General features: G+C 41.6%; 43 protein-coding genes. 37 read left to right on the top strand and 6 right to left on the bottom strand.

What is annotated here, in order from left to right; all coding sequences use genetic code 11:
* The first annotated feature begins 286 nt into the window (after positions 1-286).
* The 7 genes from FTV41_RS11670 to hisC all read left to right on the top strand — a co-directional run bounded on the left by FTV41_RS11670 (position 287) and on the right by hisC (position 7313).
* Complete coding sequence (locus FTV41_RS11670; RefSeq protein WP_131261926.1) at positions 287-1741, top strand: RNA polymerase factor sigma-54; 1455 nt, start codon at positions 287-289, stop codon at positions 1739-1741.
* A 166-nt stretch (positions 1742-1907) separates the two neighbouring features.
* Entirely contained in the window at positions 1908-2240 is a 333-nt protein-coding gene (gene hpf, locus FTV41_RS11665) for a ribosome hibernation-promoting factor, HPF/YfiA family (protein WP_004975196.1), read from the top strand.
* A 138-nt stretch (positions 2241-2378) separates the two neighbouring features.
* Positions 2379-2630: a BolA family iron metabolism protein IbaG gene (ibaG, locus tag FTV41_RS11660; protein WP_179996584.1), complete on the top strand. Its 252-nt coding sequence runs from the start codon at positions 2379-2381 to the stop codon at positions 2628-2630.
* Between the two features lie 7 nt (positions 2631-2637).
* Positions 2638-3894: a UDP-N-acetylglucosamine 1-carboxyvinyltransferase gene (gene murA, locus FTV41_RS11655; protein ID WP_179996583.1), complete on the top strand. Its 1257-nt coding sequence runs from the start codon at positions 2638-2640 to the stop codon at positions 3892-3894.
* On the top strand, positions 3894-4598 hold the full coding sequence (gene hisG, locus FTV41_RS11650) for an ATP phosphoribosyltransferase (protein WP_004975201.1): 705 nt from the start codon (positions 3894-3896) through the stop codon (positions 4596-4598). Before murA ends, hisG begins: the two co-directional genes overlap by 1 nt.
* Before the next feature lie 186 nt (positions 4599-4784).
* Positions 4785-6089, top strand: coding sequence for a histidinol dehydrogenase (gene hisD / locus FTV41_RS11645; RefSeq protein ID WP_179993974.1), 1305 nt, complete (start codon positions 4785-4787; stop codon positions 6087-6089).
* A gap of 135 nt (positions 6090-6224) precedes the next feature.
* Entirely contained in the window at positions 6225-7313 is a 1089-nt protein-coding gene (gene hisC / locus FTV41_RS11640) for a histidinol-phosphate transaminase (protein ID WP_179996582.1), read from the top strand.
* Positions 7314-7379: 66 nt separating this feature from the next.
* Here hisC and pabB read toward each other — a convergent pair whose 3' ends face one another.
* Positions 7380-8720, bottom strand: coding sequence for an aminodeoxychorismate synthase component I (pabB, locus tag FTV41_RS11635; protein WP_179996581.1), 1341 nt, complete (start codon positions 8718-8720; stop codon positions 7380-7382).
* Between the two features lie 255 nt (positions 8721-8975).
* Here pabB and FTV41_RS11630 point away from each other — a divergent pair, with 255 nt between their 5' ends.
* The 6 genes from FTV41_RS11630 (at position 8976) to FTV41_RS11605 (ending at position 17151) form a co-directional block, all read left to right on the top strand.
* Positions 8976-9980, top strand: coding sequence for a DUF6160 family protein (locus FTV41_RS11630; RefSeq protein WP_179990337.1), 1005 nt, complete (start codon positions 8976-8978; stop codon positions 9978-9980).
* A 192-nt stretch (positions 9981-10172) separates the two neighbouring features.
* The gene (locus FTV41_RS11625) at positions 10173-11006 is read left to right on the top strand and encodes a C39 family peptidase (RefSeq protein WP_104852437.1); all 834 of its coding nucleotides are present in this window, start codon (positions 10173-10175) and stop codon (positions 11004-11006) included.
* A gap of 45 nt (positions 11007-11051) precedes the next feature.
* Positions 11052-12182: a hypothetical protein gene (locus tag FTV41_RS11620; protein WP_179996580.1), complete on the top strand. Its 1131-nt coding sequence runs from the start codon at positions 11052-11054 to the stop codon at positions 12180-12182.
* A 12-nt stretch (positions 12183-12194) separates the two neighbouring features.
* Complete coding sequence (locus FTV41_RS11615) at positions 12195-13859, top strand: OmpP1/FadL family transporter (RefSeq protein ID WP_004975217.1); 1665 nt, start codon at positions 12195-12197, stop codon at positions 13857-13859.
* Positions 13853-15220, top strand: coding sequence for a putative pilus assembly protein FilE (gene filE, locus FTV41_RS11610; protein ID WP_179996579.1), 1368 nt, complete (start codon positions 13853-13855; stop codon positions 15218-15220). The genes FTV41_RS11615 and filE overlap by 7 nt, the downstream gene beginning before the upstream one ends.
* Before the next feature lie 20 nt (positions 15221-15240).
* Positions 15241-17151, top strand: a complete 1911-nt coding sequence (locus tag FTV41_RS11605; RefSeq protein WP_154320401.1) for a flagellar protein FilF — start codon at positions 15241-15243, stop codon at positions 17149-17151.
* 98 nt (positions 17152-17249) lie between these two features.
* Here FTV41_RS11605 and FTV41_RS11600 read toward each other — a convergent pair whose 3' ends face one another.
* A complete protein-coding gene (locus FTV41_RS11600; protein WP_179991563.1) occupies positions 17250-17798 on the bottom strand; it encodes an NUDIX hydrolase in 549 nt (182 codons plus the stop codon).
* Between the two features lie 123 nt (positions 17799-17921).
* On the opposite strand from FTV41_RS11600, the gene FTV41_RS11595 reads away from it, so the two are divergent.
* The 9 genes from FTV41_RS11595 to FTV41_RS11555 all read left to right on the top strand — a co-directional run bounded on the left by FTV41_RS11595 (position 17922) and on the right by FTV41_RS11555 (position 26290).
* Positions 17922-18518, top strand: coding sequence for a CoA pyrophosphatase (locus tag FTV41_RS11595; RefSeq protein WP_004975226.1), 597 nt, complete (start codon positions 17922-17924; stop codon positions 18516-18518).
* 31 nt (positions 18519-18549) lie between these two features.
* Positions 18550-19080 carry a gamma carbonic anhydrase family protein gene (locus FTV41_RS11590; RefSeq protein ID WP_131261917.1) on the top strand — a complete coding sequence of 177 codons (531 nt, stop codon included), beginning with the start codon at positions 18550-18552 and terminating at the stop codon, positions 19078-19080.
* Between the two features lie 160 nt (positions 19081-19240).
* The gene (gene tsaB, locus FTV41_RS11585) at positions 19241-19906 is read left to right on the top strand and encodes a tRNA (adenosine(37)-N6)-threonylcarbamoyltransferase complex dimerization subunit type 1 TsaB (protein WP_096902124.1); all 666 of its coding nucleotides are present in this window, start codon (positions 19241-19243) and stop codon (positions 19904-19906) included.
* Between the two features lie 12 nt (positions 19907-19918).
* The gene (locus FTV41_RS11580; protein WP_104852431.1) at positions 19919-20743 is read left to right on the top strand and encodes an undecaprenyl-diphosphate phosphatase; all 825 of its coding nucleotides are present in this window, start codon (positions 19919-19921) and stop codon (positions 20741-20743) included.
* Positions 20737-21558: a class I SAM-dependent methyltransferase gene (locus FTV41_RS11575; protein WP_179996578.1), complete on the top strand. Its 822-nt coding sequence runs from the start codon at positions 20737-20739 to the stop codon at positions 21556-21558. Before FTV41_RS11580 ends, FTV41_RS11575 begins: the two co-directional genes overlap by 7 nt.
* A gap of 146 nt (positions 21559-21704) precedes the next feature.
* On the top strand, positions 21705-23114 hold the full coding sequence (locus FTV41_RS11570) for a C13 family peptidase (protein ID WP_179989104.1): 1410 nt from the start codon (positions 21705-21707) through the stop codon (positions 23112-23114).
* Between the two features lie 18 nt (positions 23115-23132).
* Positions 23133-23972 (top strand): S-formylglutathione hydrolase, encoded by an 840-nt coding sequence (gene fghA / locus FTV41_RS11565; RefSeq protein ID WP_004975242.1) that lies wholly within the window; start codon positions 23133-23135, stop codon positions 23970-23972.
* Between the two features lie 168 nt (positions 23973-24140).
* A complete protein-coding gene (locus tag FTV41_RS11560) occupies positions 24141-25244 on the top strand; it encodes a YjgN family protein (RefSeq protein WP_179993982.1) in 1104 nt (367 codons plus the stop codon).
* Positions 25245-25258: 14 nt separating this feature from the next.
* Positions 25259-26290 (top strand): M48 family metallopeptidase, encoded by a 1032-nt coding sequence (locus tag FTV41_RS11555; protein WP_179996577.1) that lies wholly within the window; start codon positions 25259-25261, stop codon positions 26288-26290.
* Between the two features lie 10 nt (positions 26291-26300).
* Here FTV41_RS11555 and FTV41_RS11550 read toward each other — a convergent pair whose 3' ends face one another.
* A complete protein-coding gene (locus FTV41_RS11550) occupies positions 26301-26582 on the bottom strand; it encodes a DUF2218 domain-containing protein (protein ID WP_026438437.1) in 282 nt (93 codons plus the stop codon).
* A gap of 229 nt (positions 26583-26811) precedes the next feature.
* Here FTV41_RS11550 and rpe point away from each other — a divergent pair, with 229 nt between their 5' ends.
* The 8 genes from rpe to FTV41_RS11510 all read left to right on the top strand — a co-directional run bounded on the left by rpe (position 26812) and on the right by FTV41_RS11510 (position 34342).
* Positions 26812-27498, top strand: a complete 687-nt coding sequence (rpe, locus tag FTV41_RS11545; protein ID WP_004975246.1) for a ribulose-phosphate 3-epimerase — start codon at positions 26812-26814, stop codon at positions 27496-27498.
* 426 nt (positions 27499-27924) lie between these two features.
* A complete protein-coding gene (locus tag FTV41_RS11540; RefSeq protein ID WP_253105011.1) occupies positions 27925-28446 on the top strand; it encodes a hypothetical protein in 522 nt (173 codons plus the stop codon).
* 45 nt (positions 28447-28491) lie between these two features.
* The gene (locus FTV41_RS11535; protein WP_179990897.1) at positions 28492-30459 is read left to right on the top strand and encodes a multicopper oxidase domain-containing protein; all 1968 of its coding nucleotides are present in this window, start codon (positions 28492-28494) and stop codon (positions 30457-30459) included.
* Positions 30446-31417, top strand: a complete 972-nt coding sequence (locus FTV41_RS11530) for a copper resistance protein B (protein WP_179996576.1) — start codon at positions 30446-30448, stop codon at positions 31415-31417. The genes FTV41_RS11535 and FTV41_RS11530 overlap by 14 nt, the downstream gene beginning before the upstream one ends.
* A 122-nt stretch (positions 31418-31539) precedes the next feature.
* Positions 31540-32601 carry a cation transporter gene (locus FTV41_RS11525; RefSeq protein WP_004975253.1) on the top strand — a complete coding sequence of 354 codons (1062 nt, stop codon included), beginning with the start codon at positions 31540-31542 and terminating at the stop codon, positions 32599-32601.
* Between the two features lie 146 nt (positions 32602-32747).
* Positions 32748-33065: a quaternary ammonium compound efflux SMR transporter SugE gene (gene sugE, locus FTV41_RS11520; RefSeq protein ID WP_004975255.1), complete on the top strand. Its 318-nt coding sequence runs from the start codon at positions 32748-32750 to the stop codon at positions 33063-33065.
* Between the two features lie 95 nt (positions 33066-33160).
* Positions 33161-33652, top strand: a complete 492-nt coding sequence (locus tag FTV41_RS11515) for a methylated-DNA--[protein]-cysteine S-methyltransferase (protein WP_004975257.1) — start codon at positions 33161-33163, stop codon at positions 33650-33652.
* Between the two features lie 51 nt (positions 33653-33703).
* The gene (locus FTV41_RS11510; RefSeq protein WP_179990310.1) at positions 33704-34342 is read left to right on the top strand and encodes a nuclease-related domain-containing protein; all 639 of its coding nucleotides are present in this window, start codon (positions 33704-33706) and stop codon (positions 34340-34342) included.
* Positions 34343-34405: 63 nt separating this feature from the next.
* Here FTV41_RS11510 and FTV41_RS11505 read toward each other — a convergent pair whose 3' ends face one another.
* A complete protein-coding gene (locus FTV41_RS11505; RefSeq protein WP_167846215.1) occupies positions 34406-35173 on the bottom strand; it encodes a hydroxymethylpyrimidine/phosphomethylpyrimidine kinase in 768 nt (255 codons plus the stop codon).
* Between the two features lie 88 nt (positions 35174-35261).
* Between FTV41_RS11505 and FTV41_RS11500 the strand changes: the two genes are divergently transcribed.
* Positions 35262-35921 (top strand): HAD-IA family hydrolase, encoded by a 660-nt coding sequence (locus tag FTV41_RS11500; RefSeq protein WP_179996575.1) that lies wholly within the window; start codon positions 35262-35264, stop codon positions 35919-35921.
* 106 nt (positions 35922-36027) lie between these two features.
* On the top strand, positions 36028-36375 hold the full coding sequence (locus FTV41_RS11495) for a hypothetical protein (RefSeq protein ID WP_004975264.1): 348 nt from the start codon (positions 36028-36030) through the stop codon (positions 36373-36375).
* Between the two features lie 117 nt (positions 36376-36492).
* Here FTV41_RS11495 and hemJ read toward each other — a convergent pair whose 3' ends face one another.
* Complete coding sequence (hemJ, locus tag FTV41_RS11490; protein ID WP_004975266.1) at positions 36493-36945, bottom strand: protoporphyrinogen oxidase HemJ; 453 nt, start codon at positions 36943-36945, stop codon at positions 36493-36495.
* Positions 36946-36963: 18 nt separating this feature from the next.
* The gene (locus FTV41_RS11485) at positions 36964-38193 is read right to left on the bottom strand and encodes a beta-ketoacyl synthase N-terminal-like domain-containing protein (protein ID WP_004975268.1); all 1230 of its coding nucleotides are present in this window, start codon (positions 38191-38193) and stop codon (positions 36964-36966) included.
* Between the two features lie 284 nt (positions 38194-38477).
* Between FTV41_RS11485 and FTV41_RS11480 the strand changes: the two genes are divergently transcribed.
* From FTV41_RS11480 to FTV41_RS11460, 5 genes are all read left to right on the top strand, one after another.
* Positions 38478-39986 carry an EcsC family protein gene (locus FTV41_RS11480; RefSeq protein ID WP_179996574.1) on the top strand — a complete coding sequence of 503 codons (1509 nt, stop codon included), beginning with the start codon at positions 38478-38480 and terminating at the stop codon, positions 39984-39986.
* Positions 39987-40126: 140 nt separating this feature from the next.
* Positions 40127-40501, top strand: coding sequence for a 30S ribosomal protein S12 (gene rpsL / locus FTV41_RS11475; RefSeq protein ID WP_000246374.1), 375 nt, complete (start codon positions 40127-40129; stop codon positions 40499-40501).
* Between the two features lie 179 nt (positions 40502-40680).
* Positions 40681-41151 (top strand): 30S ribosomal protein S7, encoded by a 471-nt coding sequence (rpsG, locus tag FTV41_RS11470; RefSeq protein WP_004975277.1) that lies wholly within the window; start codon positions 40681-40683, stop codon positions 41149-41151.
* 131 nt (positions 41152-41282) lie between these two features.
* Positions 41283-43418 carry an elongation factor G gene (fusA, locus tag FTV41_RS11465; protein ID WP_004975278.1) on the top strand — a complete coding sequence of 712 codons (2136 nt, stop codon included), beginning with the start codon at positions 41283-41285 and terminating at the stop codon, positions 43416-43418.
* 95 nt (positions 43419-43513) lie between these two features.
* The coding region (locus FTV41_RS11460; protein WP_179996502.1) for an elongation factor Tu at positions 43514-44270 on the top strand (757 nt) is incomplete at its 3' end.

The raw sequence follows: 44270 nt of genomic DNA, 5'->3' as shown, positions 1-44270 counted from the left end.
TTCCCGAACTCAGAAGTGAAACCTCTTCGCGCTGATGGTAGTGTGGGGTTACCCATGTGAGAGTAAGTCATCGCCAGCTCATTATTCAAACACCCTCAACTAGCGTTGGGGGTGTTTTTTTATGTGGGAAAGAAAAGTAGAAAGAAATCTGAACAGAACTTCTGATTAAAATCTTTATGTCTTTTAATGAATCTATGTTATACCTAATAAAACGGCATAGAAATTGCTTATCAAAAACTTATATATTAAGTTGTTGAAAAACATAAATTTAAAAGAGTGGGTGAAAATGAAGTTATCGGTTGGATTAAAAGTTGCAAACTCCTTGTCACTGACACCGCAGTTACAACAAGCCATTCGTTTGCTTCAACTTTCGAGCTTGGAACTTGAACAAGAAGTTCAAATTCAGTTGGACAGTAATCCCTTATTAGAAAAAGTCGAAGAACAAAGTAGTGTCGAAAGTTTATCCACCTTAGAAGAGCAAGAGCATGATCAAAAGGATTTGACTAAAGAATTAAATGCAGATCATCTACCGAATGACTTGCCTGTCGATACAGACTGGGATGATGTGTACACTCATTTACCCACGAGTTTGGGAGCAGCGGAATATGAAGAGCGCGAGGATAATCGTCAGGGGCATTTAGGTTTAAAAGAGCACATGATGCAACAAATCAATCTGTTGCATTTTTCTCAAGTCGAGCAGCTCATTGCCTACTGTATTGTCGATGCTTTGGATGACAATGGTTTCTTGGATTGTGAAATATCTGAAATCACTACATCTGTGCAACATTTATTGATCTCCATGGAATACGAAGATGAAGTTGAAGACGATGAAGTTTTGGTCGTTTTGAAACATATTCAGCGTTTAGAGCCGATTGGTATTGGTTCGCGTAATTTGGCGGAATGTTTATCTATTCAGCTTGAAAGTTTGGCTACAGATGTGCCTTATCGGCAGGAAGCACTGCAACTCTTGCAGCATTATGAGTTATTAATTTCGAATGATTTAGCCAAGTTAATTAAGCAAACGGGTTTAAGCGCAGATCAGCTACAGCATGCAGTGGCTTTATTAAAAACCTTGAAAGCGCATCCTGGTACAGCATTTGAAGATCAGGAGTCAGATTATCAAATTCCAGATGTAGTGGTCAGTAAAAAGCAGGACCATTGGCAGGTGCAGCTGAATCCTGATGTTGTGCCTAAGCTTAGAATTAATTCGTTTTATGCCAATATGATTAAACGCGCAGATCAAAGTGAAGATAATCAATATTTGCGTAATCAAATGCTAGATGCGAAAAACTTTATTAAAAGTGTTGATGAACGTCATAAAACCTTATTAAAGGTAGCGACTTGTATTGTGCAGCATCAACGTGAATTTTTAGAAATTGGTGCTGAAGGAATGAAACCGTTGATTTTGCGTGATGTAGCTGATGAGGTGGAGTTGCATGAATCTACAGTTTCACGGGTGACCACCAATAAATATATGTTAACTCCACGTGGTTTATTTGAATTGAAATATTTCTTTTCAAGTCATGTTGGAACCTGTTCAGGTGGAGAAGCATCCTCAACTGCGATTCGCGCGAAGATTAAAAAGTTAATTGCAGATGAAAATCCACGTAAACCTTTGTCAGACAACACAATTGCAAACCTTCTTAAGGAAGAAGGAATTGATGTGGCACGTAGAACGGTTGCGAAATATCGTGAGTCATTAAATATTCCGTCATCTTCTGAACGAAAAGTCTTGATCTAATTTTTAAAATTGGTCTATTCTAAGGATTCATTATGACCAAATAATGAATTTTTTTTGAAGGAATAGTTAGACATGATTTAAAGTGACCGCTGCAGTGATCTGTTATTTGGCAATCAATCATGTGAACTATGCCTTCCTAATCCAAATGAAGGTGAGGGATAGAATTATGCAAATAACAATTCGTGGACATCACTTAGCTATCACCCCTGCAATTGAAGAAAATATTCGACTTAAATTTGCACAAATGACCAAACATCTGGATCAGGTCAATAGTATGCAGGTGAAATTAAGTAAAGATCATCAAATCGATAAACATTCTAAAAAAGGCAGCGCCAATCATATTGCAGAAGCAATTATTCGTTTACCTGGAACGGAGCTTTTTGCGCAGGCTAGTGCAGATGATATGTATACTTCAATTAAGATGATGACAGAAAAATTAAAACGTCAGTTAGAGAAACATCGGAAGATGCAGTTGGATTATCAGCCTTTAGCCATCTAGTTAAAATGTGATTTAAAAAGAGGTTTTGGATAAACCTCTTTTTTTATTGCGATAATGTATAGGATTAATGAATTATTTTTTCTATTTATAGTAAAATGACAGGTTTTTACACCGTTGGTCCTATAAGAGGTCTTTGTGATGAATAGTGAACAGCTCACTGAAATTTTAAAAGCTGCTTTTCCAGAGGCTGAAGTTGCTGTAAGTGGGCAAGGCGGCAAGTTTGATCTTCGTATTGTAGATAATCAGTTTGAAGGTAAGCGTCCTGTTGCTCGTCAACAAGCAGTGTATGCACCATTGAATAGATATATTGCCAGCGGTGAAGTTCATGCGGTTACAATTCGTGCAATGACACAAGAAGAATGGCGTAAAGCAAGCTTATTTGGAGCTTAATAATTTAATGGATAAATTTTTAATTCAGGGCGGTAATAAGCTCGAAGGTGAAGTGCGTATTTCTGGTGCAAAAAATGCAGCCTTGCCACTTCTTGCTGCAATGATTCTTGCAGAAACGCCAATTACATTGAAAAATGTTCCAAATTTAAAAGATGTAAATACCTTAGTGAAGTTGATCGCAGGCTTGGGCATTAAAATGTCTTATGAAGGCGATACAGTCATTGCAGATACATCAACGTTGGACAACCAATTTGCACCTTATGAATTGGTAAAAACCATGCGTGCTTCTATTTTGGTGCTTGGCCCATTGGTTGCGCGCTATGGTAGTGCAAAAGTATCTTTACCTGGTGGATGTGCCATCGGCTCACGCCCTGTTGATCAACATCTTAAAGCTCTAGAGGCTTTGGGTGCCGAGATTGAGGTTGAAAGTGGCTATGTGCATGCCAAAGTCAACGGACGCTTAAAAGGCGCTGAAGTGGTCTTTGATATGGTCACTGTTGGCGGAACAGAAAACATTCTCATGGCTGCGGTATTGGCAGATGGTGTTACCACTATTCGTAATGCTGCACGTGAACCTGAAATTACCGACCTTGCGCAAATGCTCATCAAAATGGGCGCTAAAATTGAAGGTTTAGATACCGATACTTTAGTGGTAACAGGTGTTGAACATTTGCATGGTTGTGAATATTCAGTAGTCGCTGACCGTATTGAAACAGGTTCATATTTAGCTGCTGCTGCAATTACGGGCGGTAAGGTAAAAACCACGCATACAGATCCTGCATTATTGGAATCTGTATTAGACAAGTTTGAAGAAATGGGTGCAGAAGTCACACGTGGCGATGACTGGATTGAACTGGATATGATGGGCAAGCGCCCTAAAGCAGTAAGTTTTAGAACGTTGCCACACCCTGAGTTCCCAACCGATATGCAGGCACAATTGATGGCTGTGAATGCGATAGGCCGTGGTTTTGCAACAATTTCTGAAACAATTTTCGAAAACCGTTTTATGCATGTCCCAGAGTTGTCACGTATGGGTGCCAATATTCAGGTTGAAGGCAACGATGCTGTCGTGACAGGGGTGGAAAAATTATCTGCTGCACCTGTGATGGCAACGGATTTACGTGCATCGTTCTCTTTAGTATTGGCAGCATTGGCGGCAGAAGGGGAAACATTGATTGACCGTATTTATCATATTGATCGCGGTTATGAAAATGTAGAACAAAAGTTACAAGGTTTAGGCGCCCAAATTAAGCGAGTAAATTGATGAATGACATGAGAAACGATGATCCAAATTTTGACGTCATGGGCAATTTTGATCATGGTTTAACTTTGGCATTAAGTAAGGGGCGAATTTTAAAAGAAACTTTGCCTTTATTAGAAACTGCGGGAATTAATTTACTGGAAGATCCAGATAAATCACGTAAGTTGATTTTCCCAACCACACATAAACAAGTGCGTATTTTAATTTTACGTGCCTCTGATGTACCAACTTATGTTGAAAATGGTGCGGCAGATATTGGGGTTGCGGGTAAAGACGTGCTGATGGAGCATGGCGCTCAAAATGTATATGAGCCGCTGGATCTGAAAATTGCCAATTGTAAATTAATGACTGCGGGCAAAGTTGGTATGCAGCGTCCAAAAGGTCGTTTAAAAATTGCCACTAAATATGTGAATTTGACCCGTCAATATTATGCCAGCTTAGGTGAGCAGGTTGATGTCATTAAACTCTATGGCTCAATGGAATTAGCACCATTGGTCGGTTTGGGTGATTACATTGTCGATGTGGTTGATACAGGTAATACTTTACGTGCCAACGGTTTAGAGCCGCTAGAAGAAATCTGTAAAGTATCTTCACGTTTAATTGTCAATAAAGCCAGTTTTAAGCGCAAGCAAGATTTGCTCAATCCAATTTTGGCACAACTTGAAAAAGCTGTGGCAGAACGAGAGTTGGCAAAACAATCTGCTTAACTTTGTATCCATCATCCTGCCTTCTCAAAAAACCGTCATTCAATGGCGGTTTTTTTATGTTCGTGCATGATTCTGTTCTTGAATGATTTCGAACGTGAATTTCCATCAAAACATACTGCTTTCGCCATGTATAGATTCCCACAAAGCCCTAGAAACAAGGTAAACTAAACTTTTCTATCAAACCTTGTGGGTAAATTGATGCGACGTTTATCGACTCAAGATCAAAGCTTTAAACAGGCCTTTGCAGACTTGTTGGCTTTTGAAACTGTCAGTGATCCTGAACTTTTAAAAACTGTAGATCAAATTATTGCTGATGTGCGTCAGCACGGTGATGCTCAGGTTCTTAAACTCACTCAACAGTTCGATCGACATCCAGCGCATCAATTTTCAGAACTTGAGTTAAGTCAGGAACAACTGAAAGCCGCATTTGATGCTTTAGATAACGAAGTTCGTGAAGCTTTGGAATTGGCTGCTGTACGTATTCGTGAATTTCACCAAGCGCAAAAGCAGGATGGCTGGACTTATGTTGATGCTTTGGGCAACACGCTTGGGCAAAAAGTTACGCCATTAGACCGTGTTGGTATTTATGTACCAGGTGGTTTGGCATCTTATCCATCTTCTGTGCTCATGAATGCTGTGCCTGCGCATGTTGCTGGTGTACCTGAAATTATTATGGTGGTACCTGCACCGAATGGTGAACTCAATCCATTGGTTTTGGCGGCTGCATATTTAGCAGGGGTGACTCGTGTATTTACCATTGGCGGAGCGCAAGCTGTTGCTGCATTGGCTTATGGTACAGAAACCATCCCATCGGTAGATAAAATTACGGGGCCGGGTAACCGCTTTGTGGCGGCTGCAAAACGTGCTGTGTTTGGTCAGGTCGGCATTGATATGATTGCAGGGCCATCCGAAATTTTGGTTTATGCTGAAGGTGAGAATAATCCTGAATGGTTGGCCATTGACTTACTTTCTCAAGCCGAGCATGACACGGTTGCACAATCTATTTTTATTACACCAGATGCGCAATTGCTGAATCAGGTTGAGCAAGCGATTGAACAGCACTTGGCGAATTTGCCTAAAGCTGAAATTGCCCGTACTTCTATTGCAAATCGTGGTGCATTGGTTTTGGTGAAAGATCGTCAAGAGGCGATTGAATTGATCAACCAAGTTGCGCCCGAACACTTAGAATTGTGTATGGATGATCCACAAGCGATGGCAGAAGAAATTCGTCATGCAGGTGCGATCTTCATGGGGCGCTATACACCAGAAGCGATTGGTGATTATTGTGCAGGACCAAACCACGTTTTGCCAACGTCAGGTACGGCACGTTTTTCATCACCATTGGGTGTTTACGATTTCCAAAAACGCTCAAGTTTGATTATGTGTTCAGCTGAGGGCGTGAAAAGTTTGGCGAAAACCGCTGATATTTTAGCGAAGCAGGAAAATCTGGATGCGCATGCACGATCAGCACGTTATCGTTATCAATCATAAATAGCATTACAACCTCTCCCTGACCCTCTCCTAATAAAGAGAGGGGAATTTAAACCACACAAATTTTGTGTCTTTAGTAATGAAAATTCCTCTCCCTTTGGGAGAGGTTAGGAGAGGGTTTAAAGAGAATACAAAATGAATATCACAGCAGAACAAATGCGTTTTTGGAGCCCTGAAGTACGTGAGCTAGAGCCTTATGTACCGGGTGAGCAGCCAAAAATTCAAAATTTATTAAAATTGAATACCAATGAAAACCCGTATCCACCTTCGCCTAAAGTGGTGGAAGCGGTGCAAAAGGTTTTAGAAAACTCGGCAGATGCACTGCGTTTATATCCAGATCCAGATGCGTTTGAGCTTAAGCAAGCCATTGCGAAACAGCAAAATGTAGCTGTGGAAAATGTCTTTGTTGGCAATGGTTCAGATGAAGTCCTTGCTCATATTTTTAAGGCTTTTTTTGTTCAGGAACAGCCATTACTGTATCCAGATATCACCTATAGTTTTTACCCTGTATATAGTCAATTTTTTGGGGTAAAAACTAAAATTTTGCCTTTAAATGATGATTTTGAAATTGTGGTTGATGATTATAAGCAAGCCAATGGCGGCATCATCATCGCCAATCCGAATGCACCGACCAGTATTGCTTTGGGTTTAAGTGCGATTGAAGAAATTTTACAGGCCAATCCAAATTCAGTGGTGGTGATTGATGAGGCTTATGTCGATTTTGGTGCAGAGTCTGCAGTAAAATTGGTAGAAAAGTACGATAATCTTGTGGTGTGTCAAACCACATCTAAATCACGTTCTTTGGCAGGTTTACGTGTTGGTTTTGCGATTGCGCAACCGCATTTAATTGCCGCACTGGAAGCCGTGAAAAATAGTTTTAACTCCTATCCAATGGATCGTTTTGCGATTGCAGCAGCGGTGGCATCTTTTCAAGATCAGGCGTATTTTGAAGCACAATGCCAAAAAGTTATTGCAAGCCGTGAGAAATTGGTGACGGATTTAACGAGCTTGGGCTTTAAGATATTCCCATCACACGCCAACTTTATTTTTGCATCACATCCTCAACAGGATGCGGGTGAATTAGCTGCAGCATTACGTGAACGCGGTATTATTGTGCGTTATTTTAATAAACCACGCATCAATCAATATTTGCGCATTACTATTGGTACAGATGATCAAAATCAACGCTTAGTAGATACTTTAAAATACGATATTTTGGCTTAATTGTTAAAATATCGTAGAGGCGAGTGAAGCATTGAATTCACTCGCTTTTTTTGTTTTTGCGACATGCTATTGCGCAGGTTTGTACCAGCGGTTCAATAAGTCCAACATCGCTGAAACCTTGTCAAAACATTCTTGATATTCTGCTTCACAAACAGATGCAATCGTGACGCCACCACCAGCCCATAATGAAACATCTTGCTGATATTTCTGAATAGAACGGATCAGGATATTCCAAGAACCCGTTCCATCGGCATCAAAATAACCCATAGAGCCGCAATAGGCGCCACGTGCTGCACCTTCGAGTTCATCTATAATTTGCATGGCACGAATTTTCGGTGCGCCTGTAATTGACCCACCTGGCAAGGCAGACATCAACACATCAAAAGGATTCATCTCGGCTTTTAGTGTTGCGGTCACTTCACTGACCATGTGATGCACTTGGTTAAAAGACTCAATATTGAATAACTTTGGCGTTTTGACGCTGCCAGTTTCGGCATAAACACTTAAATCATTACGTAATAAATCCACAATCATCACATTTTCAGCCTGATCTTTTTTAGATTCACTTAATTGTTGTTTCGATTGTCGGTCTAATTCAGGATCGCCATAACGTGGCATCGTGCCCTTAATGGGTTTTGTGGTAATTTTTCGATTTTCCTCAAAATCGATAAAGAGTTCGGGCGAACAACTTAAAATTTCAAAATCACCAATACGTAAATAACCTGCATAAGGTGCATTGGTCAGTTGCCAAAACTGAGCTGCAGTCTCTAAAAGTTGACCTTGAGCCTCAGCGCTAAACTCTTGCGTAAGATTAATTTGATAACAATCTCCTGCCACTATATAGTCTTGAACATGTTGAAAGGCGCGTTGGTAATCTGTGAAATTCCAGCGGGCTTGACACTTTTGGCTTAATTGGAACTGTTCAATTATGGTTGATTGAGTATATAAATTTAAAATAAAATCAAAAATTTGCGTAGCAGCATCGTCTGAACTATAAAAATACCAGCCATCAGTTTCTTGCTGTAAATAGCTTTTAAATTGACCTAAAAAAACACTGGGTTGGGCGCGAGACTGCATATTGATGTGTTGCTGTGCTGCTGCATCATACGAAACAAACCCCATTACACTGCAAAATGGGGCGGTGTCAGCATCTTCTAAAGCACCGAGATGAGCTGTTAAATCTAATTGAGTTGGACTTAATTCATATTGATCCAATGCCGTTTTTTGAAAGTAAAAATGTTGATGGTTTTGCTGCACACAATAGCGTTCAGCCAAAAAAGCAATACGTGCCTTTCCATTATTTTGCAAATAAATACAATGTGAAAGTGCTGCCAAAGCTTGCAAAATTCTTGCAGCCTCATATTCAGGTTCACAGAATAATTTTTTAAAATGAGTAGGATAGGACATAAAGCGTAAACAGCTGAGAGATTTTAAAAGGCTATTTTACATGATTGCAGCAGATAAAAAGCAAATAACCGTTTGTCGGTAAGATGTGGATTGCGACAAACAGCAGTTGAACAAAAAATAACTCAGATATACCTTTGTAAGTGCAAACCGGCTACTCAAGGAATGTGTGTCAGTGTTGTCCTCATCAAATAAAAACACAATCACTGGCACTGAGTGGTAAAACCAAAAAAATAATACTCTCGGGAGAGTAACAAGATGAAAAAATTTACTAAACTTGCTTTGGTATCATCAATCGCGTTAACGACAAATGCAATGGCAATGCAGGCAATGGACGATACTGCATTAAGCGCAACTACTGGTCAAGATGGTTTAAGCATCGGGATTGGTATTTCTAAAATCGAAATCGAAAAACTTTTAATCCATGATAATGATGGTTTGGCTGCAAAAGGTGCTGCTGGAGACTTAGGTTTCGGTGGTAATTCAAAGGCAGGTGCTATCGTAATTAAAGGCAATGGTATTGCTGGAAATGCAAACGAAAAGCATGGTATTGTGATTGGCGCAAACTATGATGATAATGGTGCTTACTTGTTAGCTTCTCGTAACTTAGCTGACTTAGTGATTGATACAGACGCTGGTACAGGTACCAATAGTGCATTTATCAACGTGGCGGCACAAGTATCTGGCTTAGATATCAAAATTGGTGAAATTGGTGTATCTGCATCGAATGCTATGCCAGCAGCTGGTGCAACTAATATTCGCCGTGGTAACGATGATAAAAACTATAATGCAATTTTATCTGGTTTAACTTTAAAAACAGGTAAAATGGATGCCAATATTCAATTGGGTGCGGCTCCACAAGGTGCAATGATTAAATTAAACACCACAATGGTGGGTGGTTTAGAGATCAAAGACCTAGGTATTTTAGATAACTCTACTAAAGCAGGTACTGGAGATGGTACTGTAGGTAATCGTGCAGCAGGCCAAATCTATGTAGATAGCATTAAACTTACTGATGCAAACTCTAAGGACTTAACCTTAAAACAAAACATTAGTGTGATTGGTAAGGAAGGTACTAACAATGGTTATATCCGTATTGTGAGTACTGGTGGTGCTAAAGATAACTATGTAGCAGGTATCCATTTAGGCAGTAAGGGTGCTGCTTCTATTGGTGATATGGAAGTTCAAGGTTTACAAACTTACTTTAGTCCAGCTGCTAGTGTATATACCAAAGGTGCTGTTATCACCATTTCAGGTCACTAATTTTAAAACTGAAAAAGCGCGTGAATTCACGCGCTTTTTTTTACAAATAAACTGATGAGTTCGCAAAAAAATATAGAAAGCCCTTTTTTTTTTCTATAAAACGAGTATCTTTCTAAATACAAGGAAGTAGAGTGAAAACTCTAAAATAAAAATATTAGGCAGGTATTGCCGAGAACTAAAAAGTAAAAATATATGTTAGAGATCGCTTTGGGCTCGGCATTGATCTATTACGCTGCCACACAAGCCTTTGATTTAAAAGAACAGCATCCTGAAACTGTGCGTTACACAGAAACTTTGGATTCTAGAAATAATTCCTTTACCCGTATGCACAGAGAGCCTGTGCAAATTAAACCTGCTTTAGAAGATCAATTTCGCGGAATTGTGCGCCAAGCCTATGACTACAGTTGTGGTTCTGCAGCTTTAACAACCTTGCTGAATGGTTATGTAGGAACACAATTAAACGAGCAACAAACCATGAGTGGCTTGCTGCGTTATGGAGAATACGACCGAATTATTGAACGTCGTAGTTTTTCGCTATTGGATATGAAGCGCTTTGTCGCAGCTTTGGGCATGGAAAGTGGTGGATATCGCGGGGAGTTTTCGGATTTAGTTAAACAAGGACAGCCTGCAATTGTGCCGATTTCCTATGCAGGTTTTAAACATTTTGTGGTGTATAAGGCATATAAAAATGGACGTGTCTATGTGGCAGACCCTGCATTAGGCAATATCAGTTTCGATGAAGAACGCTTTAAAGAAGTTTGGGAGAATAACACCTTATTTCTAATTAATGTCGCACCGCAAAATCGTCAAACTATGTTGGCATTACAAGAAAAAGACTTGCGTCATGTGGAAGACGCAACAGTGAATCGTTATGCCTTTGTTGATATTCAATATCCACAATTTGCGATGGAAAAAATAGCCGATAAAGCATCGACAATACGTCTGGAACGTAATGTAAATAAAGATTCTGATAATTATGGACAGTACGAGCATCGTTTTTTAAGACTCTACTATAAAAACAAGTAATTAGTTGTTCACGAAATACAAAAATAAAAATGGAAGGGGTAAATCATGGATCGTAAATGGATGAATAAAACCTTATTGGCACTCAGTATTCAAATGGTATTTGGGGTGGCTTATGCCGCAGAGGAGCCGCAATTAGGGGAATATGAAACCACAACTGAACAGGCAGAAGTATCAGATACAGCAGCATCAACTGCAGATACAAGTGCTGAAACAAATAGTGCGGTTGTCGCTGCAAATGGTGCACAAGCAGCATCATCTGCTTTGCAACAGCAAGAGGGCGATGCAACCAAAGAGGCGAATTTAGAAGAAGTATTTACCTCGAATGAGCGGCAATACTCGCTCATGAAAAAAGGTGATATTTCATCTTATTATGATATTGATTATACCTATCATCGTGATACGCAGCTCGACCTTGAAATGGCTCAAGGTCAGTTGTATCAGCTTCGTGTGCAAGAAAATGCGTCCCACGCATTAACTAACACCTTCACCGCACAATATGGTTTGCGTGACAATTTAACTTTATCTGCTTCTGTACCATTGGTTGCAAAGTCAGACTTGTTAAAAGATGCCACGGCAGCAGGCTTGGGGGATATTTCTTTAGGTGCACGTTGGGAGCCATTCCCATTAAAAGCGGGGCGTTTACCTTTAATTTTATTCGCAAATTTATCGACCAAAACGGGGGATAGTCCTTACGAGATTAATCCTGTTAAAGATTTATCAACAGGTAAGGGTTACTACTCTGCAGGCATCGGTGCAAGTACGCGTAAATATATTGACCCTGTTGTATTGTTTGCTTCTGCTTCAGCCAACTATGGTTTTAAAGAAAGCGGTCTCAATCAAATTCGCGGTAGACGTATAATTGAAGAATTTGAGCCAGGGATTAGTGGTGGTTTTGCTTTTGGTTTTGCATATTCGTTTAACTACGATGTGTCGATGACCATGTCTTATCAGCAGAGCTTCAATACTGGTTCTGAGTTTTTTTATGAAGGAGGTGAAAGCTATTCGCCTGCAGACCAAACCAGTGCGACTTTAGCTATTTCATTAGGCGTGCGCGTTTCGCCTGAAACCATTGTGAATGGTACGGTAGGAATCGGTCTGACCGAAGACGCGCCAGACGTATCACTTGGTTTGTCATTCCCACTGGATATTCTCGGTTTCGGTAAAAAAATTCGCTAAGAGGCTAGTCGCATGAAAATGATACGACTTCGCCCGTTAGTGACTGCAATTATACTGTCGGGCTGTTCAGGGGCTGCTTTTGCGCAGCTTGGACAAAACTTATCTGTCGATATTCGTTCTTTGACTATGGGGAATGCGGTCACTGCAGATCCTCCTGGTATTAGTGCGATTCACTTTAACCCTGCTGCACTGACCAAGATTGAAGGTTTGCAAACAGATGTGCAAGGGGTGTTGGCACATTTTGATGTACAGCGTGAGCTTTCCGTTCCAGCAGGTTATGACGTATTTGGTTATTCTGATGACCCTGTGGTGTGTAACGATGGACCAGAAATTTTGGCCGATTTTTGTACCGATTTTAAAGGTACAGTACAAGCCGATGTAGAATATCCAACGCTGTATGTCCCGATTCTGAAAAAATTTGTCGATTTGGGTAAAGGCATGCCACTGGCAGCGCCAACCAACGGTATTGCCTATAATCCACCAGGTTCCAAAGTGACCTTTGCCACCGCATTATATGCGCCGTTGATTGCGGGCTTTGGTGCCGAAAATGGTAACCCTGGTAACTTTATGGGACAACAGGTTGCCTTAGAGCGTATTACTTATCTTTCTCCATCTATCGCCTATCAAGTCAATGATGAATTGTCAGTCGGTGCGTCAATTGGGATGTCTTACCAAGCTATCGCCATGAATACCGATTTGCGCTTCCCGAATGAACTAATCGGGATGTTGCGTATGGTGGATGAGGTCGTCTGTACCCCATTTAAAGAAAATTCAGACATCATTACCGATATTTTGTTGCTCGGGATTTGTAATGCCGAAGAAGGCATGAATCCATTTTCCCGTTTTGGGCAAATGCAACTGGCGGTTGAGCAAAGTTTAAGCCCGAGTTATAACTTGGGTATTTTGTGGGAACCGACAGAAGATTTTAGCTTTGGTATGGTGTATCAGAGTGCAGCTAAAATGCGCTTAAAGGGCAAATATCATATTGATAACTCGAAAGCACCGCGTGAGTTAATTAATGGTTTGATGTCTTCACCAACAGGTCAGATTTTAGCGGCAATTTTAGGTTTCCCAAGTTATATTCCAGCCAGTGAGTCTGGTTTGGTTTCTATGGATTTTGAATATCCTGCGCACTTTCAAGCGGGGATAAAATATAAAGTCATGCCTGATTTACAAGTCAATTTTGATGTGGGCTGGACTGACTATAAAGCATGGGATAAATTCAAATTCGAGTTTGACCGTCAAATCTCGGCATTAAAAATTGCAAAATTGCTTTCGGAGCATGTGTCTGATGACAGTTTAGCTTTGCCATTAGAGTTTAAGTCACCGTGGAACTGGGGTGTTGGCATCGAATATTCAGCCACAGACCGTTTAAAACTACGTGCGGGTTATGAACCACGTGGTAGTGCGATTCCTGACAATAAGCGTAACACCATGGTACCAATTAATAATGCACGTTTATTCGGTCTGGGTGTGGGATATCGTTTTGATGCAGATACAGACCTTGATTTATCCATCGGCTTTTTACAAAGTAAGGATAAAATTCCAGCCAATACCAGTAGCTTAGCCAATAAGGAAGGTGTGAATAACCTGCTGTTAAACCCTTATGCGGGTTTGAATGTGAAAACGGATACAAAAATTACAATTCTTGGATTGAGTTATAGAACACGATGGTAAGTTCAGTACGGAAAATAAAACGGACTTTATTTTCAAAGTCGATACTCACACTGATTTTCAGTATGGGATCGGTGTGTTACGCGAATCAGTTTTACACCATTATTGGACCAGATGGTCGTCCAATTGTGGTGCAGCGTAATGCTGCAGAAAAAAAGCAAACGATACAGGCGTTGGAAACCGCACAACAGCAAAAGCAAGTCCAACAAAAGCAAGTCCAACAAAAGCAACTACAAGAAAACCAACAACAAGACCAGTTTAAGCAAGACAAGGTGCATCAAGTACAGCAGATAACTGCTCAAACATCCGTTCAGGTATCTAAAAATATTTCTGTTCAGGCGAGCAAGCAACTGAATTTGTCTAAGCTGAATATCTCAGAACAATCCGCTATGTCACAAAATCAGGCTAGTCAAAGCAAAGAGAACTCATCATTGCGTGCATCACACACTGAGCCAAATGCAGTGCAGCAAGATATTTCCAGTGCGGAATCTGTTCATCAAACAGGATTGGCAAAAGAAGCAGCGATCAACAAAGTCGCGGTCAAACAATCTGTGCTAGAGGGTTTACAACAGCTTCCTCAGCAATTTGCGATTGATCCATCCACAGTGTCTGTTTCTAAAAAAACACCAGATCAAGCATCGCATGCATCTGCCCAACAAACGGGTTTTATGGAGATGGCGGGTGAGCAATATGTCAAAAGTGAATATTTAGAAGACCAAGAGTTTAATTTAGAAGGGAAAAAGCGTTTTTACAGCATGCCAGAAGGGGTAATTGATACGAAGCATGGTGGCGGTGCACGTATGCAGGTGGTTGAGCGTGAACGAGGTGTGAGTCGTTCAGTTCTACAAAAACTTTTCCAAAAGAAACCTATAATTGAGCCACAAGCAATTGTTTTAGCAGCGGACTATTATCGTGTTAATCAAGCTGAAGCAATTGAAGGGTTGGGGCAGCAATGTTTTGCTGAAAGCAAAAAAAATAAAGTCAAAACTTTAAAAGCACAACAAGATTTAAATTTGTGGCCTAGAACTCCCTTAACCGAAAAATTTGATTATGAATTGGTGAAGTTAGAAGGCAATATTCAAAATATTCAAATCAACTCTTATGCTACGAAGCAAAATCAACCTACCTTTTATTGGCCTTTTGTGGTTTTTCTGGATCAAAAAGGCTGTGTGATTGAAGGTGCAGGTGGTTTTAGAAATCAGGATACTGCAGGCAATGTCTTACGACACGAGGTAATAGAAGGTATGCTGCAACTTCCAAAAAATAGCCACTATGTATTATTAACGCCATTGGCTTCTGCAGTGGATATGGAACATCGCGCGCTCAGTAATCAAGGGCAATTAAAACTCATTGCGATACGCTAACAACAATAAGAGAATTCAGGATGAAAACAAGACATATTTTACCTTTTGCAACGACAGCATTGATGGCGGCATTGAGTGGCTGTGGTGGAGAAAGTGCCAATATTAATCCAGAGCCTAATGCTGTGGCGTATATCAACGGGAGTTGTGCCAGTACAGCAAAAAACTGCGTGGAATTTGCATTGGATTATCCTGTGGATGGTTTGAATTTTACCTGTAGCAGTGATACCAGTAAAACCTACATCACCATGATTGAGCCGAAAAGTAATGCGGCAACAGGTAAATGTAGTGAAGGAGATAAAGTCCACTTCTTTATTCAGGAAAAGACCAATCAATATATTGATTTAGGCACAGTATCATTGTCTGATATTGGAATGGTCAGTACTGCAGGCGCGGGTTATCCACGTTTAAGTGTGTTAGATATGGCACGTGGATTAACAGGACGCCAAGCAACGAGTTTAAGTAGTAGTGACGAAACTATACAGGTCGCGACTGCAATTGTACGCTTGCTACAAGCACTTTCTGTTGAGGGTGGAGGAACCATTGCAGGTGATATTCAGCCTTTAACGATTACGACACTCAAAAAAGAACAATTGGCAAATATTGCTGAGTCCGTTGAGGTTGGTGACTATCGTTCAGGGGCTTATGCCAGTATTTTACGCCCGTGGGTAGATGTGTCACAGGTATCTCAAGATGATGCTTATCAAGCATTAAACACCTTGGTTTACATGAATAACTCGGCATCTTATCAAGCTAATTATCCAATTTTAGCCAAAGAAGATTCACAATTGCCACAAGGTTTATATGGCTGTAATTTGGCAGACTGTAAATCTACGGTCGCAGATTTGAAACACCTCATTGGGCAGTATCAACTGATCACAGACCGTTCTGGATATACCTTTGGATATGGTATGCAATGGAAAGGTGCAGTGTCTGCAAACACCACCAACCCAATTTTAACTGTGAGCGGTGAATTGATTCGTAAAGTTCGTCCTGAGCGTATGGTGGCAGCACCACAAACTACATGGGTTAATCCATTGAATAAACGTATTCAGGGGCCATTTCATTTTAGTGTGAATGACAATGCGGCTGATGATTTTAAAATTACCCAAGGTAAGGTGTTCAATGATTATTTAATTGCGGGTACGGAAGGTTTTTATAAATTATTGACCAAATCTACAACAGCAAATCGTGCAGATTATGGTCAATGGCAACAAACCATAGGCACCGATCAGTTCAAAGGTTCTTTTGATGCCTATAAATTCTTTTCTGTGAATTTTTTGGATAATCGTGTTTTTAAAACCCAGAAAAATGTACCTTTAGGCAGTCGCTTTATTTTCCCAATTTATGCAACCTTGACCTTTAATTTTGATGGTGGAACGACTACAGATACCATCAAATTAGGTATTGTTTTAGATGAGGATGGCAATATTCGTACAGATATAGCACCAAATGCCACAGCAACCGATATGTCTGGTCAATGTGCAGCAATTCGTCAGTCTGGTGCTGAATATGTTGATACAAATGGTGTGCAGCAATACCGTATAGGTGTGTTAGGTGCAACCGATATCGACAATAAAGCAGTCACTTTGCGTATGATTTTGGCCAATCCAAAATTCCATAAACTTGATGGTGCAGTCATTGGTTTGAATACCAAAATTGAAGCGGTTGAAGGTGGGAATGGTCAAGTGGTGGGTGGTGCGCGTGCCAATATTGGCAATTTAGTTGCAGCCAACTCTACCCGTATTACATTGTCTGATTTTAATGGCTCAACCGTGAAGTGGAGCAATATTTATCATGCACAACTTGCAACTTACGTGGCTCAGAACCCAACTTTAGCAACCGATGCAGATAAAGCTTTGGTGAAAGCCCAAGGTGGAGCTGTAAGTCTAGATGTTGCTGAATGTTATAACCCAAATAAAGTACGTATTTAGTATTAATTTTAGGTGACAATGAGTTGAAATAGCCCACTGCGAGAGTGGGCTATTTTTATTCGGATTTCAGGTTGATTCAAATGAACATCATGTGGGGGTTAACCCGTGTGATCGGTACGTGAACCTAAGGTTTCTAAATGGGTCGTGAAGTGATTTTTTTTTCGGTCTGCAAAGTAGTGCTGTAAAGTACGTTCTACACTTGGGAACGCCAATTCAGACCACGGAATTTCATCTTCACTAAACAAACGTGATTCGATGGTTTCTTCACCTGCACCAAATTGACCATTCAACAATTGAGCTTTGAACAGCACATAAATTTGCCCAATCCGTGGAATGTTATACATGCAATAAAGTTGTTCGATTTCAATTTCCGCTTCGGCTTCTTCGCGGGTTTCACGGGCAGAACCTTGCTCCATGGTTTCAAACATTTCCATATAGCCTGCGGGTAAAGTCCACAAACCATAGCGTGGTTCAATTGCACGACGACACAACAATACTTTATTTTCCCAAACAACCAATGCACCACAAATGACTTTTGGATTGACATAGTGAATATTGCCACATGCGCTACACACTTGACGTAATTGCTGATCGCCAAGCGGAATTTTCATTGTTGTTTTTTGTCCACAATTTCCACAAAAGTTCATAGTGATCGTCATTGTTGAAGGGAGTTCTCAGAATAACTGAAAATTTCAACTTTGGCATCCTCTCTATCTATTGCCCACCTATTTCAGCTATGATGAAAACTTAGACAAGGAGAATTATAAGGCATGATTGATCATTCGCTCACGCATCTATTACAGCAACGTTTGCGCTTTTCTAAAACGTTCATGGAAGCGCATGCAGCGGTATTGATTGCCATTACCGACGAGTCTGATCCAAAGGTATTGCTAACCCGCCGTTCTACCTTACTCAATAATCACGCGGGTGAGGTGTCTTTCCCTGGTGGCAAACGCGATCCGCAAGATACCAGTAATATTGTGGTGGCGTTACGTGAAGCACAGGAAGAAACGGCGTTAAATCCATTTGAAGTGCAGTTGATTGGTGATTTACCAATGCAAAAAGCCCGTAATGGGATGTTGGTTAAACCTGTGGTGGGGCTGATTCCCCCAAAAGTAGAACTAATTCCACAACCTTCAGAAATTGATCGCATCTTTTTTGCCTCTTTACAGCATTTAATGGAAGCGCCACCAACGCCGTATGAAGTGAGCTTTGCACAACAAAAATTATATTTTCCGAGTATGCAGGTTGAAGATGAAGTGGTTTGGGGCTTAACAGCGCGGATGTTGGTGTCTTTATTTGAATATGGTTTGGATTATCGTAAAGAATGGCCGTTTTTGTTAAATTCACCAACATTTAAGAAATAGAAAAATTTTGATGTGAAGATAGGAAGGAACCATGTTGTATAAATTTAAAGGATATGCCCCGAAAGCAATGCAGCAACCGTGGGATGGTTGGGTGGCGGATAATGCCACGGTCATTGGTCAGGTTGAGTTGGGACAGAAAGTTAGTATTTGGTTTGGGGCTGTGGTACGTGCCGATAACAGTAAAATCAAATTGGGTAATTTTAGTAATGTTCAGGAAAATGCTGTTTTGCACACCGATGCAGGTATTGAAATGCAGATTGGTGATTATGTGACTATTGGACATCTGGCGATGTTACATGGTTGTACCGTGGGCGATAACACCCTGATTGGTATTAATGCAGTGGTGCTGAATCATGCGGTGATTGGTAAAAACTGTATTATTGGTGCCAATGCTTTAATTCCTGAAGGGAAAGTGATTCCCGATAATTCTGTGGTGATGGGTTCTCCCGGTAAAGTGGTTAAGACTTTGGATGAGTCTGCAGAAGCACGTTTAAAAATGAGTGCGCTGCACTATGCTGAACATTTTCAGCATTTTGTAAACCTAGAGCCTGCAACACTCTAAAATAGAATTTGCATCGTTTAGTCAAACGCATTTTTTAGCTGTAATTACATAGAATTTTATACTCAGGAATTGCAATCTAAGGGATGTAAATCCTCGCGTGAATTTCAGGAGTGGAGTATCATAACGCCAATTTTTGATATTTAATTCTTGAAGGTTGTGCATGAAATTGCTGGCATTGGAAACTGCCAATGAGCAGTGTTCCGTTTCGATTGTAGATGAAACACAGGAACTCTTTTTTCAATTAGATGCGCGAGCAAAAGCACAAACGCAAACCATCTTACCGATGATTGAGCAAGGCTTTGCTGAAACTCAAATTAGTACGGCTGATCTGACTGCAATTGCCTTTAGCCGTGGCCCGGGTTCTTTTAGCGGTGTGCGAATTAATGCGGCAGTCACGCAAGCTTTGGCGTGGGCGCATGATGTGCCTGTAATTCCTGTATCGACTTTGCAGGCATTGGCGCAGGCGGCTTATCGTCTTGAAGGATTAACTGCGGTTACGGCTGTGTTGGATGCACGCATGAATGAAGTGTATATCGCCAGTTTTGAGCTAGATGCACAAGGAATCATGCAGGCGGTTGATCAGGAACAATTATTGAATTATAGCGATGCTGCACAGACGGTACGCTTTCAATTGGTCGGTTCTGGTGCAGGTCTCATTGATCAAGAACAAATACAATACAAAGGCTTAAGTGCAACCGCACAAGATATTGCTACTATTGCACGCGTCTGTGCACAGCAACAGCAATGGGTCAGCGCAGAACAAGCATTGCCTGTCTATTTACGTGACAATGCTTGGAAAAAAATTCCAGAACAAGGCAAGGCATAATTAGGGTTATTTATGGATCTTTTACTGCTGCTCAAAGCGGCAATTATGGGTATTGTAGAAGGGATTACCGAATTTCTACCCATTTCTAGCACAGGACATTTGATTCTCGCTGCAGAGCTGATGGACTTTTGGACCAAAGAAAAAAGTGATGTATTTGTGATTGCCATTCAAATGGGGGCAATTGCAGCGGTCATTTATGAGTACTGGACACGTCTATGGGGCGCAGCTACGGGCATGTTTACAGGCGAAGAAAAAGGTCGTCGCTTGGGCTTTGGTCTGATCATGGCATCTATTCCAATTATTTTGATTGGATTGACCTTTGGGCAGACTGTAAAAGAATTACTCTTTAATGATGTTGCCGTGGCGATTGGTTTGATTATTGGCGGCTTTATCATTATGTGGATTGAAAAACATCCACCACAAGTACGTGCCCATGAGGTTGAAGACCTAACTTACCGAGATGCTATTTGGATTGGTCTAATTCAGGTATTGTCGCTGATTCCAGGGACTTCGCGTTCAGGTGCAACCATCATTGGTGCGATGTTCTTGGGTGTATCGCGAAAAGCAGCAACTGAGTTTTCCTTCTTTTTGGGAATTCCTGTCATTATTGGCGCAGGCTTGCTCGACTTATATCAAAGCTATGATGTATTCCAAACTACTGAAGATTGGACCGTACTCAGCTTCGGGATCATCGTCTCTTTTGTTTCCGCACTTTTGCTGATCCGTGCATTGGTGGCTTATGTGGCGAAACGTGATTTTATGATTTTTGCTTGGTATCGTATTGCTTCAGGTTTAATCATTTTATTGTTCGCATTCACAGGCTGGAAACTATGGTAAGCGAACTTCGCTTATACACCGAAGCCGAGTGGCTCACTCAAGCACAGCATTATTCTGCTGTGCTTTTGTCTAGAGGCGTGCAAACGTGCATTGAAACAGTAGAAAAACTCAATGCGCGTTTTTTGCGTTTGAACCCTGAATTGGCATTGTGTGTAGATGCTGAAGGGTTGTGGTTGTGTGCCAATGGCATGAAAATGCAACCCGATTGGAAAGCTGAAGTTGGGCGATTGAAACGTGCCTCTTTAAAATCGGAAATGATTGCTCGTGCCTGTAATTTGTCGGAAAAACCAAGCCTAATTGATGCTACGGCAGGATTAGGACACGACAGCTTACTCATGGCACACTTGGGTGCTCAGGTCACGTTGTTGGAGCGTCATCCTATTCTTTTTACTTTGTTGGAGGATGCTAAACGCCAAGCCGCAGATGATCCTTTTTTAGCAAGTGTTGTTGCCCGTATCCAGTTGGTTTTTACAGATTCAGCAGATTATTTACGTAACTGTGCGGTGCAGGGCAAAGTGGTTGATGTGGTGTATTTAGACCCGATGTTTCCGCAGCGAGATCAACATCAACAGGCGCAGAAAAAGCAGGCTCAAGTCAAAAAACAAATGCAGTTATTACATTTGTTGTTACCTGAAGATGGCGAAATGGATTTGGGTGATCATTTACTGGGTTTGGCACAGCAAATTGCCAAACGTGTTGTGGTGAAGCGTCCGCGTTTGGCAGTATTTTTGGCGGGGAAGGAAACCACACATCAATGGCAGGGTGATGCTTGCCGATTTGATGCTTATTTCCAAGCAAATTGGAACAACGGGTAGATTTCTACCACTAAAGCAGTGGCAAGGCGTTCAATGCTTCTATAATGCGCAAAGATTTGTTATATAGTTAAAATTGACAATTGATAATTACGACGACAAGCATAAACTTGGAGTGTGGAAACGCGAGCTGCGATTAACAGAATCCTATGATTGACTTCAAACCCTCCATTAATTTTTGGCACGATTTTAAAAGCAACCAAGCCGCGGGTGTTTGGTTATTTTTGGGTTCGCGACGCTCTTTGCAAATTATTCGTCCCTCTATCTTACAACTGATTTTTTGGGGGATTTTAGGTGGCCTTGCCAATACCTTATTCAGTTGGTTGGTCGCAGGAGAAGTGGGGGAATTTAACCCACAGGGTTTGGTCAGTTATGCCTTATGGCCTTTTATTGCTTTAATTGTCGGAATCATTCTTTCTCAGCGTGTCAATAACCCGCGTTTATTGTTAGTACCTGCTTTGTTGTGGTTGGTATTAGATACTCACGTTGCTTTATTGCAAAGCTTGATTCAATACATGGGCATGATGGATGTCTTGCCGTATGTGTTATATGACTATTTACCTACCATTTTTATGGTGCTGTTTGTTTGGCAAAGTTTGGCAGTAGTGTGGGTGTTTTCACGTGAGCTGCATTGGCCGTGGTGGGAACGTGCGCTGATTGTTTTAGCGACCTTATTCACTTTGGTGGTTTGGCAAATGTCAGTGAAAAGTCAGCCCATTTGGAAGGTAGAAGAAGTTCCACCAAGTCTAAGCGAAGCAGCTTTTTATGCACAAAGCCGTGTGCTAAATAAAGCTTTAGACAGTATTCAATATGGGGAATTTGCTCAATCGCATTGGTACTTTTTAGGGGTTGCAGGGGCGAGTTATCAAGACGTATTTATGTCTGAAATTGAACGGATTCGTGAACAGTTTGATACTCGTTTTGGTACTTTTGGGCGTTCGATGGTGTTAATTAATAACCCAATGACCCGCAATGTAATTCCAATTGCTTCGCAAACCAGTATTGAATTAGCGCTGCGCCGTATTGGACAACGCATGAACCGTGAAAGTGATGTGCTGTTTTTATATATGACCTCACACGGTTTAAAAGATCATTTTGAAATTGAAAATGCACCACTTGACTTAAATCAGGTCGATCCGAAATGGTTACGCGATACTTTGGATAAATCGGGTATTCGTTGGCGTGTGATCGTCATTTCAGCCTGTTATTCAGGTAGCTTTGTATCTGCTTTGCAAGATGATAATACCTTAGTGATTACTGCATCGGCAGCAGATCGTGAGTCGTTTGGTTGTTCAAACGAAGCTGATTATACTTATTTTGGTCGTGCCTTTTTTGATCAGGCTATGCGTGAACAAAACTCTTTTGCTAATGCTTTTAATGAAGCCAAAGTGACTGTGGCGAAATGGGAGCAAGCGCAAGGTTTTGAACCTTCAGAGCCACAATGGGCAATTGGTAAAAATATGGAATTGATGTTGCCACAATTAGAGCAGCGTTTGTTTCCTCAAAAAAGTGTTGCAACATCGGCTGAAATTCAATTGAGTGCGCAATCTGTTCAATAAGCCAAAGAGGAGAGGGTGATGGAGTTAATTCAGAACAACCGCTGTTTTGAGGGTGAGCAACGGATTTATCGTTTTCATTCAAATGCTTTACAGACTGAAACTCAGTTTGGCATTTTTTTACCAGAACAAGCTTTGGCGGGGCAGGCGTGTCCTGCGGTATTTTATTTGGCGGGTTTAACGTGTAACGAAGAAACCTTTGCGATTAAAGCACATGCGCAGCACATGGCAGCACAATTGGGATTAATCTTGATTAGTCCAGATACTTCACCACGTGGTGAAGCTGTTGCGAAAGGCGACCATTGGGATATTGGACAGGGTGCAGGTTTCTATATCAATGCGACACAATCACCGTGGGCGGCACATTATCAAATGGAAACTTTTGTCACCGATGAGCTTTATCAATTGGTGCTGCAACAGTTCCCAATTCAGGCACAGCACGTTGGCATCATGGGGCACAGTATGGGCGGTCATGGTGCATTGACCCTCGCGTTTAAATATCCTGAAAAATTTAAGTCAGTGTCTGCTTTTGCTCCGATTTGTGCGCCAAGCCAATGCCCGTGGGGTGAAAAAGCGTTTTCGAATTATTTAGGTACAGATCAGCAAGTATGGTTACAGCACGATGCGACTGCTTTGGTGCAGGCCAAAGGTGCATTGTTCAGTGAAATTTTGATTGATCAGGGATTGAAAGATCAATTCTACAGTCAGCTCAATCCTGCATTATTTCAGCAAGCTTGCGATGCGGTTGGGCAAAAATTGAGTTTGCGGGAACATGCAGGCTATGATCATGGCTATTATTTCATTCAAAGCTTTATAGATCAGCATTTGCAATTTCATGCGGTACAATTGCAAGCGGACTAAGCCAAGTACTCAATTTTACGCATTGATTTTTAAACTTTTCTAGGCAAGTTGTTCACTTTTTATTAGAATGTTGAAGACTTGCTTTTTTACCATTTGGAAACATTGCTCATTTGGGTTTGAGTGTCTGGGTAAAATAACGACCGCACAATAAAATAAATAAGGCATCACATGCACAATTCAGAATGGGATTCACCACAACAAGCAACGCCATCTTCCCCGTTTTTTCCAGTGGAACCGACAACGCCACCCGCACGGAATCCATTACTTGGACGGATTCATCATTTTCAGTTTCATGGTAGCGCCTCAGAGTATTTTGGTATTTGGATTGTCAATATTTTGTTGATGATCGTGACCTTTGGGCTGTATGCACCGTGGGCAAAAGTACGTCGTTTGCGCTACTTTTATGGCAATACCGAATTAATCAAACGTCGTTTTGATTTCACGGGCATCCCACATAAAATTTTATTGGGACGTTTAATTGCTATTGGAATTTATGTTGCGATCTCGGTGATTTCCAATTATTCAGTCAAAGCAATGGTCATTGGCGTGGTGGCTTTATATTTGGCTGTGCCGTGGTTGATTCGAGCAACCATTCGTTTTAAGGCGCGAAATAGTAAATTTGGCAATGCCCGTTTTTATTTTTCAGGCAGTAACAAAGAAGCCTATTGGGTATTTCTAAAATGTATCGTAATTAATTTGTTTACTTTGGGCTTATTTTTTCCTGTGTTGGTGTGGATGTATAAGCGTTATTGCCTAGACCATTTATATGCAGGACAGCTTAAATTTAAACTAAAAGCAGACTGGCCAGCATATATGCGCGCAATGTATATGCCTATTTTTTTGTTCTTTGGCATTTTGCTTGCTGTCGGGATAATGTTGGCTTTGGCAGGACAGTTGAGTCGTAATCCTGCGCAGTTGGTTTGGTTATTTTTAGCGGTTTATCTGTTGGGGATATTTTTAATTTGGCCACTAATGTCGGCGCGAATTTTTATCACCACATGGAACAATACCAGTATCAGTCGTAGTGAATTTCAGACCGATTGCGGACAGTGGCACTATACTTGGATTGTGGTGACCAATTGGATTGTGAAAGTTCTGAGTTTGGGTTTAATGACCCCATGGGCAGCCATTCGTTTATATCGTTATCAGGTTGAGTCTTTGAGTCTACATTTAAAAAATGATCCAGATTTGATGATCAATAAACTGCAAGCTGAACATAGCGCACTTGCAGAAGAACTCAGTGATATTTTTGATATTGATGTATCGCTGTAAGCTAGGAGAAGAAGATGGCAGCACAGATCGTGGATGTGGTGTTTTATGATGGTGTAGTGTCTAAACCATGGGCTGCCAAAATCTCTCCTATAGATGCTCAGTCGGTACTTATTCGTTATGGTGAAAATTTACAGCAACAACGACACTATCATTATCAAGACATGATGTTGGTGGGCGCACTAGGTAAAATTCAACCTGTCATTGAACTTAAAGACGATGCACGTATTGAATTTTCCGAAGCCTTGCCTGAATGGTTTCAACTGCGAAATAAACAGGTGCAGCATTCTATTTGGAAATTGGAACGTACGCCAAGCCTAATTGTATTTAGTCTGGTTTTTGTGTTGTTGATGGTATTTGCCACAGTGCAATGGGGCATCCCAAGTGCATCCAAATACGTTGCTTTTAAGTTACCTGCGAATACCTTAAAGCAAATTGGTGATGAAGCAGAGCGTTATATCTTAGACATGACAGCGCCAAGCCAACTGCCCGCAGCGCGTCAGCAGAAAATTCTAACAGATTATCGACAGCTTATTGCAGGAGATACACCTGCCAAAGTGCTGTTTCGACAAGGTGATCGCTTAGGCGCGAATGCTCTGGCAATTCCGAATAACACCATTATTTTGACCGATGAATTGGTGGAATTGGCGGAGAATGATCAGGAAATCATTGGCGTGTTGGCACATGAACAAGGGCATTTGGTAGAACGACACAGCTTGCAACAGGCTTTATCGAGCTTAGGGTTTAGTATTATTTTGCTCGCGATTACAGGAGATGGTACAGATTTAGTTTCGACCTTGCCTGTGGCGCTCGTGGGGGCAAATTATTCACGTAATTTTGAATCTGAAGCAGATTATTATGCTTTAAATACGATGCATGCTCAGGGCATTCCAACCATTCATTTTGCCCATTTTCTGGAGCGTTTGGCAGAAGATGCAGGTGAAGACACCGCCAAAAGCCCTTTGGATTTTTTACAAAGCCATCCTGCAACACAAAAACGTATTCAAGCGGTTAAGGATTTTGAACAAACGCAGCGTTTAGCGCCTTAACATGAAACAGTTAGTACCGTTGCCAAACCGCGCTCAATTCTGTTTGTCCCATACGACTTAAATGATCAAGCACGACTTGTTCGAGGTAACTTAAATCTGTTTCAGTATTTTTTACCTGAATTTCAACTACAAGCTCATGTGTTTGGGGTATAAGTAGAATTGTGGCACTTGGCATCATAATTTGGTATTGGGTTGCGCTTTCTGCAACGTCAAATTTATGTTTCCAGTGGTTGAGTAGACGCTTGGCAATACGGCTTGCTTGCGTTGTTTGAATATGGGCAGAACTGTTTATCATCTGTTGAAACCAGCATGTTGTTCAAATGAGTAATGGTGTTCACCATAACAAAGCTAGACTGAAAGAACAGTGGAATGCTGCAACAGAGCGTTGCGGATATAGAATTATTAAATTGGATGATCCAACTGAATCATCGAACTGAATGATCCAATCGTAACAGAATCCACCACATCAAGCAGTCTTTGCTATAATGCGCCACAATCCCAATATTCAGCTAGGTTCTCCCATGTCCAAGCCTTATTTAATTGCGCCGTCTATTTTATCTGCAGATTTTGCTCGTCTAGGCGAAGAAGTGGAAAATGTACTTCAGGCAGGTGCCGATGTGGTGCATTTTGATGTGATGGATAATCACTATGTACCGAATTTAACTTTCGGTGCAGGTGTATGTAAGGCATTGAAAAACTATGGTATTACTGCACCAATTGATGTGCACTTAATGGTAAAACCTGTAGACCGCATGATTGGTGATTTTCTAGAAGCGGGCGCAGACATTATCACGTTCCATCCTGAAGCTTCAGAGCATATTGACCGTTCATTGCAACTGATTAAATCGGGTGGGGCAAAAGCGGGTTTGGTCTTTAACCCTGCTACACCGCTGCATTATTTAGATTATGTACTTGATAAAGTTGATCAGATTTTACTCATGAGTGTGAACCCTGGTTTTGGTGGGCAAAAATTCATTCCAATGACTTTAGAGAAATTACGTCAGGCACGTCAAATCATTGATGCTTCAGGTCGTGATATCCGTTTAGAAGTCGATGGTGGTGTGGGACCTGCCAATATTCGTGAAATTGCAGAAGCGGGCGCAGATATGTTTGTTGCAGGCTCAGCAATTTTTGGCAAGCCAGACTATAAAACGGTGATTGATGAAATGCGTGCTGAATTGGCAAAAGTTGGCGCAGTCGAAGTATAAATTTCTACAATCACAAGTGCTTATGCTGTGGATAACTTTGTAGATAACCGTATGGATATCTATGTTGATAACACTATGGATAAGCCGATTAATTTATAAACATTTGTACATCAATTGTTTATGACTTATACAAAATAAGTATAAAAAGGATTCAGTCGAATCCTTTTTGTTTATTTTAAATACACTGAATTTATTGAGTATTTACTCAGTTAATTATAAAAATAAGTTGCTTAATATATAACTTGATTGTTTTAGTTGGCTTTTAAATCGCACGGATTCACTCTGTTTTTCAATGCAGAAGATATTGTGTATAAGTGGGGCTTGAATTATATTGAGTGCATTGCAGATTGTGGATTGTACTTGGCAAAAATGTTCAATTCTTGTGCAAGTTCAGGTCTGCATCTTTCATACTCAGGAATTTATTTAGTGCTGACTCAACCCTACAATCAAATGTGGTTTGTTGTCCTGATGGCATTTGTCATAGGGTGGAGTGGTATTGTTAGTGCTGCGGTAAAACCTGCACATGATTGGATGATGTCAAATCAGGCAGCAGGGTCTGAGATTCGACATTCTGCAACCGCAGCGAGTGAAATGACATCTTTACCAGATTGTCATACCACAGCTTTACAAACGTATCCTGAAACCAAGCAGCATATATCTGGGCATGATGCCAAGGCCAACCATCATCTCAGTCAGCACACATCCGCAACGGATACCGATTTAAATGCGGCAGATTGTTATGGCTCGGCTGATTTTTCTACTGCAAAGACGAATTGTCAGGACTGTGCGCAGTTGCATTGTCAAAGCTTAAACAGTGTGTTGAATGTGCAAGTCCCTGAACTGATTCAACCTATAGCATTTACATCGGTCAATATTCTATTGCCTGCTTATCAAGCTCAACATTTACTTGGGCATTGGCAGCAAATTTTACGTCCACCCAAAGCTTAATCCTGAATTCAAAACACCTTTACGTTTTATTTTAAGGATTAAGTCATGTCTAAATTTTATCAGCCTGCGCTGTTTTTAACAGTCTGTGCATTGTGTTCGAGTTCTGCATTTGCTGCGGTCAAGGAATATCACCTGACCATTGCAGAACAAACGGTCAATATCACGGGAAAACCTGTTCAACGTATTACAGTCAATGGACAATTTCCCGCGCCTGCACTCGAATTTGAAGAAGGCGATGAGGCGGTAATTCACGTTAATAATCAATTAAAAAATCAGGACTCATCTATTCACTGGCATGGTTTATTGTTGCCCGGTTTGATGGATGGTGTGCCTGGATTTAATGGTTTTCAAGGGATTAAGCCACAAGGACATTTTGTTTATCAATTTAAAGTACGTCAAAGTGGTACCTATTGGTATCACGCACATTCCAAAGGTCAGGAACAAGATGGTCTATACGGCTCTTTGGTGATTCATCCTAAAGCCAAGCCAGCCGTAAACGCACATGAATACACAGATCGTGATTATGTGGTGATGCTGTCAGATTTTCATGAAAAATCTAGCAATCAAATTCAGAAAGATTTAAAAATTTCAGCCGAGTTTTATCAAAATCAGCGTGAAACCTTAGGTGATGTTTGGCGTCAAGTACAGCGTGATGGGCTAAAAGCCACATGGTCAGACCGCAAAATGTGGAATCAGATGCGCATGCTGAAAACCGACCTTTCCGATGTCACAGGCTATACTTTTTTAATGAATGGCAAGACACCTGAACAGAACTGGACAGGTGTATTTAAGCCAAATGAAAAAGTGCGTTTACGTTTTATCAATGCCTCTGCCATGTCGTTTTATGATGTGCGGATTCCAAACTTAAAAATGACAGTGGTCAGTGCCGATGGTCAGCCAGTCAAACCTGTTACTGTGGATGAATTTCGTATCGGCACTGCAGAAACCTACGATGTGATTGTTGAACCTCAAGCAGCGCATTATCAAATTGAAGCGGAATCAATAGACCGCTCAGGTTTTGCTGTGGGTAGCTTGCAGAGTGAACTTCATTCTGCAACATCAAATCTACAGCTCCCTGCAGCGCGCCCGCGTGCTTTACTCACCATGCAAGATATGGGGCATGCTACAGAGCATTCAGGCGATGATCATTCCAAGATGAACCATGCAACGATGTCTGAAATGGATCACTCAAAAATGAATCATGCAGCGATGTCTGAAATGGATCATTCCAAAATGAACCATGCAGCGATGTCGGATATGGATCATTCCAAGATGAACCATGCAGCGATGTCGGAAATGGATCATTCCAAGATGAACCATGCAGCAATGTCGGAGATGGATCATTCCAAGATGAATCATGCAGCGATGTCGGAAATGGATCATTCCAAGATGAACCATGCAACAATGTCTGAAAATACGCATACACAACATGGCATGCCTTCAACAGAACACAAAAATGCGGTGGTATATGGATGGGCAAATGCTTCTACACCCGCGGGGCATAAAGCCTTGCACTATGAAGATTTGAAATCGCTGCAGCCACAAGCAGATACACGTGAACCAAGCAGTGAATTGGTCGTGCGTTTAGGCGGTACGATGGAGCGTTATATCTGGACAATCAACGGTAAGAAATTTAGTGATGCCACACCACTCAAGGTGAAATATGGTGAGCGTATTCGGATTAAATTTATCAATGACAGCATGATGGCACATCCAATGCATTTACATGGCATGTTTATGCAGTTGGAAAATGGTCAAACGGCAGCAGAAATGCCGAATAAACACACCTTAATTGTGCCGCCAGGTCAAACTGTAACTGCACTGCTTACTGCAGATGAATTAGGTGAATGGGCAATACATTGTCATTTGCTCTATCACATGAGCGCGGGAATGATGAATAAATTGATTGTAGCGCAGGTGAGTGAAAATGAACCGCTTTCAACCACAGCAATTCAAGCCACTCAAACCCCTTCAGCGACAGCGCAAAAAGGAGCAGCACATGCACAACATTAATCTTTTTGCGAAAACAGTTTTAAGTATTTCTGTCTGCTGCATCAGTACAGTTGGGCTAGCAGCGACAGAGGTGCATAGTGCACATGCCAGTTCAGCAGAGATTGCAACAATTGCAGCTCAGGCTGATACTCAATCGCATCAATCGCATCAATCGCATCAATCGCATCAATCGCATCAATCGCATCAATCGCATCAATCGCATCAATCGCATCAATCGCATCAATCGCATCAATCGCATCAATCGCATCAATCCGATTCGTCCGTGCAAGAGTCGCAGTCACACGATCATCGTAAAGAACATGGTGCGCAGGTGTACGCGGTGAGCACTTTAGATACGCAATGGCAAGTGAATGATCATGCCGAGGGAGTGCTCAAATCTAAATTACAAACTCGTATCGGAACTGATGAAAACAAGTTGTTTGTGAAAATTCATAGCGATAAGCAAGAGTCACAAGCGACTGAATATGATGCCAAGTTGTTATACAGTCGTATGATTTCAGATTTTTGGGATGTGCAAGCAGGTGTGCGTTATCGACACGAAGTGAATCAGCAAGAGCATCAAACAGACCGAGAAGATAAGTTTGACGCTGTGTTTGGCTTACATGGTTTAGCTCCATATTTTTTTGAAACCGATGCTTATTTTTATTTGGGTGAGGATCAATATGCGGCTTTGAGTTTGGAAACCACACGGGATCTGTTATTGACTCAGAAATTGATCGCACAGCCTTATTTAGATGTAGATGTTATTCTGCAGGATGATGCCAAATATGCGAAAAAAACAGGACTCAACCGCGCAGCTGTGGGTGTGGAAATGCGTTATGAAATCAGCAAGAACATCATGCCGTATATCAGTGCAGGTTATGAGTATACGAAAGGTGATCAACACACTGCTTGGCAGTCTGCAACCGATTCCGAGCAGAGCGGCTTATATGCGATAGGCTTGCGTTTCAGGTTTTAATGATTAGGGGTATTTATCAATGATTAAGTCAATGGATCGTTGCTGCTTCTAAATAGAATAGATTGTCCCTAAATACATAGGCTTGGTTTATACTGAGCCTATTGTATTTTTGGGTGTGGCGTATGTCTTCATCAACTCAAGATCCTCAATCGAATCAAGATAAAAACTTAGAAAACCAAAATCTAAACAATACTGGCTGTGGTTGTGATACGCAAAAAAATGTAAACCAGCCTTGTGCAACTGCGCCTACACACTCCAAGTCATGTGGCGATACAGGCTGTGGTTCGTCTTGCGATACAGAAAAAAGCTGTGCTGATCAAAATAGCTGTACATCTGCAACGACTGCCAAGGCAGATAAAGCAACAATTTTGGATTCGGAACTTTTGAGTCCGTGGGTGAGTGCATACCATATTCCTAAAATGGATTGTGGCGCAGAAGAACAAATGGTGCGGATTGCTTTGGCAGATCATAATGATATTGCAGCCTTGTCTTTTGATTCACCTGCACGACTTTTAAAGGTTTATCACAGCAACCAATCTGCCACAGAAATTACCCATAAATTAGAAGCATTGGGTTTGGGTGCTGTGTTGCAACAGACTGAAGCCAATACACAAACTGAACTGCCTGTATCTAACAGCGCTGCACAACAAAAAGTGCTATATGCCTTGCTTGGTATTAATGCCGCTATGTTTTTGGTGGAATTAATTGCAGGTTTAATTGCATCTTCGACTGGGTTAATTGCTGACTCCTTAGATATGTTTGCCGATGCCGCCGTGTATGGTTTGGCTTTATTTGTCGTGGGTCAATCCGCCAAGAAACAGCTCAAAGCTGCACATTTGTCTGGTTGGGTACAACTGGGTTTGGCTGCACTGGTTATCTTTGATGTCCTGCGCCGTTTCTTCTTAGGCAGTGAGCCTGAATCCATGTTGATGATGGTCATTGGTGCTGTGGCATTGCTGGCAAACGTCACCTGTTTATGGCTAATTTCAGGGCATAAAGATGGTGGAACCCACATGCAAGCCAGTTATATTTTTTCCGCCAATGATGTGATTGTGAATTTAGGTGTGATTATCGCGGGCGGTTTGGTGATGCTGACAGGGTCGAATTATCCAGACCTGATTATTGGCTTAGTTGTGGCCATGTTTGTATTGAATGGTGCGCGCAAAATTTTAAGTTTAAAATAGACGGATCATCGCTGCGCGGTGGCTTAAATTGCAACAGGAGGAACGACCTCCCTTGTTTGGGTTTTTAGAAATAGTCAAAGTGACTGAACACTCGACAAGAAAAATCTTCAGGACGGCCTGATTTCATGCTATTGAAGGAGGGCGTTATGGCCTGGATGATGTTGATATTGGCGGGTATTTTTGAAGTGGTTTGGGCATACTCCATGAAGTTGTCTGACGGCTTTAGTAAATTAACACCCAGTATCGTGACTATCTTTTTTATGATTTTAAGTTTTGCGCTTTTGGCCTATGCCATGCGTACTTTGCCATTAGGCACGGCTTATACGATTTGGACAGGTATAGGCGCAGTCGGTTCATTTTTAGTCGGTATTTTTGTTTTAGGCGAACCTGCCAGTGCTATGCGTATGTTGGCTGCAGTTCTGATTATTTCAGGTTTGGTGCTTATGAAAATTTCATCCAGCTAACTTGGAATGCAGTCTTTTAGTGTGTGCTCAATAACAGATCGGTTTGAGTTAAAAACAGGATGACCTGATACCCAACCTGCTTGAGGAGAAAAATAATGCAATTGGCATTTACTGAAATGGACACTCCTGTAGGCGTGCTTAAATTGGTGGCTCACGATCACGCATTGGTTGCGGTAATGTGGGATAACGAAGATCATAAACGGGTACGTTTAGCCAGTTTAGTTCGACAAGATGATCATCCAATTTTGCTCAAAACTCAGCAGCAACTCCAAGAGTATTTTGCAGGTCAGCGTCAGCAATTTGATGTGCCTCTTGATTTTGAAGGCACTGAATTTCAGAAGAAAGTCTGGCAGGCGTTATTAAGCATTCCTTTTGGGGAAACTCGTAGTTATAAGCAAATTGCCGAACAAGTTGGTAGTGAGAATGCGATGCGTGCCGTAGGGGCGGCAAATGGCAAAAATCCAATTTCGATTATTGCACCGTGTCATCGGGTGGTGGGTGCAAGTGGAAAATTGGTGGGCTTTGCAGGCGGGTTGGATAATAAAGCGATTTTGTTAAAGTTAGAATCTTCAACTTCAAAAGTTTAAATGACTGAGATTCAACAACAATTTTGATCAAAATAAAATAGAGCAGGGGAAATGTTAAAAACATTATTGTTGCAGTTTTGGTGGCTTATTCTGCTTGTTGCAGGTGTAGGGCTGATCAAAATTTTCAAACCTTTTCTAAAGGGAAAGGTGGGGGAACTCGCAGTAAGTACGCATGTGAAGTTGTATTTAGATGAACGTTATATCTTGTTGAATGATGTAACTTTGCCTGATGAATCCACAGGAACAACCCAAATAGATCATATTTTATTGAGTCCTTTTGGGGTTTTTGTGATTGAAACAAAAAACTATAAAGGCTGGATTTTTGGTGGAGAACGCCAAAAAGTATGGACACAAAAAATTTATAAAAAGACCTACAAGTTTCAAAATCCTGTCTATCAGAACTATAAGCATATAAAAGTTTTGGAATCAGTATTGAGCGATATTGTCGAGCCTGAATATCTGCATTCTGTGATTGTATTTATGCCAGACTGTGAGTTTAAGACCTCTTTGCCCAACAATGTTTTTAAAGGCAGTGCATGGGTTGAGTATGTCAAAGGTTTTCGGCATGAAGTCATTTCACCGATGAAACTGAAACGTATTCAGCTGAGAATTGAAAAAGAACTACTTGATAAGTCTTGGAAAACCAATCGTCAACATGTCGAAAATTTGAAACAACGGCACGAACGTTAAAAAGTTGCAATGAAAAACCCTGATACAAGGTGATCAGGGTTTGAAGGAGTTGAACGATAAGCACTAAAACCTTTTCGGAATTTTCTGTCCGTTCGGTACAGGCGTTTCCGCATATTTAAGCACACCAAACAACCAAGTTTCAGCATGTTGTACCGCTTGTTTCAGTTGATCTCCCATTGCCAAGCGCCCTGCAATAAAGCTCGCCAATGAACAGCCTGAACCGTGATATTCACCTTCAAGCCGTGGACAGCGGGTTTCTGAAACCATTTCATTGTTAATATACAGTGCATTACGAATATGATCAGGGGTATCTTCATGCCCACCTTTGACCAAAACGGCCTGCGCGCCCATTGCAAATAATTTAGCTGTTGCGCGTTCTAAATCATCTTCACCCGTTAAGGCACGTAATTCCACAGTATTTGGCGTGATTAAAGTCGCCAGTGGAATCAACTCGACAAATGCCTGAACCAAAGTCGCTTGATTACCTAAAGAACCACCACTATTGGCAACCAAAACAGGGTCAAGCACATATAAATAATCAGGATGTGCACGTAAAAAATCTGCCAGCGCTGCAATATTGTCAGTGGTGCCCAACATGCCCGACTTTACAACTTTAATGGGCAAATCATTCACCACCGCATTGGCTTGCGCCAATAACAATTCTTTAGACGTTGCTTTAAAGCCAAATACTTGCTGAGAGTTTTGAATGGTCAGTGCTGTGCAGGCAATCGCTGCATGTGCACCGCTATTGCCAACGGCTTCAATATCAGCCTGTAAACCAGCGCCACCCGAAGGGTCTAAACCAGAAAAACATAGTACTGTTGGTCGCACACACATATCCTTAATTGCTTCTATTTACGTTAGTATAGGCAACTTTGGAGTAACACTCGATAGTCATTTAGGCACATAGGCTGACATTGTGATAAAGAACCTTTTAATTGATTTAGATGGCACGCTGACCGACCCGAAAGAGGGCATTACCGCTTCTGCGCGTTATGGTTTGGCTAAGGTTGGACATCCTATTGCAGATACGGAAAATATTGATTGGATTATCGGGCCGCCCTTAAAAGCCTCTTTGGCAAAATTACTTCATGTAGATGTGCATGACATATTGGCAGAGCAAGCCTTAGCAGGCTATCGAGAGCGTTTTGCTGCAACAGGCTTATTTGAAAATCATGTCTTTGAAGATGTTGCTGCAACATTGGCAGATTTAAAACAGCAAGGCTATCGACTGTTTTTAGCAACAGCCAAACCTGAAATTTATGCACGCCAAATTTTAGATCACTTCGATTTATTGCAATATTTTGAATATCCCTACGGTAGCGAACTAAATGGTGAGCGTACCAATAAAGCGGATTTAATTGCCTATATTTTGCAGCAAGAACAATTGCAACCTGAACAATGTTTAATGATTGGAGATCGTGAACACGATATTTTAGGTGCACGAGCCAATGGAGTCGATTGTGTTGCAGTCGAATACGGCTATGGTTCGGCTCAGGAGTTAGACTTGGCTGCACCAAAACATAGAATTCAGTGTTTTGCGCAAATTTTGTCGGTGCTTGAACAGTTATCTGGATGAGCGAGATGCTTACATCTGTTTGCATTTCTAGCGCAGTGTTATTGCAAAGATCGTGCTTCAATATTTAATTTGAATATTTAATTTTAATATTGAAAGAGGGTATGTGATGAAGATATTTAGTCAATCTATTGCAGTAGTAGCGGTTTCAATACTGATGACTGCATGTGCCAATCATGCTGCTACATCCACAACACCTACTGCGCAGGTCGAAATGTACACATCATTGCAACATCGACAGTGTGAGCCAGATTCAGGTTTAACCCTTACGGAAATTGTTCAGCGTTTACAGCAAGCACAGATTCAGGTGAAGCGGGCCAGTGTAGGTTCAGATGGGCGGATGTATGCACAGGTCTGTGGTGGTGCAGATGGAAAAATTGCTATTGTCACGATTCCTCAATCTCAGCAGAAACAAGCAGCGGCATTGGGCTTTCAGCCTTACTCACAAATACGTTGAATTAAAGCATAAGTGCTGTTTTTAGTTGTCACCCATAAAAAAACCTCAGTTCTTTGCACTGAGGTTTTTTTACAACCGAATCAGGTTGAGATGTCAGGATACTTGGCGTTTCAAATTTTAGAACTGTGGTTTTACCACGACTAAAATTACAATCGCTAATAGCAGCACAGTCGGCATTTCATTGAAGAATCGCCAGAACTTGTGTGATTTATAATGCGCATTGCCAATCAGTTTTTGGCGGTAATAGCCACAAACCAAATGGTAAATCACCAATAAACCGACCAATGCTACTTTCAGGTAAAACCATAACGCATCGTGGTAATTGCGGGTCGCATCGCCCCAATCTACCAAAAAGTGTGCCGTGATGAGGGTGGCAATCATAGACGGCCACATAATCCCTCGGTACAACTTGCGCTCCATGATTTCAAAACGCTGATGGCTCAGTGTATCTTCACTCATGGCATGGTAAACATATAAACGTGGTAAGTAGAACAATGCAGCGAACCAGCAAACCACGGCAATAATATGTAATGCTTTTACCCATAAAAAAGCATCAGAAGGTGCATCCATCGACTATCCTATAGGAGATTATTCATCCCACTTCTTGAAAATAAGGCAGGCATTTACACCGCCAAAACCAAAACTGTTACTCATCACAGTATTCAATTTTGTGTCGCGTTTTTCAAGTACGATATCAAATGCTTTCGCGCCTTCATCAAGTTCAGTGACGTTGATGTTTGGTGCAATGAAGTCGTTTTGCATCATCAAGACAGAATAAATTGCTTCTTGAACGCCTGCAGCACCCAAGCTGTGACCAGTCATTGACTTCGTTGAGCTAAGAGCAGGCACTTTACCTTCACCAAACGCACGTTCCATGGCTTTCAATTCAGTCACGTCACCTGCTGGAGTAGAAGTACCATGTGTGTTCACATAGTCAATTGCGTCTACACCGTGTTGTTTCGCTTCGTCTAAAGCCATCAAGATACAACGTGTTGCACCTTCACCGCTTGGTGCAACCATGTCTGCACCGTCAGAGTTTGCAGCATACGCAACCACTTCAGCTAAAATATTTGCACCACGTGCTTGTGCGTGTTCAAGTGATTCAAGAACCACGAAACCACCACCACCTGCAATGACGAAACCATCACGGTCTGCAGAGTACGGACGAGATGCTGTTTCTGGTGTGTCGTTGTATTTAGAACACAAAGCACCCATCGCATCAAACAATAAGCTTTGTGACCAGTGATCTTCTTCACCGCCACCTGCAAGCATTAAATCTTGTTTACCCAATTGAATTAGGTTGTAGGCATAACCAATTGCATCGGCAGAAGTTGCGCATGCACTGGTAATTGAGTGCGCGATACCTTGTAATTTGAACGCAACACCCAAGTTTGCCGTAATGGTGTTCGACATGTTACGTGGTACGAAGAACGGGCCAATTTTACGTGCGCCTTTTTCTTCAAGTAGCTCAATCATTTCTGCAACAGATGCAGTTGAGTTACCGCCTGAACCACCCGCGATACCGTAACGTGGGTTGCCTGCTAAATCTTCTTGCTTTAAGCCCGCATGTTCAATGGCATCTACTGCAGCGTTGTAAGCGTACATCGCACACACGCCCATAAAGCGTTTTAATTTACGGTCAATGTGGTTAAAGTTTTGTTCTGCTGCTGCACTTACGTGGCTTTTGAAATTAAGTTCAGCATAAGTTGGGTTGGAACGTGTCCCAGAAATACCGTTTTGTAAAGAATGAGTCACAGCTTCTAAAGTATTACCAATGCACGAGTTAATGCCCATGCCGGTGATTACAACACGTTTCATCTACAGATCCCTTTTATGGTGATAATGTTGAGCCGAACACCGTGACTGCCAAGCAATCGCTGATACGGTATGACTCATGTCTTACAATTGAGTTCATAATAGCAGAAAGAATTTTGAATTCTTATGGCAAATATGATGCCACTTTGCAGGGAAGATCAAACCGCAGTGAAGCGGCAAATGAGATGCAGGAAGCCAACCAAAAGATACACAATCATATTGAGATAAACTTAGACTACACCTAGTATCTACCCATAAATCATAGAAATTAAAAATGAGGAGTAAGAATGTCAGATTCCAAGAATAAACAATCAAGCGGATTCTTCTCGAATGCGATTGGGGTGGCTAAAAAGCTCAGCAGTACAGGCATCCATGTATTGCAGCAAGTTGCACCGGGTACTGTAGCGAAGGATGAGCACAGTGCAAAATCAGGGCAAATTATTGAAGGTCAGGCACGTAGTTTTAGTGCTTTTCAAGCGCGTCAGTATGACAATCCTCAACACATGCTCAGACAGCATGTGCCACAAGTTTCACGTCAGCTTTTAGGACGTCACTATAATCGCGTCAATCAGGTAGCGAGTTTTGTGTCGCCCGATTTTTCCGACAAAATTTCAGATTATTTATTTGATCAGCTGAATAGTTTTACCTCCAATATTAGCTCTGTTGATGATGTGCTTGATCAAGCAGGTGTGCGCGATTTAGAAGAATTGACTCAAGATGTAGATCGTTCTAAACGAATTAGTCAGGCACTCGCAGAACAAAATAAATGGATTGCATCACTGCAAGGCGCATTGACAGGTGCAACAGGAGTAATCGGTTCAACTATTGATGTGCCTGCATCTATTGTGATGTCTTTGCGTACCATTTATCAGGTGGGACGTGCATACGGTTTTGAACTGAACAAAGACACCGAGCAAGAAATTGTTCAGTTTATTTTTAAACAAATTGATTTAGGCGTCATTGCAGAAAAGCAAGCGGTACTGATGGGGCTAAAAACCTTATCCAATATGCTGCAAACTCATGATGTGCATCAATTACAAAATATGCTCGGTTCAAGCAATGATTATGAGGCATTAAAGAAATACTTCTTGAATGAGCAAGGTCAAGTCAAATGGCCGTGGTTGAATCATGTACCTAAGTTTTCCATGTTGAATAAACTCACGCCTGTAGCAACCGCATCGGTGAGTGCAGTATATAGCTGGAAATTGGTGGAAGATGTGCATCACAAGGCACAGCAAGTGTTTTCCAATGCCCGTAGCTATTTAATTCAGCATAAAGACAGCAATTTATCAGCCATTCATGCATATGAAAAATCGTTGGAATTGCTGGCACAGGCTGCGCCTAAACTCTTGGAGCAATTGAAGGGCAATGAAGCTAAACATGCGGAGCAAGATGAATTAGTAGCGGGGCAAGAGCGCGCGGAATCTGCGCCGTCAGATGCTTTAGTGCAAACCGTATCAGACCATGAAAGTATCCGAGCGGTAAAAGTGCAGAAAAAATCGGACAAAGTGGAAACAACTGCAGCACAGCTCGATGAAAATATTCAGCAAGGTCTAGAAGAATTGGCAGATCAAATGCTAGAGCCACATGCTGAAGTTGCACCGCAAAAACTTGCTGTACCTGCAGAAGAAATTGATGAATATAGGCTGGAAGATGCTTTAGAGCCTGTGGAAGATTCAACCCAAGTGGCTGAAACTGTTTCGGAAAATCCAGTAACATCAAGTACAGAAACTGCAAAGCAGGTTACAAAAAAGCCGAGAACTCGTACAAGTACTCGCAAGCCAAAAGCTGAATAAAAACAAGTGATAAGTAGAAATTTGGTTGGTATTTTAACTGCCTATGAAATATTGACCATTTTTCTATCTTCGCTTACAATTGCATGCCCTCAAAAAGTAGTATGTTTTTGGGGCTTTTTTATTAACGGGAGAATTGCCACATGGCAACAACAAATCAGTTGATCCGTAAGGGTCGTACGACTTTGGTTGAAAAATCAAAAGTTCCTGCGTTGAAGGCTTGTCCACAACGTCGTGGTGTTTGTACACGTGTTTACACAACTACACCTAAAAAACCTAACTCAGCAATGCGTAAAGTTTGCCGTGTTCGCTTAACTTCAGGTTTTGAAGTTTCTAGCTACATCGGTGGTGAAGGTCACAACCTACAAGAGCACAGTGTTGTTCTTATCCGTGGTGGTCGTGTTAAAGACTTACCAGGTGTACGTTACCATACCGTTCGTGGTTCTTTAGACTGTGCTGGTGTGAAAGATCGTAACCAGTCACGTTCTAAATACGGTGCTAAACGTCCTAAGAAATAATCTTTTAAAGATTAAGCCCTTAGTTCGTAGAACTGCAATCCTTTATCGTCTCGCTTGTCTGATTTCTGCATTTAATTTTGTGAAATTCAAGCGACGTGTAGTAAGGCCAGCGAAATGCACACGACACTTTGTGCTACGGCTGGATCACCCTGAAGTGTCATATTTATAGGTAGTTTAAAATGCCAAGACGTCGCGTAGTCGCTGCTCGTGAAATCCTTCCGGATCCTAAATTCAGCAGCCAAACAATCGCTAAATTCATGAACCACGTAATGCAAGATGGTAAAAAATCTATTGCTGAAAGTATCGTTTACGGTGCTTTAGACCGCGTTCAAGAAAAATCTAAAGTAGACCCAGTTGAATTTTTTGAAGCTACGCTTGAAAAAGTTCGTCCAATGGTCGAAGTAAAAGCACGCCGTGTTGGTGGTGCTACTTATCAAGTTCCTATGGAAGTACGCCCATCCCGTCGTACTGCTTTAGCGATGCGTTGGTTGGTAGATGCTGCTGCTAAGCGTTCTGAAAAAACTATGGCGTTACGTCTTGCTGGCGAGTTGCTTGATGCATCTGAAGGTAAAGGCGCAGCGATCAAAAAACGTGAAGATGTGCACCGTATGGCTGAAGCCAACAAAGCCTTCTCTCACTACCGTTTCTAAGCGGATAAAACAGGCCCTAATCAGGAGGGTGATGAATCGGTTGTCACTGAATTGTCATCAAATCGCTTTAAGTTGCTAGGCAGCTTAAAGCGTCCTGTTTTAAACAACAAAATTTAGGAATGCTAGAAATCATGGCACGTCAAACCCCAATTTCTCGTTACCGTAACATTGGTATCTCTGCGCACATCGATGCGGGTAAAACAACAACTTCAGAACGTATTTTGTTCTATACAGGTGAAAGTCACAAACTTGGTGAAACTCACGAAGGTTCAGCAACAACTGACTGGATGGAACAAGAGCAAGAACGTGGTATTACTATTACCTCAGCAGCTGTAACATGCTTCTGGAAAGGTATGGGTAACCAGTTTGACCAACACCGTATTAACGTAATTGACACCCCAGGACACGTTGACTTCACAATTGAAGTTGAGCGTTCTATGCGTGTTCTTGACGGTGCATGTATGGTTTACTGTGCTGTAGGTGGTGTACAACCTCAGTCTGAAACTGTATGGCGTCAAGCAAACAAATATAAAGTACCTCGTTTAGCGTTCGTGAACAAAATGGATCGTACAGGTGCAAACTTCTTCCGCGTTGTTGAACAAATGAAAACTCGCTTGGGTGCAAACCCAGTGCCTATCGTTGTTCCAGTGGGCGCAGAAGACACATTCACAGGTGTTGTTGACTTAATCGAAATGAAGTCAATCATCTGGGATGAAGCTTCACAAGGTATGAAATTTGAATATGGTGAGATTCCAGCTGACCTTCAAGCAACTGCTGAAGAATGGCGTACGAACATGGTTGAAGCTGCTGCAGAAGCATCAGAAGAACTCATGGACAAGTACCTAGAAAATGGCGAACTTTCTAAAGAAGAAATCGTTGCTGGTTTACGTCAACGTACATTAGCGGGTGAAATTCAACCTGCAATGTGTGGTTCTGCATTCAAAAACAAAGGTGTTCAACGTATGTTGGACGCAGTAATTGAATTCTTACCTGCACCAACTGACGTTGAAGCGATCAAAGGTATCTTAGACGACAAAGACGAAACTGAAGGTTCTCGTGAAGCGTCTGACGAAGCACCTTTCGCAGCGTTAGCGTTCAAAATCATGAACGACAAATTCGTTGGTAACTTAACGTTCGTACGTGTTTACTCTGGTGTTCTTAAAGCGGGTAGCCCGGTTTATAACCCAGTGAAAATGAAGCGTGAGCGTATTGGTCGTATCGTACAGATGCACGCAAATGACCGTCACGACATCGAAGAAATTCGTGCAGGTGACATCGCAGCGTGTGTAGGTCTTAAAGATACAACCACTGGTGATACATTATGTGACGAAAACCACGTAATTACACTAGAGCGTATGGAATTCCCAGAGCCAGTAATTGCATTGGCTGTTGAACCTAAAACTAAAGCTGACCAAGAAAAAATGTCAGTTGCTTTAGGTCGCTTGGCGAAAGAAGATCCATCATTCCGCGTTCGTACAGACGAAGAATCTGGTCAAACGATCATTGCGGGTATGGGCGAGCTTCACCTTGACATCATCGTTGACCGTATGAAGCGTGAATTCAACGTAGAAGCGAACATTGGTAAACCAATGGTTGCATACCGCGAAACGATCAAAAAGACGATTGAGCAAGAAGGTAAATTCGTACGTCAAACTGGTGGTAAAGGTAAATTCGGTCACGTATTCGTACGTTTAGAGCCGCTTGATCCTGAAGCTGGTAAAGACTACGAATTCGCTGAAGAAGTTGTAGGTGGTGTAGTACCTAAAGAATTCTTCGGTGCAGTAGACAAAGGTATCCAAGAACGTATGAAGAATGGTGTCTTGGCTGGTTACCCAGTTGTAGGCATTAAAGCGACATTATTCGACGGTTCTTACCACGATGTCGACTCTGACGAATTATCGTTCAAAATGGCGGGTTCTTACGCATTCCGTGACGGTTTCATGAAAGCAGATCCTGTTCTTCTTGAGCCAATCATGAAAGTTGAAGTAGAAACTCCAGAAGACTACATGGGCGATATCATGGGTGACTTAAACCGTCGTCGTGGTATGGTTCAAGGTATGGACGACTTACCTGGTGGTACTAAAGCAATTCGTGCAGAAGTTCCACTTGCAGAGATGTTTGGTTACGCAACACACATGCGTTCTATGTCTCAAGGTCGTGCGACTTACTCTATGGAATTTGCTAAATATGCTGAAACTCCACGTAACGTGGCAGATGGCATCATTGCTAAATTCCAGTCTGGTGGTAAAAAAGGTGACGACGAGTAATCTTTCGATTACTATAAGCGCAAACTAATTCATAGTTAAAAAACCTAATGCTCATGGAGTGATCCTCCATGAGTTGTTTTAAAAAGGAAGATCTCATGGCTAAGGCTAAGTTCGAACGTAATAAGCCACACGTTAACGTGGGCACAATCGGTCACGTTGACCATGGTAAAACAACTTTAACAGCTGCGATTGCTACAGTATGTGCACGTAAGTTTGGTGGTGAAGCGAAAGATTACGCTGCTATCGACTCTGCACCAGAAGAAAAAGCACGTGGTATTACAATTAATACTTCTCACGTAGAATACGATTCTCCAACTCGTCACTACGCGCACGTAGACTGCCCAGGCCACGCCGACTATGTTAAAAACATGATCACTGGTGCTGCTCAGATGGACGGTGCGATCCTTGTTTGTTCAGCGACTGATGGTCCAATGCCACAAACTCGTGAACACATCCTTCTTTCTCGTCAGGTAGGTGTACCTTATATCATCGTATTCTTAAACAAATGCGATATCGTAGACGACGAAGAGTTAATTGAATTAGTTGAAATGGAAGTTCGTGAACTTCTTTCTACTTACGACTTCCCAGGCGACGACACTCCAGTAATCCGTGGTTCAGCACTTGCTGCACTTAACGGTGAATCAGGTCAATATGGTGAAGATGCTGTAGTTGCTCTTGTTGAAGCGCTTGATACTTACATCCCAGAGCCAGTACGTGCAATCGACCAAGCATTCTTAATGCCAATCGAAGACGTATTCTCTATTTCTGGTCGTGGTACAGTAGTAACTGGCCGTGTAGAAACTGGTATCGTGAAAGTAGGCGAAGAAGTTGAAATCGTTGGTATCAAAGACA

Source organism: Acinetobacter sp. YH16051 (genome assembly GCF_013417135.1).
GTDB lineage: Bacteria > Pseudomonadota > Gammaproteobacteria > Pseudomonadales > Moraxellaceae > Acinetobacter > Acinetobacter towneri.
The sequence above is the reverse complement of the archived record's forward strand: the minus strand, read 5'-3'. Positions and strand labels throughout refer to the sequence as shown.

Bases quoted from the DNA above. Each gene is read 5' to 3' on its own strand.
- FTV41_RS11670 (WP_131261926.1), top strand. From the start codon at position 287: ATGAAGTTATCGGTTGGATTAAAAGTTGCAAACTCCTTGTCACTGACA.
- hpf (WP_004975196.1), top strand. From the start codon at position 1,908: ATGCAAATAACAATTCGTGGACATCACTTAGCTATCACCCCTGCAATT.
- ibaG (WP_179996584.1), top strand. From the start codon at position 2,379: ATGAATAGTGAACAGCTCACTGAAATTTTAAAAGCTGCTTTTCCAGAG.
- murA (WP_179996583.1), top strand. From the start codon at position 2,638: ATGGATAAATTTTTAATTCAGGGCGGTAATAAGCTCGAAGGTGAAGTG.
- hisG (WP_004975201.1), top strand. From the start codon at position 3,894: ATGAATGACATGAGAAACGATGATCCAAATTTTGACGTCATGGGCAAT.
- hisC (WP_179996582.1), top strand. From the start codon at position 6,225: ATGAATATCACAGCAGAACAAATGCGTTTTTGGAGCCCTGAAGTACGT.
- pabB (WP_179996581.1), bottom strand. From the start codon at position 8,720: ATGTCCTATCCTACTCATTTTAAAAAATTATTCTGTGAACCTGAATAT.
- FTV41_RS11630 (WP_179990337.1), top strand. From the start codon at position 8,976: ATGAAAAAATTTACTAAACTTGCTTTGGTATCATCAATCGCGTTAACG.
- FTV41_RS11625 (WP_104852437.1), top strand. From the start codon at position 10,173: ATGTTAGAGATCGCTTTGGGCTCGGCATTGATCTATTACGCTGCCACA.
- FTV41_RS11620 (WP_179996580.1), top strand. From the start codon at position 11,052: ATGGATCGTAAATGGATGAATAAAACCTTATTGGCACTCAGTATTCAA.
- FTV41_RS11615 (WP_004975217.1), top strand. From the start codon at position 12,195: ATGAAAATGATACGACTTCGCCCGTTAGTGACTGCAATTATACTGTCG.
- filE (WP_179996579.1), top strand. From the start codon at position 13,853: ATGGTAAGTTCAGTACGGAAAATAAAACGGACTTTATTTTCAAAGTCG.
- FTV41_RS11605 (WP_154320401.1), top strand. From the start codon at position 15,241: ATGAAAACAAGACATATTTTACCTTTTGCAACGACAGCATTGATGGCG.
- FTV41_RS11600 (WP_179991563.1), bottom strand. From the start codon at position 17,798: ATGAACTTTTGTGGAAATTGTGGACAAAAAACAACAATGAAAATTCCG.
- FTV41_RS11595 (WP_004975226.1), top strand. From the start codon at position 17,922: ATGATTGATCATTCGCTCACGCATCTATTACAGCAACGTTTGCGCTTT.
- FTV41_RS11590 (WP_131261917.1), top strand. From the start codon at position 18,550: ATGTTGTATAAATTTAAAGGATATGCCCCGAAAGCAATGCAGCAACCG.
- tsaB (WP_096902124.1), top strand. From the start codon at position 19,241: ATGAAATTGCTGGCATTGGAAACTGCCAATGAGCAGTGTTCCGTTTCG.
- FTV41_RS11580 (WP_104852431.1), top strand. From the start codon at position 19,919: ATGGATCTTTTACTGCTGCTCAAAGCGGCAATTATGGGTATTGTAGAA.
- FTV41_RS11575 (WP_179996578.1), top strand. From the start codon at position 20,737: ATGGTAAGCGAACTTCGCTTATACACCGAAGCCGAGTGGCTCACTCAA.
- FTV41_RS11570 (WP_179989104.1), top strand. From the start codon at position 21,705: ATGATTGACTTCAAACCCTCCATTAATTTTTGGCACGATTTTAAAAGC.
- fghA (WP_004975242.1), top strand. From the start codon at position 23,133: ATGGAGTTAATTCAGAACAACCGCTGTTTTGAGGGTGAGCAACGGATT.
- FTV41_RS11560 (WP_179993982.1), top strand. From the start codon at position 24,141: ATGCACAATTCAGAATGGGATTCACCACAACAAGCAACGCCATCTTCC.
- FTV41_RS11555 (WP_179996577.1), top strand. From the start codon at position 25,259: ATGGCAGCACAGATCGTGGATGTGGTGTTTTATGATGGTGTAGTGTCT.
- rpe (WP_004975246.1), top strand. From the start codon at position 26,812: ATGTCCAAGCCTTATTTAATTGCGCCGTCTATTTTATCTGCAGATTTT.
- FTV41_RS11535 (WP_179990897.1), top strand. From the start codon at position 28,492: ATGTCTAAATTTTATCAGCCTGCGCTGTTTTTAACAGTCTGTGCATTG.
- FTV41_RS11530 (WP_179996576.1), top strand. From the start codon at position 30,446: ATGCACAACATTAATCTTTTTGCGAAAACAGTTTTAAGTATTTCTGTC.
- FTV41_RS11525 (WP_004975253.1), top strand. From the start codon at position 31,540: ATGTCTTCATCAACTCAAGATCCTCAATCGAATCAAGATAAAAACTTA.
- sugE (WP_004975255.1), top strand. From the start codon at position 32,748: ATGGCCTGGATGATGTTGATATTGGCGGGTATTTTTGAAGTGGTTTGG.
- FTV41_RS11515 (WP_004975257.1), top strand. From the start codon at position 33,161: ATGCAATTGGCATTTACTGAAATGGACACTCCTGTAGGCGTGCTTAAA.
- FTV41_RS11510 (WP_179990310.1), top strand. From the start codon at position 33,704: ATGTTAAAAACATTATTGTTGCAGTTTTGGTGGCTTATTCTGCTTGTT.
- FTV41_RS11495 (WP_004975264.1), top strand. From the start codon at position 36,028: ATGAAGATATTTAGTCAATCTATTGCAGTAGTAGCGGTTTCAATACTG.
- hemJ (WP_004975266.1), bottom strand. From the start codon at position 36,945: ATGGATGCACCTTCTGATGCTTTTTTATGGGTAAAAGCATTACATATT.
- FTV41_RS11485 (WP_004975268.1), bottom strand. From the start codon at position 38,193: ATGAAACGTGTTGTAATCACCGGCATGGGCATTAACTCGTGCATTGGT.
- FTV41_RS11480 (WP_179996574.1), top strand. From the start codon at position 38,478: ATGTCAGATTCCAAGAATAAACAATCAAGCGGATTCTTCTCGAATGCG.
- rpsL (WP_000246374.1), top strand. From the start codon at position 40,127: ATGGCAACAACAAATCAGTTGATCCGTAAGGGTCGTACGACTTTGGTT.
- rpsG (WP_004975277.1), top strand. From the start codon at position 40,681: ATGCCAAGACGTCGCGTAGTCGCTGCTCGTGAAATCCTTCCGGATCCT.
- fusA (WP_004975278.1), top strand. From the start codon at position 41,283: ATGGCACGTCAAACCCCAATTTCTCGTTACCGTAACATTGGTATCTCT.